Consider the following 57671-nt stretch of genomic DNA (forward strand, 5'->3'; position numbering starts at 1 on the left):
CGCAACCATGCGCAAACTCATCATCATCGCTAACGCTAAGCTTCGTGATCAGCTCGCCAGCATCTGAGTTGATGACGTAGAGGGAGGGCCTTCAACTCCCCCGACCAGCCACCACCGGCTTCGCACCCGCCTTGCGCGCCTGTCGCAGCACATAGGCCCGGATATTCTCCGATTGTTCCGGCGTCAGGATCTGGCTGAAACCGACCATGCCCTGATCCTGGAGCACGCCGTCGATCACGATCGATTTCCACAGTCCGGCGTCGCGCAGCGCGCCCGATCGGCGCAGGTCGGCGGTATAGAGCACCGACGCGTTGGCGCCGTGGCACACCGCGCAGGTCCGGTCATATTCGGCCATGCCGAGATCGGGATTGCCCGTGGAGGTGAGGCCGGCGACATTGATCGCCGCGGGCGATACGGTCGCGGCCGGGGCCGGTTTCGCGACGCCGCCCAGCTTGAACACCATCAGCCGGCCATTGGCGCGGGCGTGATCGGGAACGATCTTGCCGACCAGCGCGCCGGCGCCGCCGAACCCCGCCATGACCGCGATATATTGTTCGCCTTTCACGCGGTAGCTGATCGGCGGAGCGATGATGCTCATGCCTGCGTCGAACGACCAGAGCTTGCGACCGTCATAGGCGTCATAGGCCGACAGGATGCCGTCCATGTCGCCCTGGAAGACGAGGTCTCCCCCGGTCGCCAAGGTGCCGCCATTGACGAACCAGCGATGCGGGATCGACCAGCGCGCCTTTTGCGCGACCGGATCCCAGGCGAGCAGCTGGCCGGTCGTCGCCTTGCGCACCGCATCCAGCTGATCCTCGGGGAATTCACTCATGGCGATGCCGGCATTCTGGCTGATCGGCCGGTGCTCGAATTTGGCCAGCCGCTCATAGACGCCGGTGGTGAGCTGGACCGGGATATAGACCAGTCCGGTGCGCGGGCTGTACGACATCGCCTGCCACGAATGCGCGCCGAAGGGGCCGGGCTGCAGCATCGCGGGCGATTTCTCGTAATGCGCGCCGGGCGACAGGATCGGCCGGCCGGTCTTCATGTCGATCCCCTTGGACCAGGTCACGGGCACGAAGGGTTTGGCCGAGAGCAGCTTTCCAGTCTTGCGGTCGAGTATGTAGAAATAGCCGTTCTTGGGCGCCTGCATCACCACGTCACGATCCTGGCCGTCGATCTTCAGCCGCGCGGACATGATCTGCTGGGTCGCGGTATAGTCCCACGCGTCCTGCGGCGTCGTCTGGTAATGCCAGGCATATTTGCCGGTATCGGGATCGACCGCGACGATCGACGACAGGAACAGATTGTCGCCCTTGCCGCCCGAACGCACGAAATAGTCGAACGGGCCGCCATTGCCGGTGCCGATATAGAGCAGGTTGGCGTCGGGATCGTAGGTCAGCGCGTCCCAGGCCGTCCCGCCGCCGCCGCTGTTGCGCCATTCGCCATCGCCCCAGGTCGCGGCGGCCTTGTCGCGCAGTGCCTCGTCCGACGCTGCGCCGTCGGGCTGGCCCTTCGGATTGGGGGTCAGGTAGAAGCGCCAGGCGAGCTTGCCGGTCTGCGCGTCATAGGCGGTGACGAAACCGCGCACGCCCATCTCCGCGCCGCTATTGCCGATCACGATCTTGTCCTTCACCGCGCGCGGCGCACCGGTGATGGTGTAGCGCATCTGGGCGGGGGCGCCCTCCAGCGTGTTGACCGACCAGGCAAGCTTGCCGGTCTTCGCGTCGATCGCGACCAGCCGGCCGTCGAGCGTGCCGACCACGACCCGGCCGTTCGACACCGCGACGCCGCGATTGACCGCATCGCAGCACGCGCTGACCAGTGCCTTGCGCGAGGTCTGCGGGTCGTAGCTCCAAAGCTGCTTTCCGGTCGCCGCGTCGAAGGCATAGACCAGGGACCAGGCGGTGCTGACATAGATCACGCCGTCGACCATGATCGGCGTCGCTTCCTGACCCCGGTCGCTGTCGACTTCCTGCGACCAGGCGAGACCGAGCTGGCCGACGGTCGACCGGTTGATCTGATCGGCCGGGCTGAAGCGCTGCTCCTGCTGATCTCGCCCGTAGAAAGGCCATTCGTCAGCCGATGCGCTCTGGCTCGTCGCGCCGCCGCACGCCGCGAGCAGCATCGTCAGCCCGCCCCCGAGGATCGTCAGAAACCGCTTCATCACTCGTCCCCCGCATATGTCAGGCCAGTATCGACGGCTCTTCGTCCAGGATCACGGTCTTGCTTTCGAGATAGGGCATCAGCCCGGCCCGGCCGCCTTCGCGCCCGATTCCCGATCTTTTGAAGCCGCCGAACGCGATGCCGAAATCGCTGCGGAACGCATTGTGCCCGACCGTGCCGGCGCGCAGCCGCCGCGCGACATGCATCGCGCGGTCGCGATCGGCGGTGAAGACCGAACTGTTGAGGCCGAAATCGCTGTCATTGGCGAGCGCGATCGCTTCGTCCTCGTCGCGCGCGGGGATCACGCAGATCACCGGCCCGAAAATCTCCTCGCGCGCGATGCGTGCGTCATTGGGCACGTCGCCGAACAGGGTCGGTTCGACATAATAGCCGCGATTGAGCCCCGCGGGCCGGCCGCCGCCGGTCGCGAGCGTCAGCCCGTCCGACCGGCCACTCTCGATATAGGTCTGAACCCGTTCGAGCTGCCGCTTCATCGACATCGGCCCCATGCCGGTCGACGGATCGAAGGGATCGCCGACATTGACCTGCTTCATCGCCGCAGCGAGCCCGTCGAGCAGCGCGTCGTGACGGCCTTGCGGCACGATGACGCGGCTGAGCGCGGAGCAGAATTGCATGCCGAGCATGCCGACCTGCGGCGCGATCGCTTCGATCACGGTTTCCAGCGGTGAATCGTCGAGCACCACCGCGGCCGATTTGCCGCCCAGTTCCAGCGTGGCGCGTGCCATGCGTCCGCCGCAGATCGACGCGACGCGCTGACCCACAGCGCTGGACCCGGTGAAGCTGATCTTGTCGACACCCTCGTTGCGCACGAGCAGCTCGGATTCGGCGCGGTCCGCCATCACTATGTTGACCACGCCGGGCGGAATGCCGAGCGCCTCGACGATCTCGCCGAGCAGCACCGCTTCGAGCGGCGCCTCGGGCGACATCTTCACCACAGTCGTGCAGCCCGCGAGCAATGCCGGCGCCAGCTTGGATGCGAGCATCAGGATCGGGCCGTTCCAGGGGATGATCGCGCCGACCACGCCGACGGGCTCATGGATCAGCAGCCCGACATTGCCGCCCGCCGTCGGCGTGTGGCGTTCGACGAAGGGGAATTCGGTCGCCATCCGTGCATAGTCGCGGAAGATGCCGGATGCGGCGGCGACCATATGGCCGCCATAGCCGATCAATCCGCCGACCTCCGACGTCCAGATGCGCGCGAACAGTGCGCTATTCTCGTCGAGCGCATCGGCGATGCGCGAAAGGTAAGCACCGCGCTCCTGATGCGGCAGCCACGGCCATGGCCCGTGGTCGAAGGCGTGACGTGCGGCGGCGACGGCGTCGTCGATATCCTGCGCTCCGGCGAAGGGAACGCTGGCGAACACCGTCTCATTGGACGGCGTGACGATGTCGAAAGTCGGGCGATCGCCCGGCTCGATCCACTCTCCGCCGATCAGGAAACGGCCGCGCCTGACTCGTGCCAGCGTGTCTTCATCCCCGGTCATCGCATCTCCTGTCACGCGCTCATCGATCGAGTGCTTGGTGTTCATCCTAACGACGTTTTATATCTGCAGCAAGCGGATCGATCGGCACGCCGGAGCCCGTTCTTTCCTTCGCATATGCGGAAAAACCCGGCTTGATGACGGATGCGGCACGAATATTGGGTCGCGGGGCCATCAAAACTGAGCCGTTGCAATTCCCCTATCGAATCGATATTAGACTAACATTGTCTGTTTCTTTGGCGCCATCCGGTGCCGGGGCGGGTGGTGCAGAGGGCCGGCCACAAAGAAGGGCCCCTGTTTTGGAGAGGGGAATTCGCATGAAGACTCGTGCCATATTGCGGGCGGGTGTCGCGCTTGCCGCATGCCTTGCGGTGCCGGGCTATGCCCTGGCGGCCGGCCAGACTGCTCCGGGGCAGGCGGCTGACGATCAGGCCGCCGAGAACCAGGGCTTGGTCGATATCGTCGTCACCGCACAGCGCCAGTCCCAGTCGCTCCAGCGTGTTCCGATCGCGGTCAGTGCGGTCACTGCCGACGATCTCCAGTCCAGGCAGATCACCGATACGCTGTCGCTCGAAGCGGCGGTGCCGAACCTGACGCTCACCGAAAACGGCGTCTCGGTGACGCCCTTCCTGCGCGGCGTCGGATCCAACCAGTCCAATCCCAATGACGAGGCCTCGGTCGCGACCTATGTCGACGGCGTCTATATCCCGTCGGTCACCGGCAACATCTTCAAATTCAACAATGTCGAGCGGATCGAGGTGCTCAAGGGGCCGCAAGGCACATTGTTCGGCCGCAACGCGACCGGCGGCGTCATCCAGATCGTGACGCGCGATCCCGCGCACGAGCCGATCCTCGATGCGAGCATCGGCTATGGCAAGTTCAACACGATCGAGGCGCGCGCCTATGGTTCGGTAGGGCTCGGCCAGGACGCGGCGATCGATCTCGCCGTCAGCTTCGACAAGAATAGCGACGGCTATGGCCGGGACATTTTCCGAAAGACGGATATCTTCCTGCGCGACCAGTTCGCGGTCCGCTCGAAACTGCTCTGGACCCCGGGCGACACCACCGAGATCCGGCTGACCGCCGATTATAGCCGCCTGAAATCGACGGGCACCGACTATCAGCTGGCACAGGGCGTGATCGGCGCCGACGGCGTCACCAGCTATCCGGGCAAGCGCCGGACCAGCACCGATTTCGCCAATAAGGGCGACAATGAAGTCTATGGCGCGTCATTGCGGCTCGACCAGGATCTGGGTTTCGCGCGCTTCGCCAGCATCTCCGGCTATCGCCATGTGACGGGCGATTTCCATCTCGACCAGGATGCGACGCCGACGCCGATCGTCAAGGCGTTCATCAACCAGTTCGCCGAGAGCTTCTCGCAGGAGCTCCAACTGCTCGCGCCGACGGACTCGAAGATCGACTGGCTGGCCGGCGGCTATTTCTTCAAGGCGAAATACGCTTACACGCCGCTGCGTCTCCAGGGGGCGGCCGCGGCGCCCTTCACGTCGCTCGACCTCTACGGATCGCAGAAGACCGAATCCTATTCGGCCTATGGCCAGGCGACCTTTCCGCTGCTGACCAATACCAAGCTGACGCTGGGCCTGCGCTATACGACCGAGCAGCAGGACACCAAGGGCAGCATCGTCGGCGACGGCATAACGATCCTGCCCGATCTGCCGCAGGACCAGAGTTTCAAGAAACTGACATGGCGCGCGGCGATCGATCATCAGTTCAACGACGATATCCTCGGCTATCTCTCCTATAATCGCGGCATCAAGAGCGGCGGTTTCAACATGATCAATGCCGGTACGCCGGGCTATCGCCCCGAAATCCTCGATGCCTATGAAGTCGGCCTCAAGATGCAGCTCGCGGATCGCACCGTGCGCCTCAACATGGCGGCGTTCATCTACGATTATAAGGACATTCAGGTCTTCAACATCACCGGCGGCGGCGCCGTGCTGACGACCAACGCCGCCGCGGCGCGCGTTCATGGCTTCGATGCCGACCTGACGATCAAGGCGTCGAGCAATCTCACCCTCTCGGCCGGGTTCGGCTGGCTCGACGGCAAATATACCGATTTCCCCAACGCCACCTACACACCGCCTTCGCCGCTGCTCGGCGGTCAGAGCGTCGTCGATGCCACCGGCAACGACCTGATCTATGCGCCCAAGACCAGCGGCAATGTGTCGTTCAACTATCGCATCCCGTCGAGCATGGGCGAGTTCAACCTGAACGGCACCGCCGCCTATCGTGGCAAGGTGTTCGTGTCCGCCGCCAACCGGCTCGCCATTCCATCCTATGTCGTGGTCAACGCCACGCTCGGCTGGCGGTCCACCGACGATCGCTTCGGCGTGCAGCTCTGGGCGCGCAACCTGCTCGACAAGGATTATTATCTCAACCGGACCGAGCAGGCGCTGGGCGACATCCAGTTTCTCGCGCCGCCACGCTCGTTCGGCGTCACGCTCAGCTTCAAGACGCGATAGGTCGCTTATGGTCAGGATCAACTATGTCGATCGGGACGGCACCGCCACGACGGTCGAGGCCATCGAGGGCGCCAATCTGATGGATGCCGCCGTGCGCAACGGCGTCTCCACCATCGAGGGCGAATGCGGTGGCGCGCTGGCCTGCGCCACCTGCCATGTCTACATTCCGGACGAATGGCGGGCGCTGACCGGTGAGGCGTCGGAGGACGAGCGCGAGATGCTCGAATTCGGCGTCGATGTCGACGATCGCAGTCGCCTGGCGTGTCAGATCGCGGTGACGCCGGCGATGGAGGGCATGACCGTGCTCACGCCGCGCAGCCAGCGGTGAGGACGGAGTGGAGAGTGAAATGACCGATCCGGACTATACCCAGACCAATTTCAGCCATCACGATCCGGAGATCATGCAGGATCCCTATGCCGTGTTCGGTGCGGTGCGCGGCGGCAAATGTCCGCTCGGTCATTCGGACGAACTGGGCGGCTTCTATTTCCCGACCAGCTATGACGGGGTGAAGCGCGTCTTCGCGGACTATCGCACCTTCTCGTCGGCGGAAGGGGCTGGCCTGCCCGATCAGCTCGTCCGGCTGCTGCCCGTCGATCTCGATCCGCCCAGCCACACGCGCTGGCGCCGGGTGCTCAACCGCTTCTTCACCCAGGAAGCCGCCGATGCCGACCGGCCGCGCATCCAGGCGCTGGCCGACGAACTGATCGACGCTTTCGCTGCGCGGGGCACCGCCGATCTCGTCAACGAGCTCACCCGGCCGTTCCTCGCCATGACGACATTGCCCGTGCTCGGCGTGCCGGGCACCGACCGGCTGATGCTGTCGGAAAAATTGCTGTGGATGGTCCATAACCGGCTGATCGATCATGACGGCTGGGTGCAGCGTTATGGCGAGATCGCCGACTATCTGACCGCGCTCGTCGCCGAACGGCGAACCGCGCCGCGCCGCGACGACCTGCTGCAATGCCTGATCGAGGAGGAATTCGACGGGCGGATGCTGACCGACACCGAAGGCTATCAAGTGCTGATCCTGGCCTTGTTCGGTGCACTGGATTCGACCAGCTCGGCGATGAGCGGGGCGCTCTATCATCTCGGCCAGCACCCCGATGACAAGCAGCGGCTGCTGGCGGGTGAGGTGCCCTGGGAGGGCGCGATCGAGGAATTCCTGCGCTTCACCACACCGATCCAGGCGCTGCGCCGGACGGTCACCAGGGAAACCGAGCTGGACGGCGGCGCGCTGAAACCCGGCGATTTCGTGCTGGCGCTGAACGGCGCCGCCAATCGCGACCCGGACAAGTTCGAGGAGCCCGATCGCTGCATCATCTCGCGCGACGCGCGCGATCACATGTCGTTCGGCACCGGTGCACATGTCTGTATCGGCCGCCATTATGCGCGTGTGATGATCGAGATCTGCCTGAAGACGGTGCTGCGCCGCATCGGCGACTACGCAATAGAGAAGGGCTTCGAACCGTCCTACACGTCGAGCGAGGCGCGGGCGTTGAAGACCTTGCCGGTGGTGTTTGCGCCCCGGCCGGTGTGACGCCGCCCCATCGTCATTGCGCTCACTTGCTGAGCGCGAACGGAACGGCACGGCCGAATTGCGAGGGCAGGCCGGAAAAATGGTCTTCCTCCGGGAACAGGTCGAAACGGACCTTCAGCCCCTTGTCGCCCAGTATCCTCGCCATATCGCGGGCATTTTCGACCATGTGATATTCCTGGCCCCGCCGGCGCGCCATGATCGCCTGGACGCTGCCGCCGCCGAACGCCTTGGGATCGGCGGCAAGCCGGCTCCGCACCTCGGCTTCCATCTCCGCCTGATAGCTGGCGGACATATATTCCTCGGCCTCGCCGACGCCGATATAGACGCGCGCCGCGCGCTGCGCCGGGCCGGGGGACAGCGCCAGCGCCTCCTTGATCAAGGCGGCGTCGTGCCACCAGATCGACGGGCTCAGCGCCAGATAGGTCTGGAACCAGTCGGGATGGTTCATCAGCGTGCGCAGCGTGAAAAGGCCGCCCAGCGAATGGCCGGCCAGCGTCTGGCGCGTGCGGTCGATCGGGAAGCGTTTCTCGATATCGGGCTTCACCCGCTCCTGCACGAAGCGGATCATCGCTTCATAGCCGCCGCTGTTCGCTGGCACGACCTTGGTGGTGGGGCGCGGCCGATCGGTCGGGGTGGTCAGGTCGTGCGGGCGGCGCTTCATGTCGAAGACGCCCTCGATCGGATAGCCGATGCCGACGACCACCGTCGGCTCCACCTTGCTGCGCCCACCGAAATCCAGGTTGGTGCGGATCACCTCCGACACCATTGGCGTCCAGGCATTGCCGTCCATCACATAGATCACCGGATAGCCCGCCTTGGGCGCCGGCCCGGCGGGCGGCGCGACGATGATCCGGTAGGACAGCCCCTCGGCGGAGGTCATGTCGTGCGATGCCAGCTTCAGAAAGGGTTCGTCGGCATGTCCCGCCGTTGCCGTGGCCAGGCTCGCCAAGAGGCACAGCGCGATAAGTCCGATGCGTTTCATTCCAGAGCCTGCCTGATTTCGTGGAGTCCCGGCAGGATCGACAATCGAAGCGGCTAAAGCCGTAATGTCCTGGGTCGTGGCTTCACAGCGGTCAGCCGGCTGGCGCTCCACTAGCCGACATTACAAGCGGTGGTTATGTTCGCCGGAACCTTAGCCGGGCCGGTGGATCAGACTCGGCGAGGTGATCAGCCGGGGCCTAGGGATAGGCAGAAGAGCATCCACCGCTCCCCCGGCACCAGCACCTGCCAACGCCCCGGTTGCGGTGGTTCGTCAGGCGATTCCCGCCCCCTTGTCGTAGAGGTACAGCGTCACCGGCGAGCGCTGTTCGCTGGCCCATGCCACTGCCTCCCGAAGCGAGATGCTCTCTCGCTGATCATAGGTCAAATCATCATCGGAGGGCGGCTGCTGATCCGCATCCGTGCAGGCATTGTCGTGCGACGTCGCTTCAATGATCGCATTCACTTCACGCCAGCGATACGGTTTCGTTCGTCTGTCGATGATATTGTAAATCATCCAGGAAGTTTAGCGGAAGCGCGAAGTGGCGCAACGGCAGCTTCCCAGCCACTTCCGTTTATAAGCCCACGACCTAACTCGAAATCCTGATCACCGCCGCATCCCCCTCCACCTTCAGGCCATAGGCGTCGCGCAGGAGTGCCACGAAATCATCCATGCCCGACGCACGGAACGTGCCGCCGATCCGGATATCCGCCGCCTCGGGATCCGCGATCTCGATCCGCTTCCGATTGTAGCGGTTGAACTCGGTGGCGGCTTCAGCGAGCGTCGACTGGTCGAAGGTCAGCATGCCGTTGCGCCAGGCGAGCGCGCTTTCCACGCGTTCCTCCGATCGGGCGGCAAGCAGGGTCGATGGGCCGCGCGCGATCGCGATGTCGCCGGCGGTGATGATCGCGGCGGGCACCGTCTGCGCGCTCGCATCGTCCACGCGCACCCGCCCTTCCAGAACCGAGACGGTCACCTTCTCGCCGTCGCGCCGCACCGAGAATTTGGTGCCGAGCACCGTCACCGTGCGGCTGCCGGCATGGACGATGAAGGGCTGCCCCTCGCGATGGGCGACCTCGAAATAGGCCTCGCCCTTGTCGAGCCAGACCTCGCGGTTCTCCCCGGTCATCGCGGTGCGCACCAGCGTCGCCGTGTTCATCTCGATCCGGCTGCCATCGGACAGGGGCACGATCCGGTGCCCGCCGACCGGGGTGGTGAAGCGCGCATCCGCGATCGCCTGCGGCTTTTCCGGCCCAAAGCCGTAGATCGCGGCGCCGGCGCCGACCACCGCCAGCAGCGATGCGGCGATCGCGGTCCACCAGATGCGCCGGGGCCTCTCCCGCCGGGTTTCGAGGGGCTCGACCGTGCCGCCGCCCAGCGCGCGCAATTTGTCCGCCCTGCGCCAATGATGTTCGAGCCGCCAATAGGCCGCCTTGTGCGCCATCGACGCGTCGAGCCAGGCATCGAGCGCGGCCTGCTCAGCCTCGGACCAGTCGGCCTCTTCCCGGCGCATCAGCCACTGTGCGGCGCGATCCTCGATTTCGGCGGCGGGGCTCATGGTTCACCCCGCGTCTTGCGGGCGCGCTGGCGATTCTGCCAGACGATCTTGCCCGTGCCCCCGGCCATGAAATCGACGAGCGCGCGCATCCCCATCACCAATTGACGTTCCACCGCATCCTTGCCCACGCCCAGCCGCTCCGCCGCCTCGCGCGTGCTCAGCCCTTCCAGCTTGCGCAGGCGCACCACTTCCTGGCAGCGCGGCGAGAGGCGGGCCAGCCCCTCCTGCGCGCGGCGCAGTTCGTCGCGCGCCGTCAGGTGGCGGTCGGCGGCCAGCATATCGACGTCGCGATCGACGCTTTCGAGATCGGCGACCAGATCGAAGGAAACGATGCGCGCGCGCTTGGCGGAATTGATCAGATGGTTGCGCGCCAATGTGTAGACGAAGGACGGCGCATTGGCCGGCAGGCCGTTGCTCGCGCTGCTGAGCACGCGTTCGTAGATTTCCTGCCTGATGTCGATCACGTCGTCCGCCACTCTCCAGTTGCGACGGATAAAGGCCGTCAACGCCCGTTCGAGAGGGAGCACCTCCCGGCAGAACCAGGCGTTGAGGGTCTCGTTGTCGATCATCCGCCGGCCGGGTTCCTCCAAACGCTTGGTCGCGATGTATGTGCTAAGACAATCGTGCGCCGAATAGCCGTAATGTCCAATTCGGACGCACCGCAACCGGCAGGGACATTACGGCTTTGTGACGACCGATTGTCTTGTCTCCCCGATGGACCATGGGAATGTGGCCGGCGAACGGGGGGTGATGATGATCAAGAGCTTGGCAGCGGCATTGGCGTGTGGGGTTTGCATCGTCGCGATCGCTTCGCCCGCGCAGGCGCAGACTCGCGAGTATCGTATCCCTGCAGGTGGTCTGAAATCCGCGCTCGACGCCTATGCCCGCCAGTCGGGTCTGCAGGTCATCTATAAGGTCGATGAGGTCCGGCGTGCCCAGTCGGCAGGCGCAAGAGGCACTATTTCGGCGGAGGCGGCGCTTGCCTCGATCCTGACAGGCACGGGTTTCCGGGCGCAGCGGCAAAGTTCAGGCGCGATCGCGATCGTCCAGGGAGCTCCCATCGCGGCTTCGACGGTTTCGCCATCCGTGGAAACCGATAGCGAAAAGGCCGATATCGTCGTCACCGGATCGCGTATCGCCCGCGCGGGTTTCGACGCGCCGACGCCGACGACGGTGATCAACCAGGCTGATCTGCGGCTGGGCAATCCGGTGAGCGTCGGCCAGGCGCTCAACGAGCTGCCGCAGTTCCGCGCGACGATCTCGCCCTCCACCACCGGCGCCAACGCCTCTAGCGGCCGGGCGGCTGCCGATCTGCGCGGGCTGGACGATGTCCGCACGCTCACCCTGCTCAACGGCCATCGTTTCGTGGGCAGTGACGATCTCAACAGCATTCCGCAAAGCCTGATCAAGCGTGTCGAGGTGGTCACCGGCGGCGCCTCCGCCGCCTGGGGCTCCGGCGCGGTCGCGGGCGTCGTCAACGTCATCCTCGACGACAGGCTGGAGGGCATCTCGATCGGCGCCCGAACGGGCATATCCTCTCGCGGGGATGGCGCGCGCTATGGCGCCGAGATCAGCTGGGGGACCCGTTTCGCTGGGGGACGCGGTCATTTCATGGCTGCGGGCGAATATCTCCACGATGCCGGCATCTTCGGGCGCAACGACGGATCGCGCCCCAATCTCGACGCGAACAGCTTCACCCTCCCCAATGGGCAATTGCTGCTGGCGCGCGACGTCAATTTCGTTGACGCGACGCCCGGCGGCATCATCCGCAGCGGCGCCCTTGCGGGCATGACCTTCAATCCCGACGGCAGCCTGAGCCCCTTTGTTGCCGGCAGCCAGAGCAACAGCACCACGACGATCGGCGGCAATGGCCGTAGCGCCAGCGATTATTATCCGGTCAGCGCGCCCTATGAGCGCCTCAACCTGTTCGCGCGGACCAGTTTCGAACTGAGCGACGCCGCGAAACTCTGGGTCGATGCCAGCTGGACGCGGATCTGGACCGATGGCTACCAGATGTTTCCCGAGGCCTTTCGCGCCAGCGCCACCAGCGGTGGTTTCGCGATCTCGCGCGACAATCCCTTCCTCTCTCCTGCGCTCCGCGCGCAGCTCGCTTCCGGACCGGCGACCTTCCGGTTCGGCCGCATATTCGACGATATCGGCCCGGCGGGTGGCGTCAGCTACCGCTATCAGCGCGACGCGGTCGAAGGTGCGATCGGCATAGAGGGGGCGCTGGGCGGCGGCTGGAAATACAGCGCCTCCTATGATCATGGCGAATTGCGCAACGAGCAATATACCTACAACCAGCGCAATCTCCTCACCTTCAACAATGCGCTGGATGCCGTCCGCAATCCGGCGACCAATCAGATCGTCTGCCGGGTCGCGCTCACCGATCCCAACACGCCCTGCCGCCCGCTGAACCTGTTCGGCCGGGGCAATGCCTCGCCCGAAGCCATCGCCTATGCCTCTGGCGGCAGCACAGTGATCCAGACCACCAAGCTTGACGCGGCAAGTGCGGCGCTGCGCGGCGATCCATTCTCCACCTGGGCCGGGCCGGTCTCGATCGCGCTGGGCGTGGACTGGCGGCGCGAGGAGATGAAGACCGATTACCGCGATCCGCTGACCAATGCGGGCGCGTTCCTCTATTCGATCGGCGCGCTCAACGGCAGCTTCACTGTCAAGGAAGCGTTCGGAGAGGTCGTCCTGCCGCTGCTGAAGGTGGAGGGTGCCGCGCTCGAGCTCAACGGCGCGGCGCGCTATAGCGACTACAGCACCAGCGGCGGCATCTGGACGTGGAAGGCGGGCGGCACCTTGCGCCTGTTCGACGATCTGCTGCTGCGCACCGTCTATTCGCGCGACATCCGCTCGCCGAGCATTTCCGAACTCTATACCGGGGTCAGCACCAGCACCGGGACGATCGCCGATCCGTTCAGGAACAATGTCTCGGTCTCCTATATCCGCTATACCGGCGGCAATCCCGATCTGAAGCCCGAAACCGCCAATACGCTGACGATCGGCGGATCCTATTCGCCGTCCTTCGCGCCCGGTTTCCGGATCTCGGTCGACTATTACAGGATCGACATCGCCGATGTGATCGGTACGATCGGCGCGCAGGATCTGCTGACGCAATGTTTCAACGGCAATACGGCGCTGTGCACGCTGATCGCGCGCGACGCGGCGGGAAACATCACGACATTCTACAGCACACGGCAGAATCTGGCGGCGTACAAGACGCGCGGGCTGGATCTGGAAGCATCCTATGTCCTGCCGCTCGAACGGCTGGGTGGCGCCAGCGATGCCAGCATCCGCATCCGCGCGCTGGCGACGCATGTCTTCAAGCTGCAGATCGACGACGGCGTCAATGTCTATGACCGGGCGGGGGATGTCGGCGACAGCGTGGGTTTCACCACGCCGAAATGGAAAGCCTCGGCCAGCATCGGTTATGAAGACAGCCATGTCGGCGCCGATCTGCGGTTGCGCTATGTCGATGGCGGCCTGTTCAACAGCCTGTTGAATATCGCGAACAACAGGATCGCCAGCCGCACCTATGTCGATCTCGGCCTTCGTGCCACGGTCGACCAGTTCACGATCTTCGCCAACGTCAACAATCTGTTCGACAGGGCGCCCGCGCTCGCCAGCTACAGGAGCAACAATTACGATCCGATCGGGCGCTATTTCTCCGGCGGTGTGAAGCTGAAATTCTGATGGAGCGCCTTTCCGCTTCCATAGCCGATCATCCAATGCATATCGGGAGGAAATCGATGCCCGCCAAATCGACGCGCGCGCTTGTCGTCGCCGCATTGTTCGCCTCGCAAGCGGTTCCCGCCGTCGCAGCCAGTCAGGCCGACACCGTCTTCCTGGAGGATATGACGACGAAGGAGGTGCGGGCGAAGCTCGATACGGGCTGCCCCGTCGGCATCATCTTCAGCGCGGGCGGCGAGCAGACCGGGCCGCATGTCGTGCTGGGCAAGCATCTCTTCCGCGCCCGGGTCTATGGTGAAGCGATAGCGCGCAACCTGGGCGACGCGATCGTCGCGCCCGTCCAGCCCTTCGCACCCAATCGCAGTCTCAAGGACGATGTCCATGCCGCATTTGCGGGCAGCATCGGCATCTCGGCGCAGACCTTCACCGCGCTCAACGAAGAGATTGCGCGCAGCCTGATCGATGGCGGTTTCAAGCGCGTTGCCCTGCTCGGCGATCACGGCAACGGGCAAAAGGAGCTGCGCGCGCTCGCCGTGAAACTCGATGCCGAATATGCGGGCCGGGGCGTACGCGTGTTCTTCGTCGGTGACGGCTATGATCGCGCACGCAGGCAGATCGAGGCGGAGAGCATGGCGGCCGGCATTCCCGCGGGCGGCCATGGCGGACTATGGGACACGGCCGAGACGCTGGCGGCCAAGCCCGGATCGGTACGGATGAAGCTGTTGCGCGCCGGGGACATTACCAATGGCGGCAACGGCAAGATGAATGCCGAGGGCTTTTCCGGCGATCCGCGCAAGACGACGCGGGCACTTGGCAAACATTATGCCGCAATCCGCATCCGTTATGCGACCGATGAGTTGCGCGAGTATCTGAAGGATGCGGGTGCCTGTCGTTGACAGCCGCCCGCGTAAAATCAGGAAGCGGGGCGACGGTCTCGGAAAACCGACCGAGACCATCGCCCTTCGTTCGGGTCAGAAGTTCAGCTTCACACCGGCGGAGTAATAACGCCCCATCACGTCATAGTTCGGGTTCACATATTGCGCCTTGGGCGGATCGCGATCGAACACGTTGTTCACATTCATGAAGAAGGTATATTTGTCTGTGACTTTGAACCGTGCACCGAGATCGACATAGGCGCGCGCCGCAACGTCTCCGCCAATAATCTCGGGGCGGGTATAAACGCCGCCGCCAACATAGCGGAAACGTCCATCAATACCGATCGTATCGTCCTCATAGCCAACCATGCCGGTGACGCGCCATTTCGGTGTCGAGAACGACGTGTCGCCGCCGACCACGCCGGCGATTTCCTGACCGGCCAGGTTCAGCGAGAACACATGGGTGGCCAGCAAACGCAGGTTGAGCGCACCCTTGCCCAGCGAGGTACGATAGGCGAGTTCCATGTCCAGACCATCGGTCTTGTACTGCGCCAGGTTCGTGAAGGTGCGGTTGAGCGTCGCGATGAAGCCGTCCGGACCGCGCGTCAGTACGCCGCCGCACAGATCGTCGTTCGGCAATTCTGCCTTGCAACGGTCCACGACCTGTTGGTTCGTCGGCGTGATAATCACGCCCTTGATGTCGATTTTGTAATAGTCGACCGAGAAGCGAAGGCCGGGCGCGAAGCGGGGCGAATAGGAGCCACCCAGGGTCAGCGTGTTCGAGGTTTCCGGATTGAGGTTTGGATTGCCTCCGGTGAAGCTCGTCACCGCCGCGACTTGTTCGCCTGGCTGGCCTTTTCGATATGGATCAGTGACCGGCGCGATGTTTGTCGCGCGTCCGGTGAAGAGTTCGGCGATACTGGGCGAACGGATGTCGCGCGAATAGACCGCACGCAACAGGATGTCATCGACCAGACGCAGTGTCGCGCCGCCCTTCCAGGTCCAAATGCCGCCGCTGTTGCTGTAGTCCGAATAGCGCGCCGCACCGTTTAGCTCGAGCTTGGCCACACCCTCGGCATTGAGCAGCGGAAGATTGATTTCGCCGAAGAACTCCTTGACGTTGAAGCCGCCATTCGTCGGCGCGAAGCTCAGCGGAACCAGCGCCCGCGCAAGCGAGAGCGGATCGACACGGTTGGTGACGAACTTCTCCCAGCGGAAATCGCCGCCGACCGCGACGTCGATCGGCCCCGCCCAGAGCGAGAAGGGCTGACCGCTGACACTGAAGCCGGCGGTATCGAGCTTTGTCGTCGAGATGGATCCACCGTCGGCGAACGAATAGGCGCGCGCGGCATCGGTGATGTTACCGTTGCCCAGAATGTTGATCGGTACGCAGGCCGGATCATTGTTGGTGGTGCTCGCATCGGCGTTCACCCGGCAGGTCGGCACACCGTTCACCAAGACCGAATCGACCGCCCTGTTGAAGTTGGCGGTGATCCGTTGGTTGCCCAGCGTCTGGTTGTTCCGCAGTTCGCCGTGGTTGTAATAGACGTCGTATTTCCAGCTGCCACCGAACGAGCCTTCCAGGCCGGCCGCAGCCTCGATGTTGCGGCGGGTGTAGCTGTAGTTGAGGATCTTGTCCGGGCCGTTATCGTCAAGGATGCGGCCCAGCAGGAACGGACCGGCGATGCCGGCTGCGGCAAGCTGGTTCTTGGCCGTCTGGGTCAGGAAGGCATTGTCCGGCATGATCACCGCGACGGGCGTGTCCGGGAAGAAGCCGAAATCGGCCTTCATCTGGTTGAAGCTGGCATGCGCCCAGACCTTCAGCGCAGGGCTGAATTCATAGCTGCCGCGCACGAAACCGTTGATCCGCTCGTAAGGCGCGCTGACCGAGAGATAGTCATAGACGTGCTGGCCTTTGCCGCCGCTGGTCAGCTGACCGAAACTCTCGCTGCCCAGCGGCAGTGGACCGATCGACCCGTCCGGATTGAACACCAGGTTATAGGGCGCGGCAACCAGATTCAGGATCGAGCCGCCGCGATTGAGAATGGTGAAATTCAGATCATCGACCAGGACCCGCTCGTTGTTGGAGCGCTGGAACACGCCAGCCGCCAACGCCGGCCGCGATGCGCGGTCGAACGCACCCCTGTCCTTCTGATATTCGCCGGAGACCATGAAATGGCCGCGCCCGTCCGCGAAATCGGTGCCCCAGGCCAGGTCCCCACCATAGCGGAGGCCGTCGCCGCGCGACGAGATGCCGGTGTTGAAGCCGGCCTTCAAGCCGGTCAGATCGTCATCGAGGATGATGTTGACGACACCTGCGACCGCGCCCGAACCCCAGGCGGCAGAGGCGCCGCCGGTGACGATGTCGACGCGCTTGACGATGTTCTGAGGAATGACGTTGAGATCGTTGCTGCCGGTGAAACGTATCCCGTTGAGCAGTGTCAGCGTGCGTACCGGCAACAGGCCGCGCAAATCGGCCGTGGAGGCGCCCGAATTGGTGTTGCCGGTCGTCGTCGCCGGCGTTTGGGTCGGGCGGAACTGCGGAATGTCGTTCAGTGCCTGCGCGATGCTCGGCCGGTCGCCCAGGCGAAGTTCCGCCTCACCGATGATGGTGGTCGGCGTCGGCAGATCGAAGCCGCCGCGCTGAATGCGTGAGCCGGTGACGATGATGTCGCTGCCGGTTCCCGCCCGCGCACCCGTCTCCGTGTCCTGTGCCATCGCCGGCATGGAGCCGACCAGTGCACACAGCGCCGCGCCGACATACAAAAATGTCTGATTGTATTTCATGATTTCCTGCCCCTTCCTTGGTTTCGGGTGCAGACCATTCGATCCGGGCGTCCCTAGTCCCGGATCGTTGGCCCGATTCTCTTTTGCTACCCGAAGGGGATTTGATCTTGCCTTGGGTGAGAATGCAATCCCAAATGAGACATTTTTGTCATTTTAGAGAATGAACTGTGTCATTTCTCCTTCTGTGCTGAATCCGCAGCATTTTCCGGTGTACCGGACGGCTTGCGACATAAGGCAGGGCAGCGAAAGATAAATTCTGTTGCCCATCTGCCACATGAAATTCGACACGATCATAGGGACCGCCATCGCGCGTGGGTCACCCGCTCGCAGAGTTTCGGCCCGATCCGCTTCCAATAGCCCCCGGGCGCTCGATCGCCGGCATGGCGTCAGTCTTGCGCGAACCGCTCTCCACATGGCGTGGTCAGCCGCTCAACCGACCCACCGTCACGACAATTTTCGGGGCCGGGAGGCCTTGATCCCGAGGGCGCCGAAACGCGAGCCCGTCGACGATCGTTCGGCGCCGACCGCGGCGTCCTCGGCAAGCTCGTCGATGATCGGGCAGTCGGGCCGGTTGTCGCCATGGCAGTTTTCCGCGAGCTGGATGAGCGTGCGCCGCATCTCGTTGAGCTGGCGCGCCTTGCGATCCAGCTCTGCCGCATGCTCCAGCGCGATGCGTTTGACATCGGCACTCGCGCGCCCGCGATCGCGCCACAATGCTAGAAGATCGGCCATTTGCTCGACCGAAAAGCCGAGCGTTCGCGCGCGTGCGACGAAGCGGAGCGCATGGACGTCCTTCTCCGAATAGTCGCGATAGCCCGAATCGGTGCGCAGTGCCGCCGGGATCAGCCCGATCGATTCATAATAGCGGATCATCTTCGTCGAGACGCCCGATGCCGCCGCGGCCATGCCGATGTTCATGCCTTGCTCCTGCCGCCGCTCGATCCGGGCTGTACTGGAACGCGAAACGCCCGCAGGCGCAAGGCGTTGCCGAGCACGAACACACTCGACAATGCCATGGCGCCCGCCGCGAACATCGGCGACAGCAGCGTCCCGCTCAGCGGATACAGCACACCCGCAGCGACCGGAATCAGGCTGACATTATAGGCGAATGCCCAGAACAGATTCTGCCGGATGTTGCGGATCGTGGCCTTGCTGATCGCGATCGCGGTGGCGACGCCGCGCAGGTCGCCCGACATCAGCACGACGTCCGCGCTTTCGATCGCCACATCGGTTCCCGTGCCGATCGCAAGCCCGACATCGGCCTCGGCCAGCGCCGGCGCGTCGTTGATGCCGTCGCCGACAAAGGCGATGCTGCGCCCATCCGCGCGCAGGCGCTGGAGCGCATCGACCTTGCCCTCGGGCAGCACCTCGGCCACCACGCGGTCGATACCGAGCCGGTTCGCGATCGCCTGCGCCGTGCGCTGATTGTCGCCGGTGATCATCACGACCTCCAGGTCCTGCGCGTGCAGCGCGGCGATTGCCTCCGGCGTCGTGTCCTTGACCGCGTCGGCGACTGCGATGATCGCCGCGAGTGCGCCGTCGATCGCGGCGTAAAGTGGTGTCTTGCCTTCGTCGCCAAGGCGCTTTGCCTCAAGGGCGAAGGGGGTGACATCGATGTTCCGCTGCGTCATCAAACGGTCTGCGCCGACGAGCACGCTCTGTCCGTCGACGCGGGCTTCGGCGCCGAAGCCCGGCAGTGCCATGAAATCGGAGGCTTGCACCGGCTTCAGGTCCGCCTTGCGCGCCGCCGCGACGATCGCGTCTGCGATTGGGTGTTCGGAGAAAGCTTCGACGGCCGCGACGGCGGCGAGCACCGCGTCGCGCGTGAAACCCGGCGCGGTGACGAGATCGGTCAGTTCGGGGCGGCCATTGGTGAGCGTTCCGGTCTTGTCGAGCGCGATCACCTGGGCATCCCGCAATGTCTGGAGCGCTTCGCCCTTGCGGAACAGCACGCCCAGTTCGGCGGCGCGGCCGGTGCCGACCATGATCGATGTCGGCGTGGCGAGGCCCATCGCACAGGGGCAGGCGACGATCAGCACGGCGACCGCGTTGACCAGCGCCAGCCCGAGCGCGGGTTCCGGCCCGAAAATCAGCCAGACCAGGAAGGTCGCGAGTGCGGCCAGGATCACTGCGGGCACGAACCATGCGGTGACCTTGTCGACCAGCGCCTGGATCGGCAGTTTCGACGCCTGTGCCCGTTCGACCATCCGCACGATCTGCGCGAGAATCGTGTCGGCGCCGACACGCGTTGCCGAAACCGTCAGCGCGCCGTTCCCGTTGATCGTCCCGCCCACCACCTGTGCGCCGGGCGCCTTTTCGACGGGAACGGATTCGCCGGTCACCATCGATTCGTCGACGAAGGAAGTGCCCTCGATCACGTCGCCATCGACGGGTATCTTTTCACCGGGGCGCACCAGCACGCGATCCCCGACGATGACGGCATCGATCGGAAGCTCGATCGTCTCGCCGTTGCGGATCACGCGCGCGACCTTGGCGCCGAGCTGGACCAGCCGCCGGATGGCATCGCTGGTGCGCCCCTTTGCCCGCGCTTCGAGAAGGCGGCCGAGCAGGATGAGCGTGACGATCACCGCGGCGGCCTCATAATAGACGTTCGCGGTGCCGTCGGGCAGGATTTCGGGGATGAAAGTGGCGACCACCGAATAGCCCCAGGCCGCGGCGGTGCCGAGCACGACGAGCGCGTTCATGTCGGGCGCGGCGCGGAACAGCGCGGGTACGCCCTTACGGTAGAAGCGCAGTCCGGGGCCGAACAGCACCAAAGTGGTGAGAAGGAACTGGATACGCCAGCTCATGTCCATGCCGATGCTTTCCATCACCAGCAGGTGCAGCGGCGGATAGAGATGCGAACCCATTTCGATCACGAAGACCGGAAGAGTCAGCAAGGCCGCGATCAGAAAGGCACGCCACAGGCTCCGGATTTCGCCGTCGCGTCTTTCGGCGTCGCGATCCGCGTCGTTGCTCCGTTCGATGCCGCGCGCGTCGTAGCCCGCCTGGCGGACGGCGGCCTCCAGATCGCTTACCGCCGTGCCGCCGACATAATGGACCACGGCCCTGCCCGTTGCGAAATTGGCCGAGGCGTCGCGCACGCCTGGCACGCTCTTCAGTGCGCTTTCCACCCGCCCGACACACGAGGCGCAGCTCATCCCCTCGATCGCCAGCGAGGCTTCCCCGGTTTCGGTCGCATAGCCCGCATCCTGGATCGCGCGCGCCACCGCGAGCGGATCGGGCGTGTCGAGAAAGGTCACGTCGGCGCGCTCGGTCGCCAGGTTGACGATGGCGGAGCGCACACCTGGCACGGCGCGGATCGCGCGTTCGACCCGGCCGACGCAGGATGCACAGGTCATCCCCAAGATATGAAAGGCGGCGCTGCCGCCTTCGGACGCTTTCGCTGTGGTTTTCAGCATTGCTTGCGACGCCATGAAACTGGACTCCCGAATGTCATCGCACATGAAATAGGGCTTCCCATCATGGGAAGGTCAAGGGGGCGTGGGCCGAGGGGCGCAGACCGTTTGCCAGCTTGATCTGTCGCATGGCGGGAGTGGTCTGAGCGCGGGGCGGCGCAGTAGATCGATCGGTTTCACGCGATGGCGGAAAGCGGCCGCGATGCGGCGATCACTGCATCATCTCGCCGACCGTTATTTCTCCTCCGGCGCGAAGGGCGTCCGGATCAATCCCGAGCTATCCGCCGATCATGCGCCAAGGGCTATCGGTCTGGCTTTGATCTGCTGATCATCGTTTCCGACAAACGCCTCGCCGATCGGGGCAATTCTGGGAGAAGGCCGAAGATCGGCTCACCCGCGAGTTCGGGATCGCCAAGACGATCAAGATGCCGCTTGCACGTCTCTGTACACTCCTCCTGGAGGCTATCCCGATCTGAAACTATCACGGCCTCATGAATAATGAGTCCGGACCTTGGTCACGACCGTTCCGCCTTGTCCGGAATCAGCCGGTTATGGCCGGGCGCCGCATTGGCGCGCCCATAAGGTGCCGCTTGACTTCATCGGCGGCGAGCGCCTGCAGGCGCTCGATCGCGCTGGTCGAATACCAGGCGGCATGGGGGGTGAGGATGAGGTTGGGGCAGGTGCGCAGGGGGGAATCGAGTGGCAGCGGCTCAGCTTCGAACACGTCGAGTGCCGCGCCGCGCAACAGCCCGGATTCCAACGCACCGGCAAGGGCGTCGGGGTCGACAAGACCGCCACGCGCCGTGTTGACCAGCGCCGCGCGGCCCGGTTTGTCGGCCAGCCTTTCGGCATTCACCACATGCCGCGTTTCCGGCGTGAGCGGACAGTGCAGCGTGATCACGTCGGCGCGATCGAACAGCGTGTCGAGCTCGACGGCATCCGCGCCGAGTTCCGCGAGCACCGCGGGATCGGCATAGGGATCGGCGACGATGCTCTGGAAGCCGAAGGGCTTCAGCCGCGCAAGCACTCCCTGGCCGATCCGGCCGAAGCCGATGAAGCCGACGGTCGTGTCCGCGAAGCTTTGTAGCGCGCCGGCGACCCCGACCGCATCCCATTTTCCGTCCCTCACGGATTGATCGAGCGGCAGCAGGCAGCGCAGCGTCGCGAGGATGAGCGATACCGTATGGTCTGCCACTTCCCCGGTGGCATAGTCGGGTACATAGGCGACCTTGACCCCGCGCGCCTGTGCGGCCGCCAAATCGATATTGTCGAGCCCGATGCCGTAGCGGACGATGAGCGAACCCGGCGCCAGTTTCGCGATTGCCTCCGCCGTCACCTGCGCGAACTGGACGATCAATATGTCCGTGCCGTCGGCTGCCGCCGTCACATCGTCGGCGCTGGCGCATTTCGCTTCCACGAATTCGGCGCCGAATTCCTGCGCGACCGCGCGTTCCTGCGCCAGCGCGGGAAAGGTCGCATCGGTTACGGTGATCTTCATGGTCAGTCCTCGCGAGTGTGCGGTGGCGCCTGCCTGGGCAGTGCGTCTTTGATTTGAACAGGAGTCGGCGGGCACTGGTGTCCCCGGGGCGCGATTTCAGTCGATCAGGCGCACCGTCTGGCGCTGCACGCCGAGCCCCTGGATCCCCAGCGAGACGCGATCGCCCGGCTTCAGATAGACTGGCGGGCGTTGGCCCATGCCTACGCCCGGCGGCGTGCCCGTCGCGATGATGTCGCCCGGCTCGAGAGTCATGAAGCGGCTGATGTAAGAGACCAGAAAGGCGACGCCGAACACCATGGTCCGGGTCGAACCGTCCTGCATCCGCTTGCCGTTGACCTCGAGGAACATCGCGAGATCCTGCGGGTCGCCGACTTCGTCGCGCGTGGCGAGCCAGGGTCCGACCGGGCAGAAGCTGTCCAGGCTCTTGCCCTTCAGCCATTGCCCGGTGCCTTCGAGCTGGAAGGCGCGCTCCGATACGTCATGGACGACGGCATAGCCCGCGACATGGTCCAGCGCGTCTGCCTCGCTCACCCGCGTCGTCCGCTTGCCGATCACGACGCCGAGCTCGACTTCCCAATCGACCTTGTCGGCATCGGGTGGGATACGGATATCGTCTTTCGGCCCACAGACCGATGTGTTCGCCTTCATGAAAAGCACCGGCTCGGACGGGACCGGCATGTTGGTCTCGGCGGCATGGTCCGAATAGTTGAGCCCGGCGCAGACGACCTTGCCCACACGCGCGACCGGGCAGCCGAGCCGTTCGCCCTCCGGCACGGTGGGCAGGTCGGCGACGTTCGCCTGGCCCAGGCGATCGAGCACGCGCTCGAAATCCGCTTCCTCGCCAACGACTGACGAGGCGTCGCGGACGACGTCCGTATCGTCCACCAATCCATATCGTTCCGACCCTGCGGGACCGAACCTGACAATGCGCATAGCTACCCCTTTGATGATGCTGCCGGCGAACCGGTTTCAATATGTCGCGCGGCCGCCCGATAGATCGAACACCGCCGCCGTGGTGAAGGAATTCTCCTCGGTCGCCAGCCAGCAGATCATCGACGTCGCTTCCGCGATCTCGAGCATGCGCCCACGCGGGATTTTCGAGAGGATGTATTCGATGTGTTGCGGCGATTGCGTCATCGAAAGCGATGTTTTGGCAAAGGCCGGGGTGACCGCATTCACCGAGATGTCGTGCACGGCCAGTTCCTTGCCGAGCGACTTGGTGAGCGCCAGCAGGCCCGCCTTTGCGGAACTGTATGCCACTGCGTTCGGATTGCCTTCCTTGCCGGCGATCGAACTGACGTTGACGATCCGGCCATAGCCCGTCTCGATCATATGCGGCACGATCGCGCGGCAGCAATAGAACGCGCCGGTCAGGCCGACATTGATGACGTCACGAAAGGCTTCGGGCGGATATTCCCAGGTCGGCACGTTCGGCCCGACCAGCGCAGCGTTGTTGATGAGGATGTCGATCCGGCCGAAGCGATCGATCACCGCGCGCGTGGCCGCTTCGACGGCGGCGAGATCGCTCACGTCCACACGCTGGCGCAGCACGGCCGCGTTTGGGTCGATGCGTTCGCCCGCACTTTCCAGGACATCGCTGTCCCAGTCCCACAGCGCGACCGCGCCACCGCCCGCGACAATACGTTCCGCGACGCCGAATCCGATGCCCTGTCCGCCGCCGGTGACGACGGCGACCCGCCCTTCGAAATCATAATGATTCGAAGGGGTGCGGTCCGCGGCATCGGGGTGGGAGGAGGTTTGGGTCAACATCCATCTCTCATTCTATTAATTCGTCATTGTTGATAGCAATAAGTATGATTACATGGCCCGTGTCAAGCATGTAATTGAAGACTTAACAAGGGCTGGATGGCATGAAAATGGCGGCTTCGGCGTCCGATTATCGCGACCTGGCGCAGCGCAGGCTGCCCCGTTTCCTGTTCGAATATGTCGATGGCGGGTCTTATGACGAGGTCACGCTGCAGCGGAATCGCGCCGATCTCCAACGGGTCGCTCTGCGGCAGCGCGTCCTGCGTGACGTGTCCGACGTGGATCTCGGCGTCGAGATTTTCGGGCGGCGGCAGGCGATGCCGGTCGCGCTCGGCCCGATCGGACTGGCGGGGCTTCTGGCCCGGCGCGGCGAACGTCAGGCCGTTGCGGCGGCGGAAAGTGCCGGCATCCCCTTTTGCCTCTCAACCGTCTCGGCCTGTTCGCTGGGGGAGGTTGCGGAGATCGCCGGCCAGCCCTTCTGGTTCCAGCTCTACATGATGCGCGATCGCGGCTTCGTGAACACGCTGCTGGAGGATGCGCGGGATCGTGGCTGTTCTACGCTGATCTTCACGGTCGACATGCCTTTGCCGGGGTCTCGCTATCGCGACTATCGCTCCGGATTGGCGGGCACGCCGGGCCTGCGCGGCGCGGCGCGGCGTCTTGGCCAGGCGCTGCTCCGGCCGGACTGGGCGCTCGACGTCGGGCTGAGGGGAAGGCCGCATAGCCTGGGCAACGTAGCCGGGTTGCTGGGCAGGAAGAGCGGCCTCGACGATTTTCTGGGCTGGATGCGAAGCAATTTCGATCCCGGCGTCACCTGGCGCGATCTCGAACATATTCGCGGCGCTTGGTCAGGCCCGCTCGTCATCAAGGGCATTCTCGACGCGGAAGATGCTCGCGCCGCGGCCGCGCTCGGTGCCGACGGGATCGTCGTCTCCAATCATGGCGGTCGCCAACTCGACGGCGTTCCGTCGACTGCCGAAGCGCTCCCCGCGATCGTGCGCGCGATCGAGGGGAAATTGACGATTTTCGCCGATGGCGGCGTCCGCTCCGGGCTGGATGTCGCCCGTATGCTCTGCCTCGGTGCCGATTGTGTCCTGCTTGGCCGGGCCTGGGCCTATGCGCTCGGGGCCGGGGGCGGGGCTGCGGTGCGGCATATGCTGTCGCTGTTCGAGGCGGAACTGCGTGTCGCCCTGAGTCTGACCGGCGTCACCCGGATAACGGACCTGGACCGCGGCGCTCTCGCCGAGTGACGATATCCGCCCGGGGGCCGACATGGACGTTTACGGGCGCGCATATTAGTGTGCCGCATAATCCTGGATTCATATGTCAACATGCGAGCGAACAGCCAATGAAATCCGTCGAGGGCAAAGGACTGCACGGTCGAGTGATCCAGGACCTTGGCCATGCCATCGTGTCCGGAGAGTTCGCGCCTGGATCGACGCTGCCGGGGCAGGAAGAATGCTGCGCCCGGCTCGGCGTGAGCCGTACCGTGTTGCGGGAGGCACTGCGGGTGCTGGCGGCGAAGGGCCTGGTCGATGCCAGGCCGAAGGCCGGCACCTTCGTACTGCCGCGAGAGAATTGGAATTTCCTCGATCCGGACATCCTCGAATGGCGACTGGGCACCGACGATCGCAATGACGTCCTCGATCAATTGTACGAACTCAGGCACATGGTCGAACCGACCGCGGCCTTTCTCGCGGCGTCACGTGCCAAGCTGCACGATTTTCGCAAGATGGGTGAGGCGTTCGACGCCATGGCAGCCGCGGGGCGCAGCCATGACAGTATCGAATCCGACCTGGCGTTCCATCGCGCGATCATCGAGGCCTGCAACAACGATCTGTTCGCTTCCCTCGGCCGGGTCGTGGAATCGGCGCTGATCATCAGCTTTCGGATCGGTGCCGACAATCCCGACGGCGTCGAGCATTCGCTGGCGATGCACAAGACGATCCTGGATGCGATCGTCGACCGGAACGGAACTGAAGCCCGGAACGCCATGCGCAAGCTGATCGACTATTCGAAGGGCACGGTGGCCCGCGTCACCGAGGAAAAGCGCGACTCACCCCGCCGCCAATCGAAGCTTTGATCGGGTCGACGGGAGCGGCCTGTTACGCCCCGGCTTCCTGCGCCAGCGCATGCCGTGCGCGCAGTTTTCTGGCGACCACCATCAGTGCGGTGAGCGCGATCGGCGTCCATACGACCATCACGAACACCAGCGACAGGCCGATCTTCGCCTTGTCCTGAAGAACGACTTCGGTGAACCAGCTGACCATGGTCGGTCCGATGAACAGCCCCATCACCGACAGGAAGGTGACATAGACCGCGCCAACGCTGGCGCGGAACGCCGCCGGCGTGCCGAGCTGCAGCGCGGCCGGCGCATAGCCCGCATAGGTATAGGTTGCGCCCCAGAAAATGACCGAGGCGAGCAGGAATGCCGTCGGGCTATGCGACAGGATCCCCACGATCATCGCGGGGATCGAGAAGCACAAGGCCAGGGCCGGAACCTTCGCATGGGCATCGACCATGCCGCGATTGTACAGCCGCTCCACCAGCCAGCCCATGCCGAGCAGGCCGATCACGCCGGCGATGCCCTGCGTCGTACCATAAGCGAGGCCCACCGTTTCGATGGGCCAGCCATAGGTGCGTCCCAAATAGGCCGGCGTCCAGACGTGGAAGGCCGTCACGATCACATTCACCGATCCGAACGCGAACGGATAGCCGAGATAGAAGAGCGGATCGGTCCGGATCAGCGCCATAAGGCCGGGTGCGACCGAGGCTTCGCCGTCCGATGGTGTTTCCGGCGATGCCGGGCGCACATTCTCACGCAATAACAGGGCCAGCGGGGCGGCCAATATGGTCAATCCACCGACCAGCAGGAAGGTGAGCTGCCATGGATGGAACTGGCCGAGCAGGGGAATGGTGACGCTGCCCGATGCTGAGAGCGCGTGGACGACCCATCCGCCGCCGACGATCGCCAGCCCGCCGCCCGCGAAGGCGCCGACCGTGTAGAAGGAATAAGCGGTCGCCAGCCTTTTGCGCGGCACCTGTTCGGCGATCAGTGAATAGGCCGCGGGCGACAGCCCCGCCTCACCCGCGCCAAGGCCGAGGCGGCTGGCGAAGAATATGGCAAAACTGCTCGCCATGCCGGAAATGGCGGTCGACAGTCCCCAGAAGGACACCACCGCCATGCACAACCAGCGCTTTGAATAACGGTCCATCAATCGGCCGAGCGGAATGCCCGCCGCAGCGTAGAAGATGCCGAAGGCGGGGCCGAGCAACAGGCCCATCTGCATGTCGGTGAATTTCAGGTCGTGCTGGATCGGCTCGACCATCAGCGAAATCAGCGCGCGATCGACGAACGACAGGAAATAGAAGAGCATCAGGATGGCGACGAGGGCCCAGCCCGAAAACAGGCCTCGCGTTTGCTGTACAGGCGGGCTCACATCATCCATTCGTCGCCCGCCTTCCCGCCACCGTCATCCGTTGCTCGTTCGCGAAGACCTATCAGAGCTTCAGCGAGACCGTCATGTAAAAGGCCCGGGGCTGGTTCGGCAGGACCGAGAAGAGCTGGTTCGGATCGGCCGCCACCTGCTGCGGCGTCAGCGTTTGCCGATCGAGCGCGGTCAGCAGGCTGCCGCTCTTCGCCCAGCCCATGATGCCGACAGTGTTGAGCACGTTGGTGACATTGGCCTGCAGGCTGAAATTGTCGGTGACGTCCCAGGCGAGGCCGGCATCGACGGTGCTGAAGCCCGGCAGGTACCAGGCGTCGCGGCGATTGGCGGCACGCTTGCCGAGATAGGAATAGGTCGCGAACAGCGATACCGCCTCGACCGGCCGATATGTAGCGGTGGCACGGGCGATGATCTTCGGATTGTTGTCTGCCGTCCCCTTGGGCACCGTGCTGACGATATCGTCGGTCCCGTCTCCCTTCGGCCCCTGCGTATAGGTGCTGAACCCGCTCGACTTGGGATTCTGGAGCGTCAGGTCCGCATGCAGGTTCAGCTTGGGCGAGACGTCGAAGTCGCCGGAAATCTCGATGCCATAGGTCTCGACCTGGCCGAAAACCGGCGGAGGCGAATAGTTCACGCCGGCATTGGGCGTCCCGGCCTTGTAGGTGAAGGTCTGGTTGTCGGCGATGTCCGAATTCTTGCTCCAGAAGGGGAAGACCTGGATGAAGATGCCGTCATTGCGATATTTCAGCCCCATCTCGATCTGCTGGATCTTTTCCGCCGATGGGAAGATCGTCTGGATCGCGGCGGCCGTGGTGATGCCGGACAGGATGCCGAAATCGGGAGCCTTCTGGCCGCTGGTGTAGCGGACATAGGCCTGGAAACTGTCGCTGAACTTGTAAGCGACCGAGCCGGAATAGGCGAAATAATCATATTTGCGCGTGAACGGCATGCGTGCGCCGCGGCCGGTGGTGGCGTTGTCGTACAGCGTCAGAGGGTTGCCGTCGCGGCCGCCCGTGGTCAGCTTGTTGCCGGTAAAGGCCACCGGCAGATAGAAATAGGAATCATAGTTCAAGTTCTCGTAGCGGACGCCGGCATCGATGGTGAGCCGATCGGTCACTTCCCAGGTGTCGCCGCCATAGACCGAGATGTTGGTCACCTCGGTGCCGTTCTGGCGGATGGCGAGGCCCTGGCCGATTCCGGCCCAGCCCGAGGAATCGGTCACCTGATAGATGGTGCCGTCGGGCCGCGTCAGCGTGGTGCTGAGCATCACCGGGCGCGGCGTGAGCGTCATCACGCCGCCGCCGGCGCCCGAGAAGCGCACGTCGAGGTTCGACTTGTTGAAATAGGCGCCGATCGCCAGGTGATGCCGCCCGAAATCGCCCGTCAGAGTGAGCTGATCCTGAAAGCTCTCGGAACGCATGTCGGGTTGATAGGCCAGGCCGGCCATGACACCCCCGGTCAGGATATTCTGGCTCGGCAGATTGTTGGTGATGAGGGTCCGCGTCGCGCCGACCTGTGAGACCACAGCGGCGACCGACCCATCCGGCATGCGATATGTATAGGTGCCGTCGATGCCTGCCGTGCTCTGAATCGTGCGGATGCCGCTATCGGCGTCGGTCAGCGGCGTGGCAAAGTTGACGGCGACGGTGTTCCAATGCGCCTTGTTGCGCGAAAAACGGAACTTGTTCTGGATCGTGATGGTGTCGCTCAGCTCGTGGCGCCAGTCCACGTCGAAGGCGATCGTCTTTTCGTTGACGAGGTTCGATCCGTCCCAGGTCCGCTGCTTGCCCGTTCCGAAATCGGGATAGGCGTGCGGAGAGGCCGGCGGCAGGACCGACGACAAATTGGTATAGGGCGCCAGGATCTTGGGGTCCTTGAAATTGCGCGCCGGCAGCGTCTCGAACCAGCCATTATGATCGTTGAGATATTTGCCGCGAATGGTGAGCGATCCGCCGTCATAATCCCACAACAGACTGCCGCGAACCTGCCCACCCTTGTTGAGCTTGTAACCCGGATAGCGCGCGCCATCGCTCTCGCGATAGAAGCCGCCGATCGTATAATAGAGGTCGCTTTCGCCGATCCGGCCGCCGGTATAGGCGTCCAGGCGGTAAAGCGGCGATTTGCCGTCGCCTTCGAGCCCGAGCTTGAGCTGGAACATGGTGCCCGGCGCCGACTTTCCGGTCTTGGAGATATAGTTGAAGATGCCGCCCGGCGCGTTGGCGCCGGTCACGACCGCCGTGCCGCCACGCAGCGCTTCGACGCGGCTCGTCAGGATATCCAGCCGGCTGAAATAATCGGGGCCGAAATTGGTCGTCGTCATCGGTTCGACGGGAAGACCGTCCTCCTGCAGCGACACGTAGAAATAACCGCCCGCGGCTTCCAGCGACCGGGCGGAGACGCCGCGCGAGAAGACGATGTTGCGGATCTCGCCGAGCGAGGAATTGACGAAGACGCCGGGTACGCTCTTCAGCGCATCGGCCGAACTGATCGGCGCCTGGCGCTTCAGCACGTCTTCGGTAACGGCGGTGATGGAGATGGGCGCGCGCTCGATCGAGGTCGCGTTGAAGACGCCGGTGACGATGATGTCCTGGTTTTCCGCGGCGTCATCGGATGCCTCGGCGGAAACACCTTGCTGGGCCGGTGCCTGCGCATGGGCGCTCGGCACACCGGCCAGCGCCGTCATGGCGATAGCGGACACGGAAACGAACAATGCTTTGCGCGACATCTTTCCTCCTCCCCCGATTCGACCGACTGTTTCGGCCGAGTTTTCGTTGTCTAAGACTGCGTAGCTCGCACTATGTGGGGCAATTATGCCATATTGTTTCGCCTCACATAAAACATTTAATATGCCCAACGGATTTTTCCGTCAACCCATCGCAAGCGGGACCGGCGTTACGGAAAGGCCGTCAGCGGTTCCGGCCGCCCTCGAACCATTGCAGGGCCCGGTCCCACATATCGGGCGTGAATCGATGCCCGGTCTCCGGTTCGCGCGTCACCGCCAACCGTTCGGGGGCGTCGGCATAGAGTTCGCCCAGCGCGTCAACGAAAGCGTCGGCGCCTTCGGGCGGAACCTGCCGGTCATCCGCACCGCAGGCGAACAGCATCGCGGGGCGGTGCGCGTAATGGTGAAGGTTGGTCAGCGGATCGAGGCGGCGATATGCGGCCCATTCCGCCTCGCCTGCGATTCCCTGTGGTTCATGTGAACCCGGCCGCAACCAGTCCGGCGTGGCCAGCGCCACAGCGGCGCGGTCTATTCGCCGGTCGATCCCTGCCGCAGCGATCGCGATGTCGCCGCCCATCGAGACGCCGCCGATGGCGACCCGCGACCGGACGTCGAAATGGGCGAGGGCCCAGTCGATGATCCTGGGTGTCTCATCGGCGCCCTGCGCCAGGATCGGCCAGAAATGGCGGCGAAGATCGGCGCGCACCCGGCGCTTGATGTCGTCGCGCGCCTCGACGCTTCGCGCGCCATGCTGCGGCAGATCCCAGCTCAGCGCCAGAAAGCCGTGCGAAGCGAGATCGACCAGTTGCGGCCCCACATCCTCCTTCGACCAGCTGAAGGCGTGGAGCCAGAGTATGAGGGGCCATGGCCCCTCGCCGGGCGGCTGGGCCCAGAGAAGCGGAATGTCCCCAAGATATGCCGTGCGGAGCTGGGGCGTCATTGCAGCAGGGCGGCTCGGTCCTCAGCGATCCATCTGTCCCACATTTCTTCGTCGGGCTTGAGGAACAGGGCGTTCGCGCGGGCCTCGATCGCGTCGTCCACGCTGAACAGGCGCATCAGCCGCCGGTCGTTTCGCGCACGCGCCATCTCGACGATCCGCTGGACGCTCGGGCCCTTGTGATTGTCGCGCGTGGGCAACCCCACGCGATTATAATAGGCGCTGAAGAAATAGCGCGGATTGCCCGAAATGTTGGGGGTGCCGCTGTGCAGCAGCGAGCAATGGGTGAACACCACATCGCCCGCTTTTACACGCAGCACCGTTTCTTCCGGATGCGGCCTGTTGCGATGATATTCGGACTCGATCGTTACGGCGCGCCGATGCGATCCCTCGACGACGCGCAGCGGACCATATTCTTCGGTCAGATCCTGCAAATAGCAGATCGCGTTGCATGCGGTCGGGCGGATATAATGCGGGCCTTCGGGCATCCAGCCCCAGCGGTCTCGATGCCAGAAACTGACCGTGCCTTCGGCCTGTTCCCTGGGCTCGGAAGGGAATGCCATGAAGGTCAGGTTGTCGAGCTGAACGAAAGGCCCCATCACGCGCTCGGCGAAATCCAGGATTTGCGGGTTGTTGACCGCCGGAAGCATCAGCCAGGGTTCCTGCTCCAGCGCACTGGTGACGCGCAGCCGTGGTTCGGGCGCATCGAGCGGCGTGTTGCGGCGGACCAGGTCGCCATAGCAATCCTTCCAGGCCTGCATCCGCTCGGCATCATATACGCCTTCGAAAATCGTGTAGCCAAGCTCTCGAAACTCGCTCAGACGCTGTTGCAGATCCTTCACAGACATTCGCTATCTCTCCTGCCGCGCGGACAAGCAGGCGACGCTGCTTGACCGCTTTAACCGCAAATTTTATATCATATAGTATGATTATATTCTCGGAGAGGTCAACTGCTTCGATGGGTCGTGCGCGAACGAGGTTCGAGGCCCGGAATTGCCGCTCCGCCGCTCCCCGGAGGCTTGGGTGCGGCCCTTCACGTTTCACAGCGAAAGCGGAAACCGCACATACATCAACACCACAAGGCGGATCACCTCGGGTGACGAGTTGAAGCAGCGGAACGGACTAGGCGGCTTGGCCCTGGATTTTCGGCTCATCTGCCGCCGTTAACAATGCGCGCTTTCGCAGTTGCCGCATCGGTCTGACAGAGTCCGCAGAAACGCGCTTCCGCTTGTGGATCGACGATGCGCAGCTTGGCCACACCGAGCCTGTGTTCGACCTTTCGCTCAGCAATCCACTCGTTCACTCTGCGGTCCAGCAGATCGAGCGGCATCTGTCCGCTTCCCAGCACCGTATCGTGGAATCCGCGGATGTCGAACTTGGCGCCGAGCTCGGCCTGAGCCTTCCGGCGCAGTTCCTCGATCCTGATCATGCCGATCTTGTAGCCGGTCGCCTGCCCCGGCATAACGATGTAGCGCCGCACTTCGGACCGGGCCTGCGCTTCCGCGACGGAGGAGTTTGCGAGGAAATACTGAACCGCCCGCTCCTCCGTCCAGCCTTTGGAATGTAGGCCGGTGTCGAGTACGAGCCGGATGGCCCGCCACATCTCCGTCGTCAGCCGTCCGAAGTCCGAATAGGGATCTTCATAAGCCCCCATCTCCTTCGCGAGCTTCTCGGCGTATAGGCCCCAGCCTTCCTGATAGGCATTGATCGACAGGAACCGGCGGAACTTCGGCACTTCGGTCAGCTCCTGCGCGATCGCGAAGTTCATGTGATGGCCGGGCAGGGCTTCATGATAGGCGATCACCTCGAGCTGCGGGATCGGCATCGCGCGCATGTCCGAGAGATGCGCGTAGAACACGCCAGGCCGTGACCCGTCCGCCGCCGGCGGCTGGTATTCTTGTGGTCCCCCCGGGATCTCGCGATAGGCTTCTACGCGTTTGACGATCATGTCGGCCTTGGGGAGGATGCCGAAGTACCGGGGAAGCTGCCGCTTCATGAATTCGATATGCTTGGTCGCGGCGTCGATATAGGCCTCACGGCCCTCGTCCGTGTTGGGATAGTAAAATCGCGGGTCGTCACGGACGAACTTGAAGAACGCCTGCAATGTACCCGTGAAGCCGACTTTGGACTTGAGGCCCTCCATCTCGGCCTTGATGCGGGCGACTTCGGCAAGGCCGATCCTGTGGATCTGGTCCGCGGTCAGATCGGTGGTCGTCGCGCTGGCCAGCATGGCGGTGTAATAGCTTTTGCCATTCGGATTCTTGCCTACGCCGGTCGCGATTGCGTCGGCCTTCGGCAGTTCGGACTCGAACCAGGCGATGATCGCTTGGTAGGCTGGTAGCCATTGCTCGATCAGTGCCTTGCGTGCGGCAGCCTTGTAGGCCGCCGCCGTCGCCGCGTCGATCTTGCCGGCCTTGACCAATCCGTCGACCTTGGCCTGCGCGTCGGTCCATATCGCGCTGCTGCGCTCACCATCGAACGGTGCGCCGGTGATCAGCGAGCGCGCCTGCCGGATCATCGTCTCATAGGCGAAGCGCGGCACCCTTGAGCCGGCGGCGGCATTGCGCTTCGCAATATCGAGCAGCTGCAGCTGAACTCGCCGCACTTCGCCGATGCGCGCGATATAGGCGTCCATGTCCGCGCGCTCGTCAACCTTGTGAGCCGCGATCAGTAGCTGTGGAAGCCGAGTGTGCGGACCGAACAGTTGATCGAAGACATAGGCGTTGCGCTTGAACTTCGCAGCTCTGGCCGCATCCTCATAGCGATAGACCCACAAGTCGTACGACAGCCTGGCATCGAGCGAGAGCGTCTTCCGGTCGAAGCCGGCTTTCAGCTGCGTGACGGATTGCCGGAGCCATTCGAGCCTGCGTTCGCCGGCGGCTTCGGACATGTCATCGATCTTGTCCTGGTCCGTCTTGTCGCCCTGAAAGGAGCGCGCGATGGGGCTGAAGCCGAGTTCCTCCTCATATTTGGTATCGAGCCACGTGTTGAGCCGCGCTGTGTCTGTCGCTTCACTGGCCCGATCGGCGCGATCCGCAGGCCTGGCAGTCTGCGCCGATGCGGCACCCGGCGACACGGAAGCAGTCGTCGCGAGACAAACCGCCATGATCATCCGGATCGGGCGTGAGTGCGCGCGTTCGGACGCAACCGCGAAAGAGAAAATGCGCATCATGGCGTAACCTCCGAATATCTCTGATCCGCGTGTCCCGCGGCCGTGAACGTGTCGCCCGGATCACGCATGTGGGCGAAGCGGCGCGGTCCGTTCCTGGAGCCACCGACGCGTGTCTGCGGGAACCAGCGGCCCGATATGATCGAGCACCTTGGCATGGTAGCTGTCGAGCCAGTCGATCTCGGCGTCGGTAAGCAGTGCGACGTCGATCAGGTCGCGGTCGATCGGGGCCAGAGTGATCGTTTCGAAGCCCAACATCGGCTTCTCGGCGCCTTCGACTTTGCGCGCAACCGCGACGACGAGGTTCTCGATCCGGATCCCGTAATCGCCGGCCTTGTAATAGCCGGGTTCGTTGGAAAGGATCATGCCCGCCTCGATCCCGGTTTCCCCCGGTCGCGGCGTTGCCGGCAGATGATTTGGTCCTTCATGCACGTTGAGGAAATGACCCACGCCGTGACCGGTGCCATGGTCGTAGTCGAGTCCCGCCTCCCACAAGGCCAACCGCGCCAGTGGATCGAGCCGGCTGCCCAGCGTTCCTGCGGGAAAGACCGCGGTGGCGAGCCGGATATGGCCCCTGAGCACCCGGGTAAAGCGATCCTTCACATCCTGACGCGGCGCACCGATGGCAATCGTGCGGGTCACATCGGTCGTGCCGTCCGGATACTGCCCACCGGAATCGATGAGATAGACACTGTCGGGCCGGATCGGCCGGTTGCTTTCCGGCGTCGGCCAATAATGCGGCAGCGCGCCATGGGCGTCGGCCGCCGAGATCGGATCGAACGAGACGCCATGGAATCCGGTGAGCTCGCGGCGGAAGGCCGTCAGCCGATGCGCCGCGGACAATTCGGTCTGCTCGCCCCGCGAGCCCTCGATCGACAGCCAGTGGAGAAAGCGGGTCACCGCAACGCCGTCGCGGACATGTGCCTGCTTCATGCCCGCGATCTCGACGGCGTTCTTGATCTGCTTGGGCAGTTGCGTCGGCTCGCGATCCTCGCGTACCGCCGCGCCAGTGCTGATGAGCGTATGCGCGATGGCAGTGGGCGAAAGGTCGGGATCGATCGTCACGCGCTGCCCCGAAAGCGTTTTGAGCGCGGGATAGAACGCGTCGTAAGCGGCCAGCCGGACGCGGTTGCCAAGGTGTTGGCGAACATGATCATTCAGCTTTGTCGCATCGACGAAAAGATCGGCGGTGCCGTCGCGCCGGCAGATCGCGTATGAATAGCCAAGCGGCGCAACGGCGATGTCGCTGGCACGGATGTTGAAAAGCCAGGCGATGGAATCGAGCGCGACCAGCACTGCGGCGTCGGCGCCGATCGCAGTCAGCCATTCGGTGACCTCGCTGAGCTTGTCCTCGGATGCCTTCCCTGATCGTTCGATCGGCTGGATGAACAGCGCCGTCTGCGGCCGTGCCGGCCGGTCGGCCCATATCGCATCGATGGGATTGGCCGCGACCGGAACCAGCGCAATATCGGCCTGGCTTAGCGCCCGCTCGACCGTCCGAACGGCATTGCAGCCATGAAGGCGGGGGTCATAGCCGATCCGCGCGCCGCTCGCCGCATTGTCGGACAGCCAGTCGGCGATGCTCGCCTGCGGCAGGTCGACGAAGGCGTAGTAGTGGCCGTCGACCTGATCGCGCACCGCGGCGGTATAGCGGCCGTCGACGAACATCGCCGCGCGGTCCCTCAGCACCGCGGCCGCGCCGGTCGTGCCGGTGAAGCCGGTCAGCCACGCAAGGCGGTTGGCGAACGGTGCCGGCCACTCCGACATGTGCTCGTCGCCGGTTGACAGCATGAAGCCGTCGAGACCCAGCGACGTCAGTTCGGCACGCAGCGCGATCAACCGGTTCCCGCATTCGCTCATCGCGCGCCGCTCTTTTCTCAACTTGACGGTTACAGCGGCAGCGCGAACCGCAGTCCTCGGCTCATCGCCGGCAGGATCGCGCTTAGATGCGTTTCGCCGCCAAAGACGATCGACTCAAAGTGCGCGTCGGCCGGTGCCTTCACCGCCTTGAGGCGCTCGACCAGACTGGTGGCGTTGGTGACCATGGCGAACGCCTTCAGCATGCCTTGCATCTGCTCGCGACTGACGCCTGGATACAGCTTCACATGCTCGGCCAGCGTCTCTTCATACTCGCCTGCGGTGACGAGCACTCGGGGCGCGGCCTTGCCGGATTGCAGCTGCGCGACCAGCTTGGCCTCGTCCTTCAGGATCGCGCCCCCGCTCCAGTTGATCGACGGGCTGTTGACCAGATAGGTGTGATAGGCGCCGGGATCATTGAACAACACGTGCAGGGCGAAAAGGCCGCCAAAGGAGTGGCCCCACAGAGTGCGGTCGCGGCGGCTCACCGGGTAGCTGGCTTCGATCAGCGGCCGCAGCTCTTCTGTCATGAAGCGATGATAGAGCACGGCTTCGCCATAGGCCGCGCCCTTGGTCAGTGGCGAGGCTTCGAGGCCGGCACGGGTGGCTGGATCCGGCTGGGACGGCGTCAGGTCGGCGCAGCGTGTGCGGGAGGCATATTCCCAACCTTTGCCGTAGCCGATTCCGACGATGTAGGCCGACGCCAGCTCCAGCGCGATCGATTGCATCATCAGCGCGTCGGCGGCGGTATGGAACTCGAAATCGCCGTCGTTGAGATAGATGACCGGATAACCCCCCGGCGGCGGCGGCTTCGTTCCCGAAGGCCTGGCTACGAATATGCGATAGGTGCGCCCGGTGATCCGCGACGTCATGTCCCATTGCTCGGCGTCGGGGCGCACCACCGGTGAATGGACGGGCTTCGCGTCAGCCCGTTGGCCGATCGCCGTGATCGCATTCGCGGTCCCGCCGAGCATCGTCGTGGCCGATGCTGCCAGTGCGGTCATCGCCGTGCGCCTGTTGATCTCCATGAACCTTCCTTTCGTGCCTGCCGCGTCGCAGCGGGGCATTTTTCTTCATCCATATCCCGATCGGATGATCCGTTCCGCGCTCGACCAGCGATCGATCCGCGATCCCACGCGGTCCGGTGGCGCTCAGGCCGTGATCGCCTGCGCGGTCCGCCGCGGATCCCCGCACGCCGACGCCGTGCCGTCGTCGGCGATGCGGATTCCGTCGAACGACCCGTGCATCCAGTCCCAGGGGCTGGAATTCGTCAGCTTCTGGCCGCGCGCCCTTAACTGGCCGATCAGGGCCTCGCCCATATCGGATTCGATCATTGTCGTGCCTGTCACACGCAGATCGTCGCCACCGAAGCGCGGCTTATGCACCGAAGTCTCGATATCCAGCCCGAAATCGAGCATGTTCATGCTGTTCTGCACGATGCTCTCGGTAAGGGAGACGCTCGGCGAGCCCGATGCCAGCACGGGCTTGCCGTTGCGTGCGAACATGTTGGGCGCGATACGGGCATGCACGCGTCCATCCGGGCCGGGCGCACCCGAGCCGAGGTGGAGCAGGCCCGCGCAGACATAGACCCCGTCCACGAAGATCCCGGTCGTGTAGGGCGCGGACATCACCGAATGGAGCACGGTCGCTACATTGCCTTCCCCGTCGACGACGGTGACGTGCGTCGAGCCGGGAGGAGCGAGCGCCGGGCCCGGCGCGCCGGTCTGCTCGTCGAGGCCGGCGAAACGCTCGGCAGCCAACGCCTTGGAGATCATCCGTTCGACCGGCTGGACCGACTTGCTCCAGCGCTGGGTCACGGCATCGGTATAGACCCGCTTGATGATCTGCATCAGCTTGTGGGTCGTCTCCGCCGACGCATAGGCGGGGCCCAGCTTCTGGACGTCGAGCAGTTCGACCATGTTCATGATCTCGACCAGCGCCTGCCCGCCATAATCGGGCGCCGCGGCGCCGATCACCTCATAGTCGCGATAGGTCGAACGGGCCGGCTGCCCGGTCAGCGGCTGCCATGACGCCATGTCCTCGATCGTCACATAACCGCCGGCCTTCTGGACCGCCGCGGCATATTTGCGGGCGAACTCGCCGCGATAGAAATAGCCGCTTCCCTCCTCGGCAAGCCGCTCCAGCGTGTCGGCATAGCGGGGCTGGACCAGCATCTCGCCGACATTCAGCAGACGGCGGTCCTTGTAGTAGGTTTCCTGCCCATAGGCGACGGATCCAAGGTTGGGCGATTCAACGAACATCTCGCCCCACAGGAACGGATGGATCTCGAACCCCTGCCGCGCATAGTGGATCGCCGGCGCCATCACCGTCTTGATCGGCAGCCGGCCGTGCCGTCCATGCGATGCCTCGACGCCGCCCCAAAAGCCCGGGACGGGTACCAACTGACCATTGTGCTGGCCTGGTCCCGCCATCGCGCCGAACGCTTCCGCGCCTCCCGTGAACACTGGATGCGTCTTCGGCGCGTTCATCGCGCCCGTGACATGGGAGTAAGACCGGCTGCGCGCATCGTAATAGAGCATCGAGAACACGCCGGACAATGTCGTCATATGGGGTTCGACGACCGTCTGGGCGAGCGCGGCTGCGCAGATCGCGTCGCAGGCGTTGCCACCCGCGTTCAACATGTCGATCGCTGCCGCCGATGCCAATGGATGGGTGCAGATCGCGATTCCCTTGCGGCCGGAGACACCCTCTTTGCGTCCGAACCGCGCCGTTGAGATGAGCCGGCGGCGCTCGCTATCACTTGGCGCGCTCCAGTTGCCGGATGGCACCGCACGCGGCGAAGCGGTGGCCGAGCCGAGCGCGATTGACCCTCCCGCCATGCCTGCCAACGATCCCTGGATGAAGCCCCGGCGACTATATCCCTGCGTCATGTTTCGCTCTCCGCATCGGTTAGTTTGGTGCGCCAGGCTTGACGTAGGGCGGCAACGGCGGCTCGATCTTGAGCAGATGCTCGGTAAAATAGTCCCAGCGCCGCAACGTGAAGTAATCCCCACCGGAACCGAAGCGGTGCGTCGTATTGGGCAGGTAGATCAGATCGTAGCGGCGCCCCGCCTTGATCAACGCGTCGACGAACTGAAGGGTCGACGCCGACAGCGCGTTTTCGTCCAGCTCGCCATAGCCGATCAGCAGGCGTCCGCGCAGTTGGGCTGCCAGCGGCGCGTTGCTCATGGCGCGGTAGTTGGCGGGCGATGCATCCGGCGTCGGCTTCAACTCGCGCCCATTGCCATAGTCGGGATGCTGGAAGATGCCCGACGTTCCATATAGCGCCTCGTAGATATGCGAGCCGGCGGACGAGACTCCCACCTTGAAGGTCTCGGGATACCGCAGCATTGCGCGGGTCGAGACGTAGCCGCCGAGGCTGTGGCCGGTCACGCCGATTTTGCCGGCGTCCAGGCGCGGATAGCGCGCAACGAGCTGCTTCATGACAGCGGCATGATCGTCCACCATGGTATCGCCGAAGTTGATGAAGCTCTCGTCCTGAAATGCTTGCGAGCGCAGCGGCGTGCCGCGTCCATCGACAGTGACGACCGCGAATCCCAGCTTCGTCATCGCGAACGAGTCGCTCAAGCCTGAGGCAGTGAAGCCATGCGGAACGATCGAGGATTGCGGACCGCCATATAGATTGTCGATCACCGGCACCCGCTCCCCCATGGTGGCGTCTGGCCACCAGATCGCGCCGTAGATGTCGGTCTTGCCGTCAGCCGCCTTGACCACGAAATGCTCCGGCGGCAGCCAGCCGAGGGTGTTCAGTCCGCTGACGTCGGCGGTCTCAAGCTTGGCGATGATGCGGCCGTCCCTGGTGCGGCGCAGCGCCGTGACTGGTGGGGTGGTGGGGGTTGACCAGCTGTCGATGAAGGCCGCGCCGTCCGGCGAAATTTTCGAGGCCGACGGCTTGATGCCGAAGAACAGCGCGAAGGCACCGGTCGCCTGCCCCGCTAGCGTGTGGTCCGCATCCTCGGGTGTCAGTAACGTCAGGTCCGATCCATCGAAGTTCACGCGATAGACTCGGCGGCGGTAGGGATCGCCCGCTTCGCGGCCCGATGCCGTAAAGATGACCCATCGGCGCGCCTCGTCGGCATGGAGGATGTCGCGCACCAGCCAATTGCCCTGCGTTACAGCATTGAGCAGCTTGCCGGTCCGAAGATCGTAGCGGTAGAGATGGCCCCATCCGCTGCGCTGCGAATACCAGATGAGCTCGCGGCCGCCATTGACCAGCCGCACATTGGGGGCGTTGTACATCTCGCTGTTCAGGCCGAGAAAACCCTTGGCACGCTCCCTGATAAGAGTACGCATCGCGCCGGTCTCGGCGTTGATCTCGGTCAACTCGAGATCGCGGCCTTCGCCGGGCATGGGGGTGTAGAAGCGCTTGCCGTCTGCCGACCAGCCGAAGATCTCGATCAGATTGGATTTCGAGAAGCCCTCCGGCAAGGCAATGGGCACGCGTGTGCCGGTGACGGTGTCAAACACCATCGCGGTCATCACAGGGGTAGGTTCGCCGAGCAGGCTGATACGCGCGGTTCGCACGATCGGGGCGAAGCTTCCGTCCTGTGGCACCGACTCGAGAAACGGATATGGTTTGATCGGCCGTTCGTCGATCCGGGTGGCGACCAGGTATCGGCCGTCCGGCGACCAGCTTGCGCCCCAAGGCGGCAGGGGCAGGTTGCTGCGTTCGTTCACCAGGGTGAGCAGCGCTGAATCGGGGAGCTTGCCCCACGCGAAATACGGCGCGCCGTCGCTGGTCAGCGCGCTTTCGCGCCCGCTGCCCAGATCGCGAAGCCACAGATTGTGGTCCTTGACGAAGACCGCCTTGCGGCTTTCTGGTGAAACGGTCTGGCGCGGATCTGCGCTGGATGGCGCGGCAGGCCCGGCGCATTGATAGTCCACAAGCGTGCAGCGTACGCTTTTACCTTCAAGCATCAGCTCGACCCATCGTGCCGGCTCAAGCGCCGCGACGTTGAGGTCCCATGCGCCGATCCTGGCTTTCGTCACGCGCGAGGCTGCCTCTGCGAGGCGGACATGATCGAATGCCAAGGACGAGGCACCCGATGCCTGAACGACGCGGAATTCGCCCCCACCTTGCCGCGCGCGACGATACCAGAAGTCACCGTTTTTCAACCAGGTGGGCGTGACGTTTGCGTTCAGGATCAGCGGCGCGAGCGCTGGGCCCGTCGATGCGAGCGCACGGGCATAGCGGGCGGACATCTCGTCGGTTGGGGGTGATGCAAGTGCGCTTCCCGCCAGCATAAGGCTCATGATGCCGGCGGTGATCGATCTATGCATAAGCGCTTTCTGTGTCTGATGCGCGCCAACACGGCGCAGGACGGCGAGGCAGCCACGACCAGTGCGGCCGTATAGTGTTGAAGCGCGAAAGGTCGGATGCTGCATATGTCGCTTTTACCTCCCTCTCCCCGGTGCGATCGCCAACGGCTGAGCCGCGTTGGGAGCGCACGGATTGTGCTTGTCGTGCTTGCGAAGGCGGGTGCTCCGCGGCAAAGCAATTGCCGTGGAGCCATCGAATGCTGGCGCCCGTGATCTGCTTTCGCCAATTGGTAAAGTTAGCGCGACGACCAGATCAAGGACGAACTGGTGTTCCATACGCGCGCGAAACTGATTTGGCGGCTGACGAAAAAAACTCGAACAGGCGTGACCTGTGCCACGACAATTCCTTCATCTCGACCAGCCTATTCGGGTGAGGCGAGATCTCGCTCGGCGCAAACAAGTCCGTGTTGCGCGGCGAGCGCACACGGGATTCCGATAGGGTGGTCGAGCAGGATCTGGGCGAGGGCCTTGCCCTGCGGATCCATGCGTAGCGAGGCGATGCCGCCGCCGCCGAGCGCGTTCGCGAGCAGGAAGTTGAGCGCATCGATCCCCGGCACCTCGAAGCGCCGGACCGGGCCGGACACAAGGTATGCGAGATAGTCCGCGTGGCGCGCGATGACGCCGATATTCGCGCTGTCACCCTTGTCGCCGCTACGGCCCCAGGCCAGCCGGATCAGTGGTACGTCAACCATCTCGGCCGTCGGCGTGGGGGCGATCGGTGATGGGGCGCGAGCTGCCGGTGAAGCCGGACTGCGTACGGATCGCCTGCACCCGTTTCGCAATGTCCGGGACGGCGGCAACGCCACGCATATCGTACCCCATCAAACAAGCTTGCTTGCCTGCTCGAGCAGCTCCACGACATAGGGTGCAAAAGATCGCCAGACTTCCAGGTGATAACGGTGTTCGCCGGTTCGCCACAATATGATTTCGGCCTTGTGAAAGACGGTGCGCGTAGTTGCGCCGACGGGGAACGCCCCCGCCGCGAGATCGAGCGGACATCCGCTGGCGAGACATAAGTCGGCCTTGGGACCGGACACTTGCAGGGCGATCTGGCGGTCACTGACATCGACGAAACTGGCGCCTAGTCCGGTCCAATCGCTGATCGAGACGGGAGGCAAGGCTTCAGCCAGGATCAGCCATTCATCAGGTCCGAGCCAGAGTGCATGAAGGCCATTTTGGGATACCGTGCCGTAAGCGGTGCTCGGCAGTTCGATACCAAGCAGCAGGGAAGCCGCCGCGATGCGGGGTTCGCGACAGCGCAAGATGTGTCGCTTCTTCGGCGGGAGCGTTTCGATTGTCGATGGCAGGGATGGCTTGGCAATATCACTAGTCATGAAGATGACGTCCCTGCGGATCGACAAATACAGGACTCACCACCTCGACGTCGATGTACGCATTTGGCATTGGCACGCGCAGTCGACGTCCTTTCAATGCCCGTCCGCCTCGCACGAGTGCCAACGCGATCGAGCGGCCAAGATTGGCGCTGTAATAGGATGAGGTGACGTGCCCGACAGACGGTCCCTCCTGACCGAGGACTATCTGAGCGCCCTCGTCGAGAACGGCCATTGGGTCGAGAGTGAGGAGCCCTACCAATTGCTTGCGGTCGGACGCCGACATGGCGGGGCGGGTCAGTGAACGCTTGCCGACGAAGTCGGGCTTGGCTTTGCCGATCGCCCAACTCAACCCGGCGTCATCCGCCGTGACGGTGCCATCGGTCTCCTGACCGACAATGATGTAACCTTTCTCGGCGCGCAGCACATGCATGGCTTCGGTGCCATAGGCGGTCATGCCGAACTCTCGGCCGCGCTGCCAGATTGTGTCCCAGATCGCGCGTCCATGGCCGGACGGTACGTTGACCTCGAAGCCAAGCTCGCCGGTAAAGCTCACCCGCATCAGCCGCATCGGCACGCCGCAGATCGTGCCTTCGGCGATGCTCATGTGCGGCAATGCGTCAGCCGAGATGTCGACACCCTCGACCAACGGGCTGAGAACGTCGCGAGCGGCGGGACCCTGTACCGCGACGACGGACCATTGTTCGGTGGTCGAGGTGAGCCAGACATTCAAGTCGGGCCATTCCGTCTGGAGATAATCCTCCATCATGCTGAGCACGCGCGCCGCGCCGCCGGTGGTTGTGGTTACGTGGAACCGGTCCTGTGTCAGCCGACCGATCACGCCATCGTCCAGGATGAAGCCATCCTCGCGCAGCAACACGCCATAGCGGCAGCGACCGACGCCGAGCTTGGTCCAGGCGTTGACGTAAAAGCGGTTCAGGAATTCCGCAGCGTCGGCACCGACGACCTCGATCTTGCCAAGGGTCGAGGCGTCGAACAAGCCGACCGATCGGCGAACGGCCAGGCATTCGCGGTCGACTGCAGCGCGCATGTCCTCACCCGCATGCGGGAAATAACGCGCGCGTTTCCACAAGCCCACATCCTCGAACACCGCGCCCTGCGCAACCGCCCAGTCATGGATTGGCGTCCGTCGAACCGGATCGAACAGGTCGCCGCGTGCGGCCCCGGCCAACGCACCGAACGTTACGGGCGTGTAGGGTGGGCGAAACGTCGTGAACCCGACCTCTTGCACAGGCCGACCGGTTTCCCCGGCAACGATCGCAAGCGAATTAAGATTGGACAGTTTGCCCTGATCGGTCGCCATGCCGGTCGTGGTGTAGCGTTTGACATGCTCGATCGAGCGGAAGCCTTCGCGCGTCGCGAGGACGATGTCGCGCACGGTCACGTCGTTTTGCCAATCGACGAACGCTTTGATGCGCGCTGGATCGCGGCTGTGCGGGAGGGCGCCGATCATGCCGCCCCGGCCGATGGCATGGCTCACATCGATCTTCGGCAGCTTGCCGCTTATCCCGGACGCGAAACCGGTTGCAGCGGCCGCATCCTGGCCAGCGCGCATGCCGTCCGCCATCGCGTCCTCCAGCTCGAACCGTCCCCGCGCGGCGCCAATGGTGCATTCGGCTTCGGCAGAACCCGACGCGACATAGGCGTGGATATCGGCGTTCCACGCCATCTTGCCGCGCGATTGCGAGGCAAGATGGATCGAAGGTGTGAAACCGCCGCACATCAGCACGGCATCGCAGGCAATGCGCTCGCGACATCCGCCCACGCTGATCGTGATCGAAGCGACGCGCAACTTGCCGCTCGTGCCCTCGATCTGCGCGCCGCCGATCACCCGGAAAGGCGCGTCCGTCGCAGCTTCAGGCCGTACGTCAGCCAGGATGACCTCGATACCGGCGGCATGAAGCTCGTGCGCGCTGCGATAGCCCGCATCATGGGCGGTGACGACGACGACGCGACGGCCAACCGCGACCCCATGAACTTGCAGATAATGGCGGGCGGCGTCGGCGAGCATGATGCCCGGGCGATCATTGTCGGGAAAGACCAGCGGTCGTTCCAACGCACCCGTAGCCAGGACGACACGGGCGGCGCGAACGCTCCACAGCCTTTCGCGCGCGTTCGCCGGGCTGCCTGGAAGATGATCGGTAAGCCGTTCGGCAAGTCCGATCAGATTGTGCGGATAATAGCCGAAGGCGGTGGTTCGCGGCAGCAACGTCACGTTTGGCATTGCCGCCAGGTCGGCGACCGCCCTCGCCGCCCAGTCGTGGCAATCCTCCCCGTCGATCGTAGCGCCGAATGCTGACAGCAACGAGCCGCCCATGCGCGGTCGATCGTCGCACAGGATGATCCGGCATCCGCTCTTCGCCGCCGCCAGAGTCGTCGAGAGGCCGGCTGGGCCGGCACCGACCACGAGCAACTCGCAATGGGCGTAGCGGTGGTCATAGCGATCGGGATCGGCCCGATCGGGTGCGACGCCCAGGCCTGCTGCCGCCCGGATGTTCGGTTCGTAGACTCGGTCCCAGAAGGATTTCGGCCACATGAAGGTCTTGTAGTAGAAGCCGGCCGGCAAAAAGCGGCTCAGCTTGTCGTTTATGCTCCAGCGATCCTTCTTGAGACTTGGCCAGCGGTTCTGGCTGAACGCCACCAGTCCGTCGAACAGCTCGACCTGAGTTGCCGGCAGGTTGGGGGTTGTGCGGTCGCGATCGCGGACGATGGTGACGAGCGCGTTGGGTTCATCCGCCCAGGCGCCGAGGATGCCGCGCGGGCGATGATATTTGAAAGAGCGACCCACAAGATGGACGCCGTTGGCCAAGAGCGCAGAGGCGAGCGTGTCGCCCGCCAGCCCCTCATAGCGCTTGCCGTCAAAGGTAAAGCTGAGCGTTGAGGCGTGATCGACGAGACCGCGGTCGCGAAGGCGAAAGGCTTGGCTCATGGTTGTTCGATCTCGGGGCGGGGGCCGCCGACGCGATAGCTGGCGACGATCCGATCGGAGCGTGTGTCGCGAACGACATTGAAGTAGCGAGCGCAGCCATGAAGGTGGCGCCACCGCTCGGCATGCGGCCCGCGCGCATTGTCGCGCGTGTAGAGGAAGGCGCCCCAGGCGTCGTCATCATATTCGGCGGGAACCAGCGGGCGGGCGATGTGCGCCTGGCCGCCATAGCTGAATTCGATTTCGGGTCGGTCGCCGCAATAAGGGCAAGGGATCAGGAGCATCGTCGATCCGATCAGTGCGCGACGGCGGCGGCCGCCGCCTCGTCGATAAGATGCCCGTCGCGGAAACGCTCGATCGTGAATGGCGCGTTCAACGCGTGCGGTGCGTCGGTGGCCATGGTGTGAGCCAGCAGGTGCGCCGCTCCCGGTGTCGCCTTGAAACCGCCGGTGCCCCAGCCGCAATTGACGTAAAGACCCGGAACAGGGGTCTTCGCGATGATCGGCGAGCGATCGGGCGTGACATCGACGATACCGCCCCAGCTGCGCAGCATCCGCATGCGGCGAAACTGCGGGAAGATCTCGCAGATCGCTTCCAGCGTGTGCTGTGCGATATGGAGGCCGCCGCGCTGCGTGTAGCTTGTATACGCATCGGTGCCTGCGCCGATGACAAGCTCGCCCTTGTCGGACTGGCTGATATAGGCGTGGATCGTGTTCGACATGACGACGCATGGCACGATCGGCTTCACCGGCTCGGAGACGAGCGCCTGGAGTGGGAAGCTTTCCAGCGGAAGTCGCACGCCCGCCATGCCCATAACTGCGCTGCTATGTCCTGCCGCTGAAACGCCGATCTTGTCGGCGGCGATCGGCCCGCGGGTGGTCTGCACCCCTGTGACCTTGCCCGACAGATCGCGATCGATGCCGGTCACTTCGCAATTCTCGATGATGTCGACGCCCAGCGCGTCGGCGGCACGGGCATAACCCCAAGCGACGGCGTCATGCCGTGCGGTGCCGCCCCGGCGCTGGAGCGCGGCGCCCAGGATCGGGTAACGGACGTCGCGCGAGATGTTGAGCGGCGGGCAAAATTGCTGGGCCTCTTCGGGCGTCAACCATTCATTGTCGACGCCGTTCAGCCGGTTGGCGTGGACATGGCGTTTGAACACCTGAACGTCATGTACCGTGTGCGCGAGCATCAGCACGCCGCGGCGCGAATACATGACGTTGTAATTCAGCTCCTGGCTCAGATTGTCCCACAGCTTCAGCGCATGATCATACAAGCTCGAACTTTCGTCGAAGAGGTAGTTCGAGCGGATGATCGTGGTGTTGCGCCCGGTATTGCCGCCGCCGATCCATCCCTTTTCGAGAACCGCGATATTGCGCAGGCCATGGTCACGCGCGAGGTAGAAGGCGGCGCCAAGGCCATGGCCGCCCCCGCCGACGATAATCGCGTCATAGCGCGGCTTGGGCTCAGCGGCGCGCCACTGCGAGCGCCAGCCCTTATGGTCGTTCAGGCCTTCACGGAGAAGGGAGAGGATTGAGAAGCGCTGCATCTCGCTTCATGATGAACCCGATTGCAGATACGATCCTGCATTGACGCGACATCTTTGTGTATTTTTCCGACAGTCAGGCTGTTCGTTCGGCGCGGGCTGCTCGTCGCGCAAGCGATGGGGTCATCTCGAAATGGTTTTTGAAGGTGCGGGCGAGGTGTGCGTTGTCGCTGTAGCCGCACTCAAGCGCGATCTCGGTCATGGAGCGATCGGTCTGGCGGATCATCCAGTGCGCGCGTGCCAGCCTCAGCTTCGCTCGATACTCGCGCGGCGTGAGGCCAATGTCGACGAGAAAGCGCCGCTCGAGCTGGCGTGGACTGATTCCGACCTGCGACGCGATATCGTGCTGGGGTTGCGTGCGCTGAAAATCCCTTTCCATCAGCAGCATCGCGCGGCGAACCACCGCATCATGCGCCTGACGGGTCACGATATGCTCCGGTTGCCACGCGCCCGAAGGAAGTGGCTCGTCCTCGATCAAAATGCGCAGACTTTTGAGGGCACGCTCACGACCGAGATGAGTTTCGATAATCTGAGCGGCGAGGTGCACGACGCTAGTCCCCCCCGCGCACGTCATACGGTCGCGATCGATGACGAACAGAGTGTCCGATTGCACGCAAAGGTCTGGAAACTCGGATGCGAACTCCTCATGGTGCAACCAGCTCACGCAGGTACGGTAACCATCGAGCAGGCCGGCTCGGGCAAGAATGAACGATCCCGTGCAAAGGCCTATCAAAGGCACGCCCAGATTCGCCGCGGCACGCAGAAAGCCATAGGTTCCAGCGGGCACTTTCTGCCCGCCATGAAGGAGGCCGCCCACCACCACGACATAGTGGAAACGAGAGGGGTCGGCGAAGCTGCCGGTGGGCTGGACCAGCACGCCGCAACTCGAGGCGATCGGCTCCTCGTTGGGACCGAGCACTTCCCACTGACAATCGACCCGGCCGCTGCGATCCATTTCGTCGCTGGCAAGACGGATCGCGTCAATAAAGCCGGCGAACGCCGTGACGGTGAAGCGGGGCGCCAGCACGAAGCCTACTCGCAGAGCGACGGCCCGGTCATCGGCCTTATCTTCGGATATGGTGGCCTCTGCTGCTTCCATGATTAAATCCGTCCGGCCCGGTCGATCGTGACACGCTGTCGCGTGTCGGGCTCGCGGGGACACTGCCGAACAAGAACCATCTGAGCCACCGCCTTTTCAGGTCGTCGATGCGGAGCCGCGGCGACGGAGCTCGGAAGGCGTCGCCCCGAAATGCCGATGCACCGCGACCGAGAAGCTGGAGGCGCGATTGTAGCCGACCGCATATGCGATCTGGGTGATAGAGTCGCTGCGCTCATGCAGCAATGCGAGGGCGCGCTGCATTCGTAGATCGTGGATATGGTCGAATACGGATTGGCCGAGGATTTGACGAAATCCAGTGCACAATGCGCTGCGGCTCAACCCGACCTCGCCTGCAAGTTTCTCCAACGAGGGCGGCATCACGAAGCTGTCCGCCAGGAGGCGCTGAGCCTTGAGTACGCCTTTGGCCGTGAGTCTGCTCGCCTCGACCGAATGGAATCCCTCACTATGATCCAGAGCCTCGAGCGTCTGGCAGATGATCTCGACGGTCTTCGAGTGAAGCCAGAGTCGCCGGCGACGCCCCTCGAGCGAGCATCCATGTACATCGTCGATGCACCGTAGCGTGGCAGCGCTCAAAGGCAGGGCGCGCCCGATAATTGGTTGAATATCCCCCGCGAGGAACCTTTGAAGTGCGGCCGACAGCTCCTGTTCACCGCCCGCGTAAAGTGTCTGGAGCGCCTTGCGGTGTATGGCGATGTAAATGTAGCGCGCGTGGCCCGCGAACGTGATTTCAGACGCTGGAGCGTCGGCGGGCTCGATGATGAGTGCTGTGCTCGGCGCCTCGAAGCTCAAGGGATGCCCCCCGGCGGGTACATACTCACCCTCCCCATTACTTGCGATGAATATCTGCAAGCTGTCCGGTGAGGAAATGAAGCGCGATTGGGGCGAATGATACGCCGTTTCGCTGAACATCATGAAAAAGCCGTCTGACAGCCCGCAGAATTCATGCCGGCCGCTGCCAAAGGCGCCCTGCAGGTCAAAACGATAGTGGTAATTATCGCTCAGCGGCACGAAAGCGCCCGCTTCCTGCCGACCGGCTGCAACCGGATCCACGACATACTCGTCGATGGCGTAACGCACAGATACCTGCGGCGCATCCAACGCCGGAGGAGGGAACCGCCGGGATAGAATCTTGTGACGATTTGGCCGATGCTGACCGCTCAAATGCATTATCCACCTCGCCGGCGTCACAATAGATGCTGTGAGCGGGCCATTCAAGGACTAAACATGCACTACCGTACGGATTCCGGCACGCGTGCACGAGTGAGGTCTTGCGGGGCGCGAAAAGCCGATCGGGGCGACTGCCTTTGAATCGCCCCAGCTTTGCCGAAGGCATTGGGTGATGGGTTACGCGGCCAAATCGATGTTGTCCGCGGCAGCGTAATATTGATCTCCGGCGTCGACAGGCGGAGCGTTGCCGATGGGTTCGGGCGGCCGACCATTGTTGAGCCCGTGGACCCATTCGAGTGGCATATTCGACTAGCGGACGATCTATCGGATTCGGCTCATGGCGCCAACGATCAGGAGCTTGCGGATGTCGGCCTTGCCTCCGGTTGATCGCCGTCGGGGGGCATCATACGATGCCGGGCGAAGGGGCCATCCACCCCATCAGTTCAAGATACGCTAAATCGATCTTTTGCCGAACCTCGTCATTTGCTCCTTTGGCAAAGCATTCTAAAGCGCGGAGCTGCATTGTCCCGCTTCCAAAGATCGTTGGATGCGCGTCGCGCGGCGATTTTTGGCGGCGGTCGAACGCATTCTGGCGGTTCGCGAAAGCAGGGTGCTTCTCCGTTGGTTAGTGTCGAACGTCCGGCGATGAACCCGTTCCCGAGAGAGGGTTCGGGTCGTGCCACTAGATAACATTCAGTACAGAACTGTACGGACGTTTGGATTGGGGGGAAGAAGTATGACGAATCCGGCCAAGATCATTTACCGGGCATCGGCGAGCGTGTTGGCGGTCTGTCTCGCCGCGGCGGGTGCTGCGGCGCAATCGGTGGACGCGCAATCCGCCGAAGTCAGCGCGCAGGAGGAGCAAAGCTGGGATGAGATCGTGGTGACCGCGAGCAAGCGCGAGGAGAAGCTGCGCGACGTGCCTTCGGCGATCACGGTGCTCGACGGGGATGCTCTTGCCGATCTGGGCGTGCGATCGGTGCGCGATTATGCGAGCCTGACGCCAGGGCTGACCATCCAGGGCGACGGTACGCCCGGTTCGGGCAAGGTGTTTATCCGCGGATTGCAGACCGGCGCGCTGCAGCAGTCGGCGACCACGGTCTATTATCTCGACGACGTGCCGTTCACGGCCAGCTCGGCGAATGGTGGCGGCGCGTTCATCGCGCCCGACCCGGAGCTGGTCGACCTCGATCGAATCGAGGTGCTGAAAGGGCCGCAGGGCACGCTTTACGGCGCATCGAGCCTTGGCGGCGTCATTCGGCTCATCTCGAAGCGGCCAGATGCGTCGCGCTATTCGGCCAGCGCCCGGGCTGAAGTGACTGCCGTCGATGGCGGCGGCGTCGGCTATCTCATGAACCTCAGCGTCAACGTTCCACTGGTGACGGACACGCTCGCGCTTCGCGCAACCGGCTTCTACCGGCGCGCGCCGGGTTTCGTCGACAATATCGGGACCGGCACGACCGATGTGAACCAGAGCTTTTCGAAGGGCGCTCGCCTGGCTCTTGCCTGGACTCCGAACGATCGTCTGGCGATCGATCTCGTCGGCCAGTTGCAGGATACCGAAACGGACGGGCCGACGCTCCAGGACAATGTCACGGGAACCTTCACGCCGCTCTATGGCGAACGCAAATATAGCGCCTATTTCAATGCGCCTTCCTCGGTACGCTATCGCCTTGCGTCGATCACCGGACGCTATGACATGGGGATCGGCGACCTGATCGCGACTGCGGCCTATCTCGAAAGCAAACTGAGTACGGACACCGACATTACGACGGCCTATGCGGGCACGGTCGGGTTTCTTGCGTCGCTCGGCTTGCCGTATCCGGCGAATACCGGCGTTGTCTCCGAAAGCCGGATCCCGCAGAAGAAGACCACCGCCGAGGTCCGGTTCGTCTCGAATCGGCTCGGTCCTGTCGAATTCATCGTCGGTGGGTTCTATACGCATGAAAGCGTCGATCTCGACAGCGACGTCGTCGCGCGCAGCATTCCGGACAATACGCCATTGGCGGCGCCACTGGGAACGTTGATCTCGGCCCCGATCACCGACCGGTATAAGGAAGTCTCCGCATTCGGTAACCTGACCTACTATCTGACCGACAATCTCGATGTCACCGGCGGGCTGCGCTTCGCGCATTACGAGGAGGATTTCACGCTCGGCTACAGCGGCACCGTCTACACCATATTCTACGGCGGGCCGGTCAGCATCCCCGAGCTTCATGCGAAGAAGGATCATGTGGCCTATCTGGGGACGCTGCGCTGGCGTCCGACAGATAAGCTCAGCTTCTTCCTGCGTGCCGCGAACAGCTTCCGGCCGGGTGGGCCTCAACCCGCGGCCGTGGTGCCGCCAGGTGCGCAGAGCCAGATCAACCCGGACACGGTCTGGAACTATGAGGCCGGGGTAAAAGCCGACTTCCTGGACGGCCGACTGAGCGTGCAGGCTTCGGCCTACCGCATCGACTGGAAGGACATTCAGCTTTACTCATACGTGACCGTGGCCGGTTTGCGACAGATCGTGCTCGCGAACGCGGGCGGAGCCAAGGTCGATGGCTTCGAGTTCGCCGTGCAGGCGCGGCCGACGGGCAAGACGACGATCGGCGTCAATGCCGGCTACACCAATCCGCGCATCACGGAGATCGAACAGGGTGTGAGCGACTATATCGGCGCCTATGCGGGTGATTCGATCCCGCAGACGCCGAAGTGGACGGCATCGGCGACTGCCGATCAACTGTTCGACCTCGGTGGCGGCGCGCAGGGGCAACTGGGCGCGACGGTGCGCTACCAGTCGCATATGTTCACCTCCTATCCGCTCAGTGTCATCAGCCCCAATGTGCGGGTGTCGGGATACACGACCGTCGACCTGCGCGCGGGCGTGAACTTCGGCGGCTACCAGGTTCAACTTCGTGCCGAGAACCTCTTCGACCAAGTGGGCGTCATCAATTACAATCCCGGTTCGCTGGGCGTACCGGCGGGAGCGAATCTGATCCGGCCCCGCAGCTTCACTTTGGCGCTGAGCGCCAAGTTCTGATCGATAAGGGGCAGGCTGTCCGTGGCGCTGCGCTACGGGCAGCCTGTGATCGTCAGGTATCGCAATCCTGGAGACGCGGGGCGCCCCGCAGGACGCCCGCAGCAGCGCACTGATCGTGCAACGGTCGGGGCGCCCGCCGCGGGCGTCGTTCAGGAAAAGATCCCGCGCTGGCGGGCGGGCATGGACAGGCGAGGCGCGGCGGCTGCCGACAGCGTGCCATAGGCTTTTGTTTTATCACGACTTTCAAGTCGTTCGATGATTCTATCGAACGACAAATCGCTCTAGCCAGCGATCCATTGGCAAGCCCGATTCATGGGGTGAGGACGAGTTTCCAGTTTAAACTTTACAGTGCAGTACAGTACTGTACGTTAATATCGGGCGGCAGTCGCAGAAGCAGAGAGGGGTCTATTATGGTTCAGTCGAAATGGGTCGTAAGCGCTCTGAGCGGATGCCTTCTCGCGACGGTGAACTCGGTGGCTCAAGCGCAGGCGGGCGGGGACGCCGCCGGCCCGGGCACTGGCTCGACCGCTGCTTCGGCGCAATCCGAGATCGAGCAGGGCGGCTCGGGCGATATTGTCGTGACGGCGCGTCGGCGGGAGGAGACGCTACAGGATGTGCCGATGTCGATCTCGGTGCTGAGCGGAGATGCGCTTGCCGCCCAGGGGCTGAAGGGCAGCGATGATCTGTACGGACGGGTTCCGGGCCTCTATTTCACCAATGCAGGCGGATCCGCGCCGACCTCGGACTTCATCTACCTTGTTCTCCGGGGCGTCGGCGCGAACGGTGGTCAAGAGCCGGCCGTTGGCGTGTTCGTCGATGGAATGTACCAGCCGCAACTGGGTTTCGACGTCGGTTTTCTCGATCTTCAGCGCCTGGAGGTGTTGCGAGGACCACAGGGCACTTTGTTTGGCCGCAACACCGAAGCAGGCGCCCTTAACCTCGTCACGCGCAAGCCGGGCAACGAACTGGAAGGCCGCGCCGAGCTGGAGGTCGCCCGCTTCGACACGGTGCGCGCGTTCGGCAGCGTGCGCGGACCGATCACCGACAGCATCTCGGCAGGTATCACCGGGGAATATCTCTACAGCGGCGGCTTCACTCACAATCCGGCGCCCGCTGGCCTTGGGGCGCCCGACCGCCGGATCAGCGCGCGCGGCACGCTTCGTTTCCGTCCCAGTGAGGCCCTCGATATCGTTCTGTCGGGTGATATCACCGAACGCGATTATAATGAGATCGGTTTGGGCGCGCCGCTCACCTGCCGTTGCTACACGGTGTACCAGGATAATGATCGCCGCGATTCCAAGAAAAATCGCGGCATCCAGCTCAATGCCGACTATCGTTTCTCCCCGTCGGTCAAGCTGACATCGATCACGGGCTATCGGGACGTCTACAGCGACATCACCCTCGACTATGATGGCCGACAAACCGATCAAACCCCGTTCACGGCCAATGGCCGGCCCGGTTCGAACATCGCGCCCAACCCGATTACGGGCGCCGGCATTTTCCAGCAGATTCAAATTTCACAGCGCTTCTTCAGTCAGGAACTGCGTCTGGAAGGCTCAAGTTCGACATTCGATTGGCTGCTCGGCGGTTATTATTTCGAGCAGAAGCAGCGGCAGCAGCGTGAGTTCCAGATCGGCAACGTCGCCATCGATCCTTCGATCTCGTACCTGTCTCAGATCGAGATTCTCGAGGATTTCTATACGGATCGCAGCGGCTATGCGATGTTCGGGCAGGCGATCCTGCGTCCGGTCGAGGGCGTCGAGCTGACGGGTGGCCTGCGCTATGCCAATGAAGGCGTGGAAATCGCGGGCGAACGTCTGCGCAACATCACGCAGATCGAGAATGCTGCACCGACCTTCTTCATTCTCGACGGCCAACGGCGCTTCGATAATCTGTCCTGGCTCGGCTCGGCGAGCTACAAGGTGAACCGGGACGTTCTGGTCTACGCGACCGCCTCGCGCGGCTTCAAAGCCGGCGGGTTCAATCGGTTTCCCAGCCGGGCGAATGCTGCCGTCCCCTACGAAAGCGAGACCTCGACCAATTACGAGCTGGGCCTGAAAGGATCGTTCCTTGATCGCAGGTTGACCGCCAATCTGTCGGCGTTCCTCGTCGACATTCAGGGGCAGCAGCTGCTCACCGTAACGCCCGACGGCGCCGGTGTGCCTGTGACCACGATCGCCAACGCCGGCAAGAGCCGCAGCAAGGGCTTTGAGGCCGAGCTGTTCGCCCGGCCTGTTGACGCGCTGAGCCTGTCGGCGTCCGTCGCCTATACGCATGCGCGCTATGTCGAGTTTTCGCAGTGCGCCGCGGCCGGCGTGTGCACCTCGCGCAATGGCGACCGCTTTTCTTACGTGCCCGAGTGGACGGTGGCGCTGACCGGCGAATACCGAATCCCGGTGAGCGACGGCAGCGAGCTCAGCTTCGCCGCCAATTATCGTTATGTCAGCTCGAACCTGGCCGACAATGGCGGTTTCCTGGCAAGCCTGGGGGCCACGATACCGGTGCCCGCCTACTCACGAGTTGATCTGCGCGCTTCCTATACCCGCGATAGATGGACCCTGACCGGCTACGTCAACAATGTGACCAACAGCTACGACTACACGAATATTGCGTATAATTCGTTCTTGCCGGAACGCCCCGAGAACCTCCTGGTGATCCCGCTCGCGCCACGCACCTTCGGGGCAATACTTTCCTACAAGTTCTGACCGACTGGCACCGGGCCGGTATTCATTTTGGGGTGGGCGAATGCAGCGGGATGATTGCCAATTTCATGGCGCGGCATGCGTGCTTGAGGCGATGGAGTCAGCGAACGGCATTGCGACGCGCCTGCTGAAATCGGTGAGCCATGTCCTTGCCCGATAACGCGCAATCGATCCGGCGGGTGCCGGCCAGCGCCTGGTATGCGCTCGTGGTCCTCACACTGGGGGCCATCCTCTCCTACACCGACCGATACATCATCAATGTGCTGGTGGATGGGATCAGGCGGGATCTCATCTTGGACGATGTGGCGATCAGCCTGGTACAAGGCGCGGCGTTTGCGATCGTATATTCGATCGCCGCCATTCCGTTCGGAATGCTTTCGGACCGGATCAGGCGGCGCAATATACTTCTTGCCGGTACGGCCTTGTGGAGCGCGGGTATGCTCGGCTGCGGTCTGGCGGGCACCTACCAGCAACTTGTCGTCTTTCGTTGCCTGGTTGGTGTAGGCGAGGCGAGTTTCTTTCCTGCGTCGCTATCGTTGCTGGCCGCGGCCTTCCCTCCCGAGCGACGAGGGCTGGCGTTCGGCGCTCTGTTGATGGGAAGCGCGATCGGTGTAGGCGCGGCGGTGTCGATCGGGGGTGGCTTGCTCGCGATTCTCCCGCCGCGTCTCGACTGGCCATTTCTTCCGACGGATTCCAGCTGGCGCGGCGTCATTATCATCCTGGCGGCGGCCGGACCCGGGTTGATGCTGCTCATCATGTCGATTCGCGAGCCGGGGCGAGTGGCGACCGACATTGCCGTTCGTCGGCTGTCCGGGCGAGGCCTGCCCGATCTTCTAAGGGCAGGCGGCATTCTATTGTTGAGCTTGGCGATGCTCTCGATCGCTGATGCCGCGACCTCTGCCTGGGCACCGGCCTTCTTCTCCCGCGGGCTGAATTTCACGCCCATGCAAATCGCAGCGGAAGTGGGGACGGCGGCGATCGTCGGTGGCGGCGCGGGCTGTCTGCTGGGCGGGATCCTGTCCGATCACCTCGATGCGCGCGGCATCCGGAACGCCCGCGAGTTGGTCGCGTGCGCTGCCTGCGGCGCGGCTGTGTTCGGTTTGAGCTTTGTTTTCGTGTCCGGTTCGACGGCGGTCGCGGCTTATGCGTTATTCGTATTCGCCGTGGGCGTTGCCTCGGTCGCGGGTGCCTCAGCCTTTCTCCGCCGGCTGGCGCTGAACCTGCAGGGCTTCGGCACGGCGCTGGTTGCTTTTACCATGGTCATGGCCGGCCTGGGCAGCGGCCCGACGGTCGTGGCGTTGGTCAAGCAGCACATCCTTGGCGGAGACGCCCAGACCGGCTTGGCCATCTTCCTGGTCGGCACGCTCACATTGCTGACCGCGCTTGCCCTTTTCGGCCAGCAGCTACGCGTCGGGTCGGCATCCAGTTTTGAACGAGAAGAGAGAATCGCCCATGAGTGACAGGACAAGTCGGCTTATCGCAGAAGCGCTTCCATGCGACATGACCCTGCCCTGGTCGGGAGAGCCAGGCGATCAGGGTCTTCGGGAAACATTGCCGGCGCGCTACCTCGCGGCTGGCTGGGGCTTCGTATCGCTGACGATCACGACCGACGACGAGGATATGGCGACCACGATCCGGACGATCGCCGCCGAACGACGCGCAATCGAGGCTCGAGACGATTGCATCCTCATCGACTCCGTCGATGATATTCTGCGCGCACGACAAGAGGGCAAGATCGCGCTGAGCATGCACTTCCAGGGCTCGCGTCCGGTAGAGCGCGATCTGGCGCTCGTCGGTTTGTACTACAAGCTCGGCATCCGTCACCTCCTGATGGCATACAACCAGAAGAACTTTGTCGCCGATGGCTGCCATGAACTTGGAGACGGCGGTCTGAGCCGCTTTGGCCATGCCCTTATCGCCGAGATGAACCGCGTGGGCATGATCGTCGATGTCGCACATACCGGCTACAGATCGTCGATGGATGCCATCGCCGCGTCGTCCGCGCCGGTGATTGTCAGCCACGGCAATCTCAAGGTCTTCAACGATCACCCCCGTTGTTACACCGACGAGCAAATCCGCGCGATCGCG

At 63.7% G+C, this 57671-nt stretch carries 39 protein-coding genes (1 of these 39 running past the window's edge); 11 read left to right on the forward strand and 28 right to left on the reverse strand.

Annotated features, from left to right (window positions below; translation table 11 throughout):
- Positions 1–91: 91 nt before the first annotated feature.
- Together AC3WN8_RS24945 and AC3WN8_RS24950 are read right to left on the reverse strand one after the other, a co-directional pair.
- Positions 92–2167 carry a PQQ-dependent dehydrogenase, methanol/ethanol family gene (locus AC3WN8_RS24945; RefSeq protein ID WP_492672209.1) on the reverse strand — a complete coding sequence of 692 codons (2076 nt, stop codon included), beginning with the start codon at positions 2165–2167 and terminating at the stop codon, positions 92–94.
- 19 nt (positions 2168–2186) lie between these two features.
- Positions 2187–3671: an aldehyde dehydrogenase gene (locus AC3WN8_RS24950; RefSeq protein ID WP_492672210.1), complete on the reverse strand. Its 1485-nt coding sequence runs from the start codon at positions 3669–3671 to the stop codon at positions 2187–2189.
- 314 nt (positions 3672–3985) lie between these two features.
- Here AC3WN8_RS24950 and AC3WN8_RS24955 point away from each other — a divergent pair, with 314 nt between their 5' ends.
- The 3 genes from AC3WN8_RS24955 to AC3WN8_RS24965 are packed head-to-tail and all read left to right on the forward strand — an operon-like array spanning position 3986 to position 7689.
- Positions 3986–6151: a TonB-dependent receptor gene (locus AC3WN8_RS24955; RefSeq protein ID WP_492672211.1), complete on the forward strand. Its 2166-nt coding sequence runs from the start codon at positions 3986–3988 to the stop codon at positions 6149–6151.
- Positions 6152–6158: 7 nt separating this feature from the next.
- Positions 6159–6479 (forward strand): 2Fe-2S iron-sulfur cluster-binding protein, encoded by a 321-nt coding sequence (locus tag AC3WN8_RS24960; protein ID WP_492672212.1) that lies wholly within the window; start codon positions 6159–6161, stop codon positions 6477–6479.
- A gap of 19 nt (positions 6480–6498) precedes the next feature.
- Positions 6499–7689, forward strand: a complete 1191-nt coding sequence (locus AC3WN8_RS24965) for a cytochrome P450 (RefSeq protein WP_492672213.1) — start codon at positions 6499–6501, stop codon at positions 7687–7689.
- Between the two features lie 22 nt (positions 7690–7711).
- Here AC3WN8_RS24965 and AC3WN8_RS24970 read toward each other — a convergent pair whose 3' ends face one another.
- The 4 genes from AC3WN8_RS24970 to AC3WN8_RS24985 form a co-directional block, all read right to left on the reverse strand.
- Positions 7712–8671 carry an alpha/beta hydrolase gene (locus AC3WN8_RS24970; RefSeq protein WP_492672214.1) on the reverse strand — a complete coding sequence of 320 codons (960 nt, stop codon included), beginning with the start codon at positions 8669–8671 and terminating at the stop codon, positions 7712–7714.
- Between the two features lie 270 nt (positions 8672–8941).
- On the reverse strand, positions 8942–9184 hold the full coding sequence (locus tag AC3WN8_RS24975) for a hypothetical protein (RefSeq protein ID WP_492672215.1): 243 nt from the start codon (positions 9182–9184) through the stop codon (positions 8942–8944).
- Positions 9185–9257: 73 nt separating this feature from the next.
- Positions 9258–10226, reverse strand: a complete 969-nt coding sequence (locus AC3WN8_RS24980) for a FecR family protein (protein ID WP_492672216.1) — start codon at positions 10224–10226, stop codon at positions 9258–9260.
- Positions 10223–10795, reverse strand: coding sequence for an RNA polymerase sigma factor (locus AC3WN8_RS24985; protein WP_492672217.1), 573 nt, complete (start codon positions 10793–10795; stop codon positions 10223–10225). The genes AC3WN8_RS24980 and AC3WN8_RS24985 overlap by 4 nt, the downstream gene beginning before the upstream one ends.
- 184 nt (positions 10796–10979) lie before the next feature.
- On the opposite strand from AC3WN8_RS24985, the gene AC3WN8_RS24990 reads away from it, so the two are divergent.
- Both AC3WN8_RS24990 and AC3WN8_RS24995 read left to right on the forward strand, forming a co-directional pair.
- Positions 10980–13928: a TonB-dependent receptor gene (locus AC3WN8_RS24990; protein ID WP_492672218.1), complete on the forward strand. Its 2949-nt coding sequence runs from the start codon at positions 10980–10982 to the stop codon at positions 13926–13928.
- A 56-nt stretch (positions 13929–13984) separates the two neighbouring features.
- The gene (locus AC3WN8_RS24995; protein ID WP_492672219.1) at positions 13985–14821 is read left to right on the forward strand and encodes a creatininase family protein; all 837 of its coding nucleotides are present in this window, start codon (positions 13985–13987) and stop codon (positions 14819–14821) included.
- Positions 14822–14896: 75 nt separating this feature from the next.
- Here AC3WN8_RS24995 and AC3WN8_RS25000 read toward each other — a convergent pair whose 3' ends face one another.
- The 6 genes from AC3WN8_RS25000 to AC3WN8_RS25025 form a co-directional block, all read right to left on the reverse strand.
- Positions 14897–17587 carry a TonB-dependent receptor domain-containing protein gene (locus AC3WN8_RS25000; protein ID WP_492672220.1) on the reverse strand — a complete coding sequence of 897 codons (2691 nt, stop codon included), beginning with the start codon at positions 17585–17587 and terminating at the stop codon, positions 14897–14899.
- A 444-nt stretch (positions 17588–18031) separates the two neighbouring features.
- The gene (gene cueR, locus AC3WN8_RS25005) at positions 18032–18505 is read right to left on the reverse strand and encodes a Cu(I)-responsive transcriptional regulator (protein WP_492672221.1); all 474 of its coding nucleotides are present in this window, start codon (positions 18503–18505) and stop codon (positions 18032–18034) included.
- Positions 18502–21024, reverse strand: coding sequence for a heavy metal translocating P-type ATPase (locus AC3WN8_RS25010; RefSeq protein WP_492672222.1), 2523 nt, complete (start codon positions 21022–21024; stop codon positions 18502–18504). The genes cueR and AC3WN8_RS25010 overlap by 4 nt, the downstream gene beginning before the upstream one ends.
- Before the next feature lie 523 nt (positions 21025–21547).
- Positions 21548–22504: a C-terminal binding protein gene (locus AC3WN8_RS25015; RefSeq protein WP_492672223.1), complete on the reverse strand. Its 957-nt coding sequence runs from the start codon at positions 22502–22504 to the stop codon at positions 21548–21550.
- 96 nt (positions 22505–22600) lie between these two features.
- A complete protein-coding gene (locus AC3WN8_RS25020; RefSeq protein ID WP_492672224.1) occupies positions 22601–23437 on the reverse strand; it encodes a fumarylacetoacetate hydrolase family protein in 837 nt (278 codons plus the stop codon).
- A 36-nt stretch (positions 23438–23473) separates the two neighbouring features.
- Entirely contained in the window at positions 23474–24274 is an 801-nt protein-coding gene (locus tag AC3WN8_RS25025) for an SDR family NAD(P)-dependent oxidoreductase (RefSeq protein ID WP_492672225.1), read from the reverse strand.
- 101 nt (positions 24275–24375) lie between these two features.
- Between AC3WN8_RS25025 and AC3WN8_RS25030 the strand changes: the two genes are divergently transcribed.
- Positions 24376–25521 carry an L-lactate dehydrogenase gene (locus AC3WN8_RS25030; RefSeq protein WP_492672226.1) on the forward strand — a complete coding sequence of 382 codons (1146 nt, stop codon included), beginning with the start codon at positions 24376–24378 and terminating at the stop codon, positions 25519–25521.
- 98 nt (positions 25522–25619) lie between these two features.
- Positions 25620–26354 carry a FadR/GntR family transcriptional regulator gene (locus tag AC3WN8_RS25035; RefSeq protein ID WP_492672227.1) on the forward strand — a complete coding sequence of 245 codons (735 nt, stop codon included), beginning with the start codon at positions 25620–25622 and terminating at the stop codon, positions 26352–26354.
- Positions 26355–26376: 22 nt separating this feature from the next.
- On the opposite strand, the gene AC3WN8_RS25040 is transcribed toward AC3WN8_RS25035, so the two are convergent.
- From AC3WN8_RS25040 to AC3WN8_RS25115, 16 genes are all read right to left on the reverse strand, one after another.
- Entirely contained in the window at positions 26377–27720 is a 1344-nt protein-coding gene (locus AC3WN8_RS25040) for an MFS transporter (protein WP_492672228.1), read from the reverse strand.
- Between the two features lie 52 nt (positions 27721–27772).
- Positions 27773–30445 carry a TonB-dependent receptor gene (locus AC3WN8_RS25045; protein WP_492672229.1) on the reverse strand — a complete coding sequence of 891 codons (2673 nt, stop codon included), beginning with the start codon at positions 30443–30445 and terminating at the stop codon, positions 27773–27775.
- Positions 30446–30626: 181 nt separating this feature from the next.
- Complete coding sequence (locus AC3WN8_RS25050) at positions 30627–31382, reverse strand: alpha/beta hydrolase family protein (protein WP_492672230.1); 756 nt, start codon at positions 31380–31382, stop codon at positions 30627–30629.
- The gene (locus tag AC3WN8_RS25055) at positions 31379–32227 is read right to left on the reverse strand and encodes a phytanoyl-CoA dioxygenase family protein (RefSeq protein WP_492672231.1); all 849 of its coding nucleotides are present in this window, start codon (positions 32225–32227) and stop codon (positions 31379–31381) included. The genes AC3WN8_RS25050 and AC3WN8_RS25055 overlap by 4 nt, the downstream gene beginning before the upstream one ends.
- A gap of 302 nt (positions 32228–32529) precedes the next feature.
- The gene (locus tag AC3WN8_RS25060; protein WP_492672232.1) at positions 32530–34551 is read right to left on the reverse strand and encodes a DUF885 domain-containing protein; all 2022 of its coding nucleotides are present in this window, start codon (positions 34549–34551) and stop codon (positions 32530–32532) included.
- A gap of 60 nt (positions 34552–34611) precedes the next feature.
- A complete protein-coding gene (locus AC3WN8_RS25065) occupies positions 34612–36408 on the reverse strand; it encodes an aminopeptidase P family protein (RefSeq protein WP_492672233.1) in 1797 nt (598 codons plus the stop codon).
- Positions 36409–36437: 29 nt separating this feature from the next.
- Complete coding sequence (locus AC3WN8_RS25070; protein WP_492672234.1) at positions 36438–37433, reverse strand: alpha/beta hydrolase; 996 nt, start codon at positions 37431–37433, stop codon at positions 36438–36440.
- 123 nt (positions 37434–37556) lie between these two features.
- A complete protein-coding gene (locus tag AC3WN8_RS25075) occupies positions 37557–39245 on the reverse strand; it encodes a gamma-glutamyltransferase (protein ID WP_492672235.1) in 1689 nt (562 codons plus the stop codon).
- 70 nt (positions 39246–39315) lie between these two features.
- Positions 39316–41811: a S9 family peptidase gene (locus AC3WN8_RS25080; protein ID WP_492672236.1), complete on the reverse strand. Its 2496-nt coding sequence runs from the start codon at positions 41809–41811 to the stop codon at positions 39316–39318.
- 296 nt (positions 41812–42107) lie between these two features.
- On the reverse strand, positions 42108–42437 hold the full coding sequence (locus AC3WN8_RS25085) for an AtuA-related protein (RefSeq protein WP_492672237.1): 330 nt from the start codon (positions 42435–42437) through the stop codon (positions 42108–42110).
- 129 nt (positions 42438–42566) lie between these two features.
- Entirely contained in the window at positions 42567–43079 is a 513-nt protein-coding gene (locus AC3WN8_RS25090) for a sarcosine oxidase subunit gamma (protein WP_492672238.1), read from the reverse strand.
- On the reverse strand, positions 43072–46026 hold the full coding sequence (locus tag AC3WN8_RS25095; protein WP_492672239.1) for a sarcosine oxidase subunit alpha family protein: 2955 nt from the start codon (positions 46024–46026) through the stop codon (positions 43072–43074). The genes AC3WN8_RS25090 and AC3WN8_RS25095 overlap by 8 nt, the downstream gene beginning before the upstream one ends.
- Entirely contained in the window at positions 46023–46307 is a 285-nt protein-coding gene (locus AC3WN8_RS25100) for a sarcosine oxidase subunit delta (protein WP_492672240.1), read from the reverse strand. Before AC3WN8_RS25100 ends, AC3WN8_RS25095 begins: the two co-directional genes overlap by 4 nt.
- Before the next feature lie 11 nt (positions 46308–46318).
- Entirely contained in the window at positions 46319–47572 is a 1254-nt protein-coding gene (locus tag AC3WN8_RS25105) for a sarcosine oxidase subunit beta family protein (protein ID WP_492672241.1), read from the reverse strand.
- A 73-nt stretch (positions 47573–47645) separates the two neighbouring features.
- Positions 47646–48668, reverse strand: coding sequence for a GlxA family transcriptional regulator (locus AC3WN8_RS25110; RefSeq protein ID WP_492672242.1), 1023 nt, complete (start codon positions 48666–48668; stop codon positions 47646–47648).
- 96 nt (positions 48669–48764) lie between these two features.
- Positions 48765–49850, reverse strand: coding sequence for a helix-turn-helix transcriptional regulator (locus tag AC3WN8_RS25115; RefSeq protein WP_492672243.1), 1086 nt, complete (start codon positions 49848–49850; stop codon positions 48765–48767).
- Positions 49851–50592: 742 nt separating this feature from the next.
- On the opposite strand from AC3WN8_RS25115, the gene AC3WN8_RS25120 reads away from it, so the two are divergent.
- From AC3WN8_RS25120 to AC3WN8_RS25135, 4 genes are all read left to right on the forward strand, one after another.
- A complete protein-coding gene (locus tag AC3WN8_RS25120; protein WP_492672244.1) occupies positions 50593–52881 on the forward strand; it encodes a TonB-dependent receptor in 2289 nt (762 codons plus the stop codon).
- Positions 52882–53291: 410 nt separating this feature from the next.
- On the forward strand, positions 53292–55586 hold the full coding sequence (locus AC3WN8_RS25125; protein ID WP_492672245.1) for a TonB-dependent receptor: 2295 nt from the start codon (positions 53292–53294) through the stop codon (positions 55584–55586).
- Between the two features lie 140 nt (positions 55587–55726).
- Positions 55727–57043: an MFS transporter gene (locus tag AC3WN8_RS25130; protein ID WP_492672246.1), complete on the forward strand. Its 1317-nt coding sequence runs from the start codon at positions 55727–55729 to the stop codon at positions 57041–57043.
- A 40-nt stretch (positions 57044–57083) separates the two neighbouring features.
- On the forward strand, positions 57084–57671 hold the 5' portion of the coding sequence (locus AC3WN8_RS25135; RefSeq protein ID WP_492672247.1) for a dipeptidase. It continues 354 nt past the right edge of the window; 588 of the gene's 942 nt are visible here — the first part of the coding sequence; the start codon lies at positions 57084–57086; its stop codon lies off the right edge, out of view.

This window comes from Sphingobium sp. FW305-3-2-15-F-TSA7 (assembly GCF_058787155.1).

Excerpts from the sequence above, each read along its gene's own strand:
- AC3WN8_RS24945 (WP_492672209.1), bottom strand. The coding sequence starts at position 2,167 with ATGAAGCGGTTTCTGACGATCCTCGGGGGCGGGCTGACGATGCTGCTC.
- AC3WN8_RS24950 (WP_492672210.1), bottom strand. The coding sequence starts at position 3,671 with ATGACCGGGGATGAAGACACGCTGGCACGAGTCAGGCGCGGCCGTTTC.
- AC3WN8_RS24955 (WP_492672211.1), top strand. The coding sequence starts at position 3,986 with ATGAAGACTCGTGCCATATTGCGGGCGGGTGTCGCGCTTGCCGCATGC.
- AC3WN8_RS24960 (WP_492672212.1), top strand. The coding sequence starts at position 6,159 with ATGGTCAGGATCAACTATGTCGATCGGGACGGCACCGCCACGACGGTC.
- AC3WN8_RS24965 (WP_492672213.1), top strand. The coding sequence starts at position 6,499 with ATGACCGATCCGGACTATACCCAGACCAATTTCAGCCATCACGATCCG.
- AC3WN8_RS24970 (WP_492672214.1), bottom strand. The coding sequence starts at position 8,671 with ATGAAACGCATCGGACTTATCGCGCTGTGCCTCTTGGCGAGCCTGGCC.
- AC3WN8_RS24975 (WP_492672215.1), bottom strand. The coding sequence starts at position 9,184 with ATGATTTACAATATCATCGACAGACGAACGAAACCGTATCGCTGGCGT.
- AC3WN8_RS24980 (WP_492672216.1), bottom strand. The coding sequence starts at position 10,226 with ATGAGCCCCGCCGCCGAAATCGAGGATCGCGCCGCACAGTGGCTGATG.
- AC3WN8_RS24985 (WP_492672217.1), bottom strand. The coding sequence starts at position 10,795 with ATGATCGACAACGAGACCCTCAACGCCTGGTTCTGCCGGGAGGTGCTC.
- AC3WN8_RS24990 (WP_492672218.1), top strand. The coding sequence starts at position 10,980 with ATGATCAAGAGCTTGGCAGCGGCATTGGCGTGTGGGGTTTGCATCGTC.
- AC3WN8_RS24995 (WP_492672219.1), top strand. The coding sequence starts at position 13,985 with ATGCCCGCCAAATCGACGCGCGCGCTTGTCGTCGCCGCATTGTTCGCC.
- AC3WN8_RS25000 (WP_492672220.1), bottom strand. The coding sequence starts at position 17,587 with ATGAAATACAATCAGACATTTTTGTATGTCGGCGCGGCGCTGTGTGCA.
- cueR (WP_492672221.1), bottom strand. The coding sequence starts at position 18,505 with ATGAACATCGGCATGGCCGCGGCGGCATCGGGCGTCTCGACGAAGATG.
- AC3WN8_RS25010 (WP_492672222.1), bottom strand. The coding sequence starts at position 21,024 with ATGGCGTCGCAAGCAATGCTGAAAACCACAGCGAAAGCGTCCGAAGGC.
- AC3WN8_RS25015 (WP_492672223.1), bottom strand. The coding sequence starts at position 22,504 with ATGAAGATCACCGTAACCGATGCGACCTTTCCCGCGCTGGCGCAGGAA.
- AC3WN8_RS25020 (WP_492672224.1), bottom strand. The coding sequence starts at position 23,437 with ATGCGCATTGTCAGGTTCGGTCCCGCAGGGTCGGAACGATATGGATTG.
- AC3WN8_RS25025 (WP_492672225.1), bottom strand. The coding sequence starts at position 24,274 with ATGTTGACCCAAACCTCCTCCCACCCCGATGCCGCGGACCGCACCCCT.
- AC3WN8_RS25030 (WP_492672226.1), top strand. The coding sequence starts at position 24,376 with ATGAAAATGGCGGCTTCGGCGTCCGATTATCGCGACCTGGCGCAGCGC.
- AC3WN8_RS25035 (WP_492672227.1), top strand. The coding sequence starts at position 25,620 with ATGAAATCCGTCGAGGGCAAAGGACTGCACGGTCGAGTGATCCAGGAC.
- AC3WN8_RS25040 (WP_492672228.1), bottom strand. The coding sequence starts at position 27,720 with ATGGATGATGTGAGCCCGCCTGTACAGCAAACGCGAGGCCTGTTTTCG.
- AC3WN8_RS25045 (WP_492672229.1), bottom strand. The coding sequence starts at position 30,445 with ATGTCGCGCAAAGCATTGTTCGTTTCCGTGTCCGCTATCGCCATGACG.
- AC3WN8_RS25050 (WP_492672230.1), bottom strand. The coding sequence starts at position 31,382 with ATGACGCCCCAGCTCCGCACGGCATATCTTGGGGACATTCCGCTTCTC.
- AC3WN8_RS25055 (WP_492672231.1), bottom strand. The coding sequence starts at position 32,227 with ATGTCTGTGAAGGATCTGCAACAGCGTCTGAGCGAGTTTCGAGAGCTT.
- AC3WN8_RS25060 (WP_492672232.1), bottom strand. The coding sequence starts at position 34,551 with ATGATGCGCATTTTCTCTTTCGCGGTTGCGTCCGAACGCGCGCACTCA.
- AC3WN8_RS25065 (WP_492672233.1), bottom strand. The coding sequence starts at position 36,408 with ATGAGCGAATGCGGGAACCGGTTGATCGCGCTGCGTGCCGAACTGACG.
- AC3WN8_RS25070 (WP_492672234.1), bottom strand. The coding sequence starts at position 37,433 with ATGGAGATCAACAGGCGCACGGCGATGACCGCACTGGCAGCATCGGCC.
- AC3WN8_RS25075 (WP_492672235.1), bottom strand. The coding sequence starts at position 39,245 with ATGGCGGGAGGGTCAATCGCGCTCGGCTCGGCCACCGCTTCGCCGCGT.
- AC3WN8_RS25080 (WP_492672236.1), bottom strand. The coding sequence starts at position 41,811 with ATGCAGCATCCGACCTTTCGCGCTTCAACACTATACGGCCGCACTGGT.
- AC3WN8_RS25085 (WP_492672237.1), bottom strand. The coding sequence starts at position 42,437 with ATGGTTGACGTACCACTGATCCGGCTGGCCTGGGGCCGTAGCGGCGAC.
- AC3WN8_RS25090 (WP_492672238.1), bottom strand. The coding sequence starts at position 43,079 with ATGACTAGTGATATTGCCAAGCCATCCCTGCCATCGACAATCGAAACG.
- AC3WN8_RS25095 (WP_492672239.1), bottom strand. The coding sequence starts at position 46,026 with ATGAGCCAAGCCTTTCGCCTTCGCGACCGCGGTCTCGTCGATCACGCC.
- AC3WN8_RS25100 (WP_492672240.1), bottom strand. The coding sequence starts at position 46,307 with ATGCTCCTGATCCCTTGCCCTTATTGCGGCGACCGACCCGAAATCGAA.
- AC3WN8_RS25105 (WP_492672241.1), bottom strand. The coding sequence starts at position 47,572 with ATGCAGCGCTTCTCAATCCTCTCCCTTCTCCGTGAAGGCCTGAACGAC.
- AC3WN8_RS25110 (WP_492672242.1), bottom strand. The coding sequence starts at position 48,668 with ATGGAAGCAGCAGAGGCCACCATATCCGAAGATAAGGCCGATGACCGG.
- AC3WN8_RS25120 (WP_492672244.1), top strand. The coding sequence starts at position 50,593 with ATGACGAATCCGGCCAAGATCATTTACCGGGCATCGGCGAGCGTGTTG.
- AC3WN8_RS25125 (WP_492672245.1), top strand. The coding sequence starts at position 53,292 with ATGGTTCAGTCGAAATGGGTCGTAAGCGCTCTGAGCGGATGCCTTCTC.
- AC3WN8_RS25130 (WP_492672246.1), top strand. The coding sequence starts at position 55,727 with ATGTCCTTGCCCGATAACGCGCAATCGATCCGGCGGGTGCCGGCCAGC.